Source organism: Pedobacter sp., from assembly GCF_045628745.1.
Lineage (GTDB): Bacteria > Bacteroidota > Bacteroidia > Sphingobacteriales > Sphingobacteriaceae > Pedobacter.
Map to the genome: position 1 here is coordinate 1 of NZ_JAZQPU010000223.1, position 43394 is coordinate 43394.

Sequence of the window (43394 nt, forward strand, 5' to 3'; positions counted from 1 at the left end):
GCCGTGCTTTCATTGCTTTCTTTACCCCAGTTGTTCCATCCTTCAGCTTTGATCAATGATGGAAGGTCGCAATTGATAAATACAGCTTTACCATAAGGCCGCCATGGTCTGCCCAGGTAAAAGGAGCTTTCTGGCGCATTACCGGTTATTTTACAGTCAATAAATACATAGCCATATTTTAAACTATCAGGTGAGGATGATGCGGTAATGTAACCTCCACCTTTTTTACAATAGATTTCGCATTGTTCAAAAACCGCTGTGGCCGAGCCAAATATGAAATCTACCGTTCCTTCAATATAACATTTTTTATAATACTGCCGGCTGTTTGCACCAAAGGTGTATAAGGTATCCTGAAAACCTAACATCCTGCAGTTGATGAATACTGCTTTGTCGCCCGCTACCAACAGGGCTACGGCCTGGCCAACTGGTCCGGCGGAGTTCTGAAAAGTGATATTTTCTGCCGAGAAACCATCGCCATAGATATAAAAACTGGCAGACCCGGAAGTGCCTTTCTCTTCGCCGAAGGTATTTTTCTTCGTTGCATAATCATCAAAAGTTAAAATCGTGTGAGCTACACTTTCACCCTTGAGCTTCACCATTTTTTTGGACGTAGAAAGGTTCAGCTTTTCTTTGTAAACACCATTTTTGATGGAAATGACCGTGGTTACTTTTCGAAAATCAGGTACAGCATTGATGGCCTCCTGAATGGTTTTAAAATCACCGGAGCCATCTTTGGCAACGGTAAAAACACGATCCTGGCTCCATGCCGGGAGTGTAATCAACATACAAAACAGGGAAAAGAATAATTTTTTCATCGGTAACTCATCTAAGTTTAGTGCTGATCTATTGATTGTTTATTTTAACCTATCAACTAGCTGCAGGTAACACAGCAAGCGTAAGCTTGCTGACGATGCAAACTTGATTTGCTCATCAAAACAATTCAATTTATTAGCAACAATTTACTTTACAATATGGTCTGCTAGCCCAAGTTTAAGGTTTTTAATTTCCTGCAGCACCAGTTGTGCAATTTCACGTGCACCTAATTCATTGAAATGGGTATCGTCAATTTTACCTGCCGGATAGTTGGGGTGTACCCCTGGCTGCAATTGGTTAAACAATAACCTTGATTTTTCGGGACCAAATTTTTGGTACAGTTCCCTGCTTTTTAAGTCAAGGTCAATAAAAGGAACATTTTGTGCTTTAGCTACTGCAATTACCTTTTCTGAATAGACAGGATGTGTTTCTTCTACCTTTCCACTGGCATCAAAGCGTCTTCTTGATACAGGGGTTAGCAATACAGGAAAGGCTTTTCTGCTTTTGGTATCTTTAATAAAACGGATGAGATTGGCTTCGTAATCCGCTAGTGGTGTATAACTTCTTTTTGTTTCCACCTCATCATTGTGCCCAAACTGGATGAAGACATAATCGCCTTCTTTCAAGCTATCCATTACTGATTGCCAGCGTTTTTCTTCAATAAAGGTTCTGGTGCTGCGCCCATTTTGCGCACGGTTTTCAATTTGCACCTGTTCGTCAAAGAAATTTACAAAAGGCATACCCCAGCCAGTTTCGGGGTATGCTTTTGTTTGTTTGATCGAGATAGTGGAATCACCAATCAGGTAGACTTTAATTTTCTTGCTTCGCCCTACAAAAGAAACGAGTACCAGAAATGTCAATACCAGACTTACATTAAGGATGTTCCTCATCATTGTTTTTAAAAATTTAGATTAATAGGCCCATCGTGGATCTCCTATAGCAGTAGCATCACTCGCTGCAGAACGTAACGGAGAACCTGCCGGAAGTTCAAACGTTTGGGTATCTGTAGTCCATGGCAGTTCAATACTTTGGTTATTGGTCAACGTAGCTGTACCAAAGGTTAATGCCGTTGTCCCGGTGAGGGAGTTCTTCAATTTAAAATAATTGCTTGAAGAAATACTCAATGTTATACCCGCTGCTGTAGCTCTAATTGCCGCTGCATTTACAGTACCAGATTTGGGTGTGTTAGCAAATATACTGCTTTGCATACTAAAATTAACAGGATTAGCAGCCGCATCTAATAAGGCATATTTACTGTTTCCTCCAAAACCATTTAAGGTAGATTGTTTAATGGTTACCGTTGGAGTTACACTTGCATTCAAGGTTTTCGAAGCAAGCACCAATCCCGGACCAAAGTTATAAAAGGTAGATTTGCTGATATTTAATGCCACAAATTCCATGTTATCCAAGTGGAAAGCATAATAAGAGGACGATCCGTCAGCACCATTATTGTAAACAATAGAATTATTGACTTCTATGTTGGTAATTTTATGGTCTCTTACGGCAGAACCCCTGTTTCCTCTCATAAAGGCTGTGGTGGCACCGTGTACAATACAGTTGTCGACTTTTACGTTGGTAAATGTTGCTGCGCTGGCGTTTGCAGCTTGTGAGCCAATAAAATTGATGAAATATAAGGCAGCACCAGCAGTACCATCAAACTCAATACCTGAAAGGATAATCCCTGCACCTGTGCCTTCAATATCAATTTCTTTGAAATTTACTTTAGTGTCATTAGCATTACCAGAGATAGATTTCAGCGTAATAGTTTTTTGGGTAATAAAAGTACTGGCGGCCGACAAGTCGTAAGTACCGGCTCTTAAACCAATGACTGCATTATTTGCAGCGCCTGCAATTACACTGGCTAGGTTGTCTGCCGGTGAGATGATTTGTGTATAATTTGTTGGCGCCAGGGTGGTAAAGGTTAAAATACCTTTGCTTTTGGTACCACTAAAAAGCTCAGCCGAATATTTAATGCCTGCAGTGAGGTTTAGAATTTCCTTTACACCCGCAGCAGCATCGGCAGCAGATAAACTCACCGTAACCTCTGTTCCTGTGGCTGGTGTCAACTTGATGGAAGTTAAACCTTCTGTTTTAACATAATGTAAAGTTACACTGGTTTCTTTAAGCTCATTTTCACGTATCCTTTCAAAAAGTTGTATACCAGTTAAAGAAAACTTACTGCTGTAATTGTATTTCGATTCAGGTTGCTGATCGATGGCATTTGCTTTAACCCTTGCAAAATAAGGCGTTCGGGTAGCAATGTTATCTTCTGTAACCACATAACCTGCTGTATCGACAGTAGTTGTAAAGGCAATGGTACTAAACAAGGAATCTTTAGAGAAATCTACGGTATAGGTTAAAGCTTTACCTGTAGAAAGCAAAGGTTTTACCCAGCTTAATGTGGCAGAGGTTGCTGCCGAAGTAACTTTGATTTCTCCGGGTTTAAAAACCCTTGCAGGTCCTGCAGGTTCATCCTCCGTTTTTTTACAGGAGGAAACCATTAATGACAAACTTGCTATGATGCACAAATTACAGAGAATTTGATAGATATATTTTTTCATGATGATCCTAATTAATTTAATATCCAAAATTTTGAACCATGGCCGGATTTTCAATCAGCGCTGATTTTGGGTAAGGGAATACTTCTTTTTTGTTGGCTTCAAAATAGGTGGCAAAACCACTTGCCGTGCCAGCTATTGCACCACTTACCGCATCGTTGGTTACCGAGGCACGCCAGTTTTTTACCGAGTAGCCAGAGCCTGCAGGTGCCGATGAAGTGCCTAAACCAGGACTAAAAAATACAATATTCGGTGTGCCACCCAATAAATCAAGAGAGGCCACTTCTGCAACACTTGCGCTTTGGTTAAACGTGTTTTCTTTAGCATATAGGTATGCAGGAACGTTGGCATAAGCACCTGTACCGGCCATAAACTGTCTTAATTTTTCACGGGTTTCCTCAAACTTGGTTTGGATCAGGTTCCAGCGGATCAGGTCATATTTACGGATGCCTTCGCCACCAAATTCCAATAGTCTTTCCTTTACGATAGCATCAAAAAAGTCTTTTTTAATGGTTGGTGTCACTGGTATATTGTTTTCAAAACCTGCGTAAGCTCTTTTCTGCACCAACTGAAGCGCATTAATAGCTTGTGCCGAAGGACCATTGTTCACTTCATTATCTGCCTCTGCATACATTAATAAGATATCTGCAAAACGCAGGATCGGCCAGTTGATAGAAAAGTTTTGTGCAGATGATGAATTGTTAAAAGCTGTCCATGATTTTCTAAACTTGCCATCGGTTAAACTATTCCCTGCATTCATGATCTTTTTCGATGTTGCCGTAATTTCAAACAAACCAATAGTCACGTCTCTGCGGCTATCTTTACTTTGGTCAAATTCATAGAAATAGGTAGGTATAGCATTGATGCCACCACCACCCTGGCCAAAGTTAGAGGCAGAATTATACCGTACGCCGTTATAATAACCCAGTTTACTGTCTGTGCTTGCACCACTGCCAAAAGCAGCAACTTCAAACATCAGCTCATGTTCATTGTCTTGTCTTGCTGCTGTATGTAAAGATTTAAAGATATTTTCATAAACAGGATTCAGGTCATGATCTACACGGTGGTTCATGATCTCTGCACATTCCTCCATGGCTATTTTGTAATAAGTAAGGTAATCAGCATTGCGGCTCATGGTATGGTTACTGATTTTTAAAGACCAGCCACCTCTTGCCAAAGCAATTCTTGCTCTTAAGCCTTTAATGGCTCCTTTGGTAAAGCGGAAACTGCCATAATCAGCAATTTCTGACCTCCAGGGCACCAACTCTTCGGCAATTTTAAGGTCTTCCACTAACCTGCTCAGCGTGAGCTCATGATCCACATTTGGCCCATATAAAGTTTCTGCATCTGCAGCCGGCACAAAAGGTGCTGGTACATCGCCCCAGTTGCGCACTAATTCATATAAAAACTGCGCGCGTAAAGCCAATGCTTCACCATAATAACGCTTCATTAAAGCTTTTTCAGCCTCGGTTCCATTAGTATATACCTTTGATTCCGGAATATATTTAATGCATAGATTAGCACGCTCCACGCCTGAATAAAGCTGCACAAAAGGGTTATATAGATCTGAGTTATCAGAGCTTGCACCATACATGCTTATGCCTCGTCTATCTGCTGAACTGTAGCTTCCGGAGGTTTTAAAATCGTCTGCTGTTTGTGGATACAATGTAGAAAGCCTGCTGCCATAACCGTTATCTCCACCCAACCTATTATATACCCCAATTAAGGCAGCATTGGTATAAGTGGTACTTTCGAATACGGTAGATGGTGTAGAGGTAGAGGGCGATTCATAATCTAATACCTTTTTACAGGATGGTGTTATGGTGATGGTACCCATAGCAATGGCTATTAAAGCACTTTTATAAAATTTCGTTTTCATTTTCTTAATGTCTGATGATTAAAAAACAAGATTAACACCTGCAAGGATGTACCTGCTACGAGGATAAGCAGCGTAATCTACTCCTGGAGTTAAAGGATTTGATCTTCTGGTGTTGGCTTCAGGGTCATAACCGCTGTAGCCTGTAATGGTATATAAGTTATTGACAGTACCATAAAACCTGAGCTTAGAAATAAATCCTGTACTTTTCATCAGCTTGGCTGGCAAAGTATAACCCAGGGTAACATTGCTGATTCTTAAGAAGGAACCGTCTTCAACAGCAAAGGAAGTTAGGGCGTAATTTCCGGGCGTAGGGGTCCAAAAAGTAGTATTGGCATTCATTGCCGTTAATAAAGCGGGGTCTGTTACCAGCACACCGTTTTCATTGAAGTTTTGCCAGCGATCTTTGGTTAAGGTCAACAAGTTATTGTCTTTCACATTATATTGTGAAGTAAACTCCAGCTTATTTGCATTGTATACTTTACTGCCTACAGAAAAGTTCACAAATACGGTCATGTCAAAATTCTTGTAAGCAAACTGGTTATTAAAACCTCCGGTAAACTTAGGCTGTACATTACCCAACACTGTTTTATCATCTTCACCGATTAACATGCTTTCTGAACTTGACAGTTTCTTCACTTTCATGTCACCGGGTTGTGGCTCTCTGTTTCCAATTAATACTCTGCTGTTAGGGGTACCAGTTTTCAAGGTGTAAGTATAAGCTCCGGTATTTGCATTTTGAGTGTAGGTAAAATCGTCGACTGTATAACGTCCATCAGAAATGAAACCATAAAATTGTCCTACAGGTTTTCCAACTTCTACATAAAAGTCCTCTAAGCTATTCACCCATCCAGATTGGGTGGTATAAGCCGTTACGCCATTTTGCAGTTCAACAATTTTGTTTTTATTGAAGGAAATATTAAAGCTGGTATTGTAACTGAAAGCAGGCGTTTTTACTGCTTGCCAGCTCAATTGCTCCTCTAAGCCTTTGTTTTGGGTTCTTCCTACGTTTTGTTGCTGCGTTTTATAGCCGTTAATAGGAGGAATATTGGCATCAAGTAATAAGTTCTTTGTTCTGTTGTCGTATAAATCCACACTCAAGGACAAGCGGTTTTTTAAAAGCTCTAAATCTAAACCTACGTTAGTTGATGTGTTGGTTTCCCAGGTAATATTAGGATTGGCTAAAACATCTCCTGCAATTAGACCTGTGTTTACAGCAGCATCTGTTGAAGCATAGCCACCTGCGGTAGAATTTGAAGAAAATAAAGTATGGAATAAATCCTGTCCTATTCTGTTATTTCCTGCAGCACCATAACTGACACGGAATTTAACATTATCAATCCAGCTGATGTCCTGATTTTTAAAGAATTCCTCTTCAGATAATCGCCAGGCAACCTGTGCAGATGGGAAATTTCCCCACTGTTTTCCAGGAGCAAAAAAGGAAGAGCCATCTCTTCTAAAGTTAAGTGTTGCTAAATAACGGTCTTTATATGAATATGATGCCCTGGCAAAGAAAGACAATTGTCGGTTTCCAGATACTATTGTAGTCGGTTTATCCTGTACAGCACCATCTGTAGGTTCGGCTTTTTGGATACTTGCAAAGGCCTCTTCTGCCGTAATGTTAATAGGGAAATATTTAATATTGGCACTATTGGCATTAGCATCATTTTTAATCAGCTCCTGCCCGGCCAATAATTCTAAGGTATGGTTTTTACCTAATTGTGGTTTGTAATTGATAACGTTGGTATTGATGAAACTTGTACCATTTGAATTATACAAAATGATACCCGGCAAACCTTTACCATTACTTCTTGAAGCATAACTCAGTACACCATTAAAGGTATTGGTTTTACGATCAAGGTAGTTTAGACCCACTGTACTTCTAATGGACAGGTTTTTAATGATCTGATAATTCAGATATGCGCTACTGATTAAATCATTCCTGTAGTCATATTTAAGTTCATTATGTGCTAAACTCACCGGGTTGGTTAAATTGGTTACAGCATAGTCTGCATCAAAAATATCTCCTGAGTCACCGCCACCTGCATAAGGTTGAAAGCGCACCGCATTTCTTAAACGATTGGCTGTAGAAGAGCCTGTGCTGGAAGTACCGGCACCATCAACTCTTTGGCGACTGTAACGAACGTTTACTCCTGTTCTGAATTTGGAAGATATTTTATGATCGAAACGGAAAGAAGCAAAAGTTCTTCTGTAGCCAGATTCAAGCATAATACCTTCTTCACGGGTATTATTAACCGTAAAGTTAAAAGTAGTTTTATCCGTTCCACCAGCAAGGTTAAATACTTCTGTATTAGAGAAGGCCTGACGACCGAACACTTCATCCTGCCAGTTGATGTTTTGAACATTCTTGTAAATGTCTAAATCTTCGAAGGTTCCGTATCTTTTGGTGAAATCATCTTTTACCAGTTGTGTAGTACCATTGTTATACAATTCGTATTGGTATTTTACAAATTCAAAAGGATTTAAGGTTTCCAGTCGGTTTACAATTTGTCTTGCACCAGCAAAAGCATCAAAAGATACTATGGTACGGCCTGATTTACCACTTTTAGTGGTAATGATGACTACCCCATTGGCACCACGGCTACCATAAATGGAGGTTGATGCTACATCTTTTAAAACATCGATAGTTTGAATTTCATTGGGGGAAAGAATCGATAAGGCATTCTCTACTTGTATACCATCTACGATATATAAGGGAGCGTTATCACCTGTTAATGAACTTCCACCACGTACCTTAATCTGCACCTCGGCACCCGGACTACCTTCTGAGGTGGTTACCGAAACACCGGCTAATTTTCCGGCAAGGGCTTGTGCTGCTGTACTTACGGGGAAATCAGCCATATCCTTGGCACTTACAGAAGATACTGAACCGGTAAGGGCTTCCTTACGAACAGTTCCATAGCCAATATTAACCACCACTTCATTTAAAGCATTTACATCTTCAGCCATGGCAAAGTTGACTTTACTTTGAGAGGTGACCGCAATTTCGTTGGATTTATAGCCGATGTATCGTGCTTGTAAGGATACGGCTCCTTTGGTGGGAACAGCGATTTTATATTCCCCTTTTTCATTGGTACTGACAACAATAGCAGTGCCTTTAATTGTGATGCTCACCCCTGGTAAAGGTTCATTGGTGCCTTGGTCTGTCACCACACCCGATACCTGCCTGGTTTGAGCTTGTAGAACCCCATAAACTGAAGTCAACAAAGCAAACAGAAGTAGAATTTTTTTCATACAGCGTTAATCATGAAACCAATAGAGCCTTTAAAGTCATACTTTTAGGATATTGGCAATTGTTAAATTAAATACTTGGTTAGTTATTCATAACAAGTCTACATTGTATTTTTTATAAAGCAATTTATTCTTAAAATTAAATCTGTGCAATCGTTCCCGACATCGTTGCCAAATAATTATGGTAAGCTGAATTTTAAGGTTATATTGCAGTTCCCAATTATATTGCATGTTTGAGCCTTCTACTTTAAAAGATATTGCCAAGGCCCTGGGTCTTTCTACTTCAACCGTTTCCCGCGCTTTACGAGATACGCATGAAATTAGCCCTGCAACAAAAAAAATTGTCCTGGAATACGCTGAAAAAATTAACTACCGCCCAAATCCTATAGCACAGAGTTTAAAAGAAAGACGCAGTAAATCTATTGGTGTGGTGGTGAGCGAAGTGGCCAACCACTATTTCTCACAGGCCATCAATGGCATAGAATCTATAGCATACGACCGTGGTTACCACGTTATTATTACACAAACACATGAGTCTTACGACCGTGAGAAAATAAATATCCAGCATTTGGCTTCCCGTTCTGTTGATGGCTTGCTGGTGTCTTTATCGGCCGAAACAAGAGACATCTCTCACCTTAAAGCCCTGCATAAACGTGGTTTGCCCATCGTCTTTTTTGACCGCGTACCCGAAGAAATTGAAACACATAAGATTGTTGCCAATAATGAAAAAGGCGCCTTCGATGCAACGGAACACCTCATCATCCAGGGGTATAGAAAAATTGCCCATTTAACAAGTTCAGATCATCTTTCTATCAGTATTGAAAGGCTTCAAGGCTATAAAAAAGCATTGGAAAAACACGGCATCCCCTTTAATGAAGCTTACTTAAAACATTGTCCGCATGGTGGAATGTTTTATGAGGAGATGGAAGACGCCATTAAAGAACTGATGAACATGCAGGATCGGCCAGATGCAATCTTTGTAGCTGGCGACAGGCTAAGCCTGGGCTGTTTAATGGTGTTTAAAAATTTAAACATCAAAATCCCCACTGACATTGCCATCACAGGTTTCAGTAATGCCGAGGTTCTCGGTCTGCTCACCCCTCCATTAACGGCAGTACGACAGCCAGCTTATGAAATAGGACAAATTGCCACAGAAAAGCTACTCAATTTAATTGAAAGTAAGTATCCTGTGAGTGAGTTTGAGCACATGGTTTTAGATACCGTGCTTGACATCCGTAGTTAATTCTGGATTTGTTTGCAGCGCATGAAAAAAAACATCACCTTAAAAGACATCGCACTGGCCTTAAAGGTTTCTGTATCTACGGTTTCCAGAGCCTTAAGAGATAATTACCAGATTAGTGCAGAGACGAAGAAAGCAGTTCTTGACTATGCCAGAACACATAACTTTGTGCCCAACCGCATGGCGCGCAGCCTTAAAGAAGGTAAAAGCAGAACCATTGGCGTCATCATCTGTTCGCTCAACAATCAATATGTAGCACAAATGCTGGAAGGTATTGATAGCTATTGTAGCGAGAAAGGCTACCAGTTGATCATTATGCAAAGTAAGGAACTGCAGGAACATGAAAATGAATGTATTGACCTGCTCTATGCAAGTGGAATTGATGGTTTACTGATCTCCCCTGCCTATCAAAACACAAACTTCGAGAAGCTACAGGATCTGCAAAAAGCAGGTATTCCCATTGTTGTGTTTGATCGGCTCAGCGAGCATATCCACACCAATAAAGTAGCCTCAAATAATTTTAAAGGTGCTTATGAGGCCACGGTACATTTAATTAATAACGGTTACCGCAAAATTGCTCACCTCAATACCAACACAAAGTTAAGTATTACCAGCGAACGTTTAAATGGCTATTTAAAGGCTTTGAAAGACCATCATATTACCTATAACGAAGCCTATGTAAGGTATGTTGATTTTTCAACAGATGACCTTGAAGAGATCATTAACAGTTTGATGCTGCTGCCCGATAAACCTGATGCGCTGTTAACCGCCACAGATCAGATTACCCTAAAGTGTGTATCTGTGCTGGCACAGTCAAAATACGAGGTGCCCTCAGATTTAGCCTTTATAGGCTTTAGCAATACAGAAATGGCTGATGCCTTTCACCCTCCGCTGACCACAGTTAGACAGCCGACTTATGAAATTGGGCGAACCGCAGCACAGAAATTGATTGAAAGTATCAAAAGATCTGGCTCCCCTTCAGATTTTGAAACTATTCTTCTGGATACAAGTATCCAGGTCAGGTCATCAACCAAAAAATGTTCATGACCTGATGGATCATCGTTAAAAAAGGATTTAGTAATTTCCGGTAACGCCTACTTCTAAACCGCGCAACTCTGCTAAGCCGCGTAAGCGCCCAATAGCCGAATAACCAGGATTGGTGACTTTATTTAAATCGTCTAACATCTGGTGACCATGGTCTGGCCTGAATGGAATGGGTGTATCACGTTTTTGGTTTTCAGCAGTCACTGCCTTCATCACCTCAAACATGTTTACATCGCCACCTAAATGATCAGCCTCGTAGAAATTGCCTTCTTCATCTTTAGTTACATTTCTTAAGTGAAGGAAATATACACGTTCTTTAATGGCATCAAAAATATCAACGACATCATTAGTTACCCCTGCACCTAAAGAGCCTGTGCAATAGCAAATACCGTTAAAAGGCTGGTCTACATTTTTAAGGATATACACCAAATCTTCTTTTGTACTGGCTATACGAGGTAAGCCTAAAATAGGATAAGGAGGATCATCCGGGTGGATGGCCATTTTCATTCCATGGCTATCGCAGGTTTCGGCAATCTGAGAAAGAAAATAAACAAGGTTATCTTTCAATCCCTGTGTGCCTATTGCTTTATACACATCAATGCTGTTTCTCAGCGCTTCAATTTCAATTTCCTTCTCATTGGGAATTCCCATGAGCACATTGATTCTCAAGTCCTCTAACTGCGCATCAGAAAGGGTCTTCAAACGAGCTCCAGCTTGTTGTTGGATGCTTTCACTGTAATCTGCCGCCGCACCTTCTCTTTTTAAAATATAGAGATCAAAAATAGCCAGATCGATCCAGTTAAAATACAAAGCTTTAGAGCCATCAGTCATGGTTAAATCTAACTGTGTACGTGTCCAATCCAATACAGGCATAAAATTATAGCAAATGGTATGCAAACCACATTGCGATAAGTTGATCAAAGATTGTTTGTAATTTTCAATATATAGCGCTGCATCGGCTCTGCGAGTTTTAATAGCTTCGTGGATGGGAAGACTTTCTACCACTGCCCAGGCTAAGCCTGCTGCTTCAATAATGGCTTTTCTTTCTAAAATAGCGTCCACAGGCCATATTTCACCATGTGGTACCTGATGTAAAGCAGAAACAATTCCTGTAGCACCCGCTTGTTTTACATCTTGTAAGGATACTGGATCTGAAGGCCCATACCAACGCCATGTTTGAAGTAATTTTTGTTGATTCATTCTGTATATATGTATAAATTTTATGTAAATCTATTTTGGAGATGGCCTTTACCAGAAGGCAGAATAAAGGGCTACCAGTAAAATCAGGATGATTAAAGAGCCAATAGCGAAAGGTGTGGAAACTTTAAACATGGAAGCATCTATTTCCAGGCCTTTGCTGACCACCCCTTTTTTATGTTCGTAAATGCTGATGAGGTACATGCCGATGAGGCAGAAAATAAATACGATAACCATGCGGTCCATAAAAGGGATCTCGAACAGGCCGCTGCTGTTGGCTACACCCCAGCCGTAGGGATATAAGAAGTCTAAATCTATCCAGCCCGGTAAAAACTTGAGCAGTACAGACATCAGGAAGCCACCAATAGTTGCAAACATGGCTGCACTGGAAGTTGTCTTTTTCCAGAAAAAACCAAGTATAAACATGGCAAAGATGCCCGGCGATACAAAGCCCGTGTATTCCTGGATATATTGAAACCCTTGTTTTCCCTCACCCATCAAAGCATCGCCAACAATTAAAGACAAGGTAACGGCCAAAAACATGGCAATGACCACTGTAATCTTCCCTATATTTACCATTTTACGCTCACTGGCTGCAGGGTTGAATGCCTTTTTGTAAATGTCGTAAGTAAAAATAGTGGCAATACTATTGGCTTTTCCTGCAAGGGAGGCCACAATAGCAGCGGTTAATGCTGCAAAAGATAAACCTTTTAATCCCTGGGGTAATAATTGCAACAAGGCGGGATAAGCTTTATTGGGATCCTGAACGCCAGAGGTAGACAGCAAGCTATCTTTATTGATGCCACCCAGATCTTCTTTGATGATATAGTAAACCGCAATACCGGGAATAACGACAATAACAGGCATCAGCATTTTTAAAAAAGCAGCAAACAATAATCCTGACCGTGCCACAGGTAAAGATGCACCTAATGCTCTTTGGGTGATGTATTGGTTGCAACCCCAGTAACTCAGGTTAGCAATCCACATGCCCCCAATTATAACACTTAAGCCCGGCAAGTCCATGTAATTCGGGTTATCCTTCTTAAAAATCAGGTTAAAATGTTCTGAAGCACCATTGGTTAAAATAGAGAATCCTTTGATGATCCCTTGCTGGTCAGAAATCAGGTTCAAGGCCAGGTAAGTAGCTACCATGCCACCCAGGACAAGAAAAAACACCTGGATCACGTCAGTATAGCCTATTACTTTCATTCCCCCGAGGGTAATGAAAATAGCGAAAAGGGCAAGGGCAAAAATACAGAGGGTAATGTCTAAGCCCGAGATACCACTGATGGCAAGGGCGCCCAAATACAGAATAGACATTAAGTTGACCACAATATATAAGGCCAGCCAGAAAACAGCCATAATCATCGCCACATTTTCATTGTAACGCTGACTTAAAAACTGGGGCATGGTAAAGATCTTATTCTTGAGGTAGACGGGCATAAAGAATATGGCTACCACAATTAAGGTAGCTGCAGCCATCCATTCATAGGCCGATATAGCCAAACCGAGTTTGAAACCGGAACCACTCATTCCAATCATCTGCTCAGCAGAAATATTAGATGCAATCAAGGAGGCACCAATGGCCCACCACGTCAGGGAACCTTCAGCAAGGAAGTAATCTTTGGAATCGCGCTTTGCTGATTTTTTCTTGTAATAAATCCAAAAACCGTAAGCAGAAACAATAACAAAGTAGACTAGAAATACAACGTAATCCAGAAAATGTAAAGTGCTCATTTTAGTTTAGATCAACTCAAATGTATATTTATTTATGCTATGGACAAATAAATAAGGGCACAAATTTCGATGTTTGACTGTTAAATTTACGCAATCGTTTTCAGCACCTCCTGCAGGAAAGCATAATTTAGGAAACCTCCTCTTCGGCAGGCCTGATGATCATTCGCAGCGATTGATCTTTGGAGAAATAGGCAATCATCCAGTTCCAGAATGTTGTTAGCCGGTTTCTGTAAGTGATCAGCGCAATCAGGTGGATAAATAGCCATGCCAGCCAGGCAAAAAAACCATTGAGGTGTACTTTTGAACCACCTAAATCGGCCACAGCTTTATTGCTTCCTATAATGGCGACACTCCCCTTATCGGTATAGCTAAAGGCCCGCATAGGTTTGTTGTTGAGCTGAAGGATTAAGTTTTTGCTGAGGTTTCTACCTTGCTGTATAGCTACCTGAGCCACCTGGGGATGTCCTTCAGTGTAATTAGCATCGGTAGTTTGCAAACAGGTATCGCCAATGGCATAGACATGCTGTAAGCCAGCCACCTGGTTAAATTCATTAACCAGCATTCTTTTGCCCCTGCCTATACTTTCTGCAGGTATGCCCTCAAATACTTTTGCAGTAACCCCCGCTGCCCAAATCAGGTTTTTAGCATGAATAACCCTGCCATCAGAAAGCAGTACCTGGTCATCAACAAAATCATCGACATGCATATTCATGATGAGCTGTACACCCAGTTTTTGCAAAGCTTCTGTAGTATAATGTTGGGAATTGGTACTCATGGGCGACAATACAAAATTGCCACCATCCACCAGGTAAATCCCGCCAGATTTTCCAGCAAGTTCAGGATAATCCTTTCTCAGGATGCCTAGTTTCATTTCTGCAAACATGCCTGAAATTTCCACCCCAGTAGGGCCTCCACCGGCAACCACCAGGGTAAGTAACTTTTCAATCTCCACAGGGTCTTCTGAAATGGAGGCTTGTTCTAAACGCATCAATAAGGTGTTACGCATAGATATAGCATCACTCAGCGTTTTCATAGGGATCGCATTCTTTTTGATATGCTCGTTGCCAAAGAAGTTTGTTTCTGCACCAGTGGCAAATACAAGCTCATCATAGGTCAATTCGCCATTGTCGAGCATGATCTTTTGCGATCCGGGCATCACTTGCTTTAATTTACCGAGCCTGAAATGGAGGTTTTTTCTACTCGCAAAAAGCTTTCTGAAAGGATAGCTGATGCTGGAGGGCTCCAAAAAGCCTGTAGCAACCTGGTAAATTAAGGGCGGAAAAAAGTTATAATTGTTTTTATCGACCACAGTAATATGGAAAGCAGCATTTTTTGAAAGACTTTTAGCCAGGTTAATGCCGGCAAAGCCTCCGCCAATTATCACTATCTTTTTCTGCATATATACGTTAAAAATTAAAGCCTATAGAAATGTACGGTAAGGCACCTTCTTTTGATACCCCCACCGCAGCTTGAATAAGCAATAACTCTGCCGGAATCACGTATAGGCCACCACCATAGCCATCATGCCATTTCTTAGAATCTTCATGAGGCTCCCATACCCTGCCGATATCATTAAAAGCAATTAACCCTACAGCGCCCGGTACGATATAAGAGGTGAAGTTAAACAGTTTCAGCCTCAGCTCCAGGTTGTAATAAGCCATAGCTTTTCCGGTAAAACGATTGCTGTGGAAACCCCTCAACGTATGCGACCCTCCTAATTGCATCCGCTGGTAAAAGGTGGGCTCACCAAAAGTTACCCCTCCACCAATACGATTGGCAATTACCACGTTGGAACTACCAGGATGTAGATAAAATCTGAATTCTGTTTGAATTTTACCATATTGATCTTCCAAACCCCCTAATTCTGTTTTATAGCTCAGGCCTGTTTTCCAGTAAATTCCTTTGGATGGAATGGCTACAGCATCACGGCTGTCGTAAATTAAATTCGTTGCCAACCCTACATAGGTACGGTCTCTAAAAACTTCCTGATCAGGGTTCAGCAAATTAAAGTCCTTCAAAAAGCGCTGCTCATTAGAAGAAAGTTTACTCGTGTAGAATTCACTGGAAAGTCCCCCTTCAACTTTCATTTTAGAGCCTAAAGCACGGGCCAGCTTAACATCTGCCGTTAAATAATCATAGCGGTTGCGGTAATATGGCATTTCCTTCTCACCTTCATCTACAAATTCCGTTTCATTTCCTATACCATAGAAGTTACTTAAATTATTAGGCCCCAACAAATTGACATCTACTTTAAGGTCGTTTTCCCCAATAACTTTTTTAAAATCTCCGGCATAGTTTAAGATAAAAGATTCGCGCCCTGTGGTATAAGTGGCCCAGAATTCTTGCTTAAAGGCATAAGGTGTTTTCCTGAATCCCTGCTTTTCATAAATGAGGCCAGCACCAATTTGGAGCCCCTGGTCAAGGCTATAGTTGAAGCGAAACTGCGGACCAAATCTGTCGAACATAAAGCTTCTTTTATCATATTGATTGACTAAGGTGTCATTGGCTAAACGTAATTTGGCTAAACCTGCTGGAGGTAAATTGTTTCCACCGTCGGTCCTGTCATAAATATAAGTTCTGTTTTTATTGGCGAAATCTGAAGCAATAGCAAACTGATCAGCACCATCGCCACCTATCATCCTCACCTTGATCTTAGACTTCTCAGTGCCCTTCAACTCAAAAAGATCCTCCCCACCAAAGCCATAAAGCCTGATTTCCTTAGTCACCGCGGGATTGAAGTTACGGTCGTATAGTTTTCTACCTATAGTGCCGTCTTTTTTGATATTTCTGATGGTCAGCTTCAGGCTGCCATCATTTTGATAATCCAGCTCAAACTTCTCCCTTTTGTCAGAAGCAGGAATTTCTACCTTTTCTGACAGGAAATGATAATATTCCATAGCGAGGTCTTTCAATCTGGCTACCCTGCCGTTCAAGGCTGTGCTCACCTCTGCGCCACTTTGCGCAACCACAGCGGGCGGCATTAAGTGAATGGCTTGCTCCACTAGGGTTGGGGTAATGGCCTTTTGAACTATCGTTACTTCTTCCAGCCAATCTTCAGCACTTAATTCATTTAAAAAATAACGGTCAAAAAAACGGGCGTTGAAATTCCAGCCATTGATGTCTCTAATGTTTTCACTGTAAGGCTGTAAGTTGGATTTTAACCATTGGTGCGAAAGTATCCAGGGAAATACACCTGTAGTTTTATAGAAAACCTTGTCCCTATCTCTGGGGATGGGTGTGTATAATGTGCCATCGGCATCTTTCAGTGGCAGCCAGCGCCAGTTATCTTCATGCCTGTCCCAGTCGCCAATCACAAAATCAAGCAACCGCGCCCTTAACGTTAATTTCTGGTTAGTGCGGTTATCATTGTTCTGTTGTAATTTCTTCTGTACTTTATCTGTATTATCCGTTTCTTCCACATTCAGGGGTTCCCGCTCTTCGAATAAATAGGCCGCATTGGCAAAATCCTTCTGGTATTCCATTAACCCGGGATCATCGGCAACATATACGATTTCAGGATTAGCATGTGGAAGCTGCAATGCTGTTGCCAATGGTGGCACAACCAAAGCTGCAAAGGGGTGCCCTGTAGACACCTGATCTTGAACAATCTTTTTGGCAATAGTAGGCCTTAAATTTTCAGGCAAGCCTCTTTCGGGGTATTTCTGTATAGTGCGCAGCACCCATTCTTTACCCTGTGGATCAGCAAATCGTATGGATCGTGTTTGGTTGCCGCCACCCAATTTAGCTATAGTTAATCCTCCGCGTTCTTTCCTGATGTCCAGTATCCGCATTTTCACTGGTGTAGCCCATAACTTGCGGTAGTTGTCGCCCAGAAATAAACGGTGACTTTTCCCTACCTGGTCATATTCAGGGGCAATGGCAACAACAATAGAATCGCTTGCCTTTTTTTGCTGGGCATAAGTAGACAAGTAGCATGAACACGCTAAAAACACCAGGAGAAGTTTCTTCATTTTATAAATCTTTATGATCAGGTACGACCCCTACTCTTAATGCTTTTAAACCTTCTACACCTTGTAACTCTTCCACATCAATATACTCCAGGTCATCCTGTAACAATTGCTGTTGCTGCAACTTTTTGATATATGCTACATATTCTGTGCCTTCCCAGCTGTTGAAGTAAATAATGGTGATTTTTCCAGGTTGCGTAAGACGTTCTTGTGTGTCTTTTCTATGGGCCTTATCAATCCTTTTTTTCACCATCTGGTAACGGATGTTATAACTTCCTTCCACATCAAACCTTTGCTCATCTACCCTGAAGCTAATATCGATCAACTTTTCATAAACAAAGATCAACTGCGTGGTTTGCATGTAAATGGCAAGCTCTGGTGCCATTGCTGTGGTTGCCCTTGAAATGTTGGCCATCACTTCCAACTGCATCAGCCTTAAGGTATATTTTAAATCTTTGGGCATGGTCTGCTCAGGTGCAATACTCTGCCCCATATAAAGGTCAAATTCCACGCCATCTGTTCTGAATTTTTCAAAATAACAAGGGAAAATAGCCTGAACAGCAGCATTGTAGGATTCAAGGTGCTGTGTAATGACCTGGTTGATTTGCCGCATGCTTTCCTCATAGCGCAGGCTATGGTGATACAACTTCTCCTTATCAGTAAGGATAGCCAAATAGGCGTTAATCAACTCTTTTAACTCAGGATGTTCCTGTGCAAAAAGCGACAATTCAGCTGGCAGCTGGCGGGTCAGGTAATCTTCCATCTGCATGATCTGCCTGTCTGAAATTTCTTCCATCCCTTCCAGTTCACTCTCCTTCACTTGATGAACAATCTTATCTTTCAATTCCCTGGTGCACACCTGCTGAATATTCACCAATAAAGCTTTGAGCAGTTTTAAATGATGTTGAAGATCAGTACGTAAGGCAAAGTTGCGTTTGATACTGGAGTCTTTAATATCTATGGCACCATAAAAAGGCTGTACATTTTCAAAAAAGACCTTCTCTATAGGTAAGTTCTGTTTCTGGGCACCTGAAGAGAGGTAATTGTAAGCTGCCTCCTGAAAACGCCAGCGCACGGCAGGCTGCAAAGAGGTAAACTTATCGGTGATGACATTGGAAAGTTCCTGTTCAAAATCCGTCATCAGGTTTTGCATGAGCTGGCTGAGTAAAGAAAAAGCCGTTTCCAGCTTGGAGAGTATGTAATTTTTAAATTTCTCCGGATCCCTGGTATAAACCTCTATCCCACCCACCAGGTTGCCATTAAAATATAAAGGAAAGATGGCATAGGAAGTGATCCCATCCTGGTATAGTAACCTCAATATGGGGAAATCACGTTGCTCCTCTTCAGTAATTTCCGGAAAAATAAGCCTGCGAGGGTTTTCAAGGTATAACTTCATTCGCTTTTTGTAAAGCAGCTGATGCTTCACATTGGTATTGGTGAGCTTCAATACCACACTCTCAAAGCCATTGTGATTGTTCATTACATATTTACCATTAAGGCGAAGAAACGGTAACAACCTAAACTGGACATCAGCACAGCCCACGAGGGTTTGCAGGGCTATTTCTATGGGAGTTACTAAAGCGCCGGAAACTGATTTCTGGTGTTTAATGATTACATTTTTGACTGTTTCCAGCGCATATTCTCCCGTTACATCGATGAGGTTGACAATGGCTATTCCCTGGATACTGAATTTTTCCGGAGGTAATAAGGTTTGCAGAATTTGCAGGCTATTGGCCTCGTTCCAAAGTTTATCTTTGATATGCTGCAGCTTTAATTCAGGCAGCTCCCCATTATAGTTGATTTCCAGAAAGCGGTTGTCTACATTAAAACGATAGTATTTCAGCAGTTTCGTCTCCGTGTCCATGATCGACTTTACCGTGAAATTGCTTACCGTAAAATTGAAATTATAAAAGCGCTCGAGCACCAGGTTATAGAAACTGGTGAGTAAGCTTTTTTTCATGTCCACCGCATTAGGCAGCCTTAAGTCGGCCTTTAACTGCCCGGTATTGCTATCCAGCAGTTCCTTATAAAAAGCATTTGTGCCTGAATAAAAACAAGGGCATACAGGTTCCCCTATTGCCCAGAGGTGATTGCTTTCCGTGTGGAGTAAGGGCGACACTGCCGAATAGACCAGTTCAAAAAGCGGCTTATAATGTTGCAGCTGATTTGCTTGTATAGGCTGCGACACTTCAGGGTATGCCTTGAATTTCTTTAATATATATTGATAGAAAACCACCTTGGCAGTTTTTTCAGTCTCCGCTTTTCGGGTGATGTAATCTATGAACGGCCGAAAAGAAAACTTAACGTGTACGCCAATATCACAAGCAGTGCCATCGACGGATTTATTGAGATCTAGCTTTATGGCTTGCATTTGTATTTATTATATGTGTGAACACCTTCTTTATACCTGTTCCTTTGTCGTTAAAAAAAGTGAGTTTGAGCATTTGCCCGGGCATTAAGTCTGCAATGACATACCCCGGCTTATTTGATGCAAATAACGAGTTTTCTCCTTTAAACACCGAACTTTTTTTTGACGCTGACCCGCTGATGATCTGTATTTTTTTACTTTTGATGAGCTGTAAACCATGCTCATGCCCGGCAACATAAATAACATTGGGCGCACTATTGAAGATTCCACTAATTTTATCTATCATTTCCCGGTAGCGGGGATGAGGAAGATCTTCACGTGAAAATAAAGCTAAGCGAACGGCTCTGTAAATATCCCCAATAATGGGGATTCTAAAATAGCCGCCATGGGCACCATACGATTGAAAAGGATGGTGTGAGAGCAGCAGGATAACTTTATCTTTATTCTGTTCCTTCAGCCTCCTGAAACGTGCCAATACGGCTTCCTTGCTGTTGCAATCGCAATTGGCGATGGCATTTTCCTTGTCATGGGGAAACAACCACCATTCACTGTCGAACACAATCATGGTGAGTTTTGGCGAAACCTTAATTTCTATAGGATCGGGACAACCATTTGGCGGCACCATTTTAAGCTGGCTGTCATTTTGTTCCTTTAAAAAAGCCCACTGTCTTTTGATCTTTGCCAGTCCGTTGCGCCCTGAGTCATCCCAATCGTGGTTACCCGGAATAAAATAAACCGGGGCCCCGTTTTTTCGCATAGGCTGGAATTGTGAGCGCAATATATTTTTCGTCTGCTCCTCCTCTGCGCTGCCGGGTAAGCCCATGCCTTTAGGGTAGATGTTATCGCCGAGGAACATCACCTGTGTTTTACCCTTTATAATTTGCGCTGCAGCATGTTTGATGACCGCGGTTTGCTCGGCATGTATTTCGCCGGCATCGCCAATAAAGATGATCCTCGAAAGGATGGACTCATCCTGTTGTGCTTGTAAATGCTCAACGCAACAAAGAATAAGCAGAAAGAGGAGTAGCTTTTTCATTGGTTTTATGATCAAGGCTGGTAAGTAAACTTTAGGATATTGCCAGAACTGATCTCATCTCCTTCATTGGAAATGAACAAATTGCCCTCCTTGTCAAAGGCAATTCCTTCAGGCTGGTTAAACGTACTGGGCGGCAAAGCATGAACGGCTTTAATTTTCCAATCTGCAGCAGCAATGACTAACAATTTATGAACCGAAGAGAGGATATACCACTCTTTTGTACGAGGATTTTGTGCCAGTGCCGATGTTTTTAAACCCGATTTAATATCTGGTCCATAAGCTTCAACTTCTTGTCCGTAAATGATGAAAGTTGACGCGATTTCCATGTCCTCACTGCCTCCTTTGTATTGTAATACATAACCGGTAGCATTCTTTGTTTTGTTGTCTACCTTACAATCTTTACAGATGACATATAACAATTGTTTTTCCTGGTCAGCATATAAACTTTCGTATTCGCCTTTCGGAAGTATTTTCCCCCACTCTTTCACCTGTTCGGTTTCTTTCAGCTCCATGGCCGACAAAGGGAAAGCGATAAGGCTTCCTGAGCTCTTCAACACAAATACGCTGTCTTTTAAAATAGTGAGGTCTTCATAATCACCTTTTTTAGCAAACTTCAGGCTTGTTTGTTTTTTTTGCCCCCAGATCTGTTTAAATATACGTCCATTTTCATCCTGTACAGAATAAACAGTATCGCTTTTTCCCTGGTGAAAGGCAATGCCGCTAATTTCAAGCAAGCTTTCTGGCATGTTAAACTTTTCAGGTTTCTTCAGGTTATAACCCGGTGGTGATGTATATTTATCTATAGCTGGTTTACAGGCCAGTGCTAACATGAGCAATATGACAGGTAAAAGAATTTGGCTTTTATAATGCATTTTTCATTCTCTGGTTTAATTAAAATTAAATCGCTATCCATAACATGGCAATCATAAACGCCAAAACCGATGCAACAATTCCAAACATAAAAACATTATAAGCTACACGCAATAGTCGGTATTTACGGCCAAGTACTACCCCCTGGCTGTGTAAATCTTTAATTAAACTTCCGTATAGAAAATCACGGTCATCCATTAACTTTAACATGCCTTTCTGGTAATCTGGCAAGCTCATTTTATAAAAGTTACCAAAGAACAAAAGATTGACGCTTTTGGCTTTGATTTCACTTTCGGTAAAAGTACCTGAAGGAATTGTTGGCCGCGTTGCTAAAATGGAGAATACCATGGTCACCACACAGATGATGAGCAAAATTAAGGTGGGTAAAATCAGGTGAGGGTTATCTTCTAACTTTCGCAACAAGATACTCAGGATCACAGAAAGAATAATTGAGTTAGTAGAGATCATGATATGCGCCTTATTATCGGCCATATCACTCAGCCGCTGATGGTTAGTAGAAGTTATCCTGAACATCGTTTCAATCCCTTTTTCTGGGCGATCACTCTTTTCTTTCTTCACTTCCTTATCTTTCTTCTCTTCTTTTTTCACCTCTGTATCTGTGTCGGCTACTGAAGATGCCTTTTTGAGAAGGGCGTTTATATTGGCTGTTTTCCCTGCCTGAAGGAATTTTTGGGCATAGGTGGTATGGAAATGATGACCCTGGAGAAAATTAATATTCTGTTCACGCCAGGCTTCCTTGCTGATGTGTTTATTACACATGAGCTCCATTTCATTGCGCAGTTCTTTATTGATTTCTTTAAATAAGGGTGTTCCTAAATGGTACAGGTCAGCGTCGCACATAATTTCCTGCAAAAGTCCCTGCGGCTGCTGGGGCATTTTAGTGGCCATAATACAGGCAACTACCTCATCAACAATGTCCTTTCCTACATTTTTCTCCAGTAAAAAATCATTGGCCACTTTTGCACCTATGCGCTCATGTTCGTCAAAACCCTGCAAATAACCAACATCGTGGAACCAGCAGGCGGCAGAAAGTATAAAAGTTTCCCTATCTGAAAGCTGATAATAGTTAGCCATTTTCACGGCATTTTCTACTACATTCTCTGTATGAGAAAGGTTGTGGTAAAATAGTTTTTCCCTTGCTGTTGTTTTAAAAAGTCCCGTTACATAGGTTTTAACCTGATCTAATGCGTCCATATAGTTCATGGCATAAATATAAAGCATTAAATGTATTTTTGTGATTATTAAAAATTATGAAAAAACAATTCAACTTCTTCATCATACTGGCCCTTCTCTTTTTATTTCTCCTGCTCCATGTATATGTCTTATCAGGCTTACAGACCTACAGTAACAGTCCCTTGCTTGAACTTTCGTTCTGGCTCCTTATTGCAGGTATCACTATTTCCTTGATTTATGCCATCAAAAGAATCCAAAGCCGTGGCATGGACAGCTTTTTTAAATTTGCTACCCATGCCTTTCTGATCCTGCTGTGTATAGAAATTGTGTTTGTCATCATCCTGATTCCCGGTGATATTTATAGGCTCCTGATCCACCATCCAAGAAATTTCTATTGGGTAGCCTTTGCTTCATTGCTGTCCATCCTCACTTTTTTCTTGTTTGTACATGGCATGAGTAAAGGGAAATATGCTTACCGGGTTATCAAGCATGATCTGTACTTTGATGACCTTCCAGATAGCTTCGATGGTTTTACCATTACCCAGATCTCCGACATCCATGCCGGGAGTTTCAATAACCCCAAAGCTATCCAAAAGGGCATAGACCTGATCAACAAACAAGCCTCTGATTTATTTGTATTTACGGGTGACTTGGTCAACAATAAAGCAGCAGAGATCCTGCCCTGGATCGGCTATTTCTCACAAATCAAAGCACCTTACGGCCAGTTTTCCATTTTAGGCAACCATGATTATGGCGACTATGTAAAATGGGAAAGTGAAGCCAACAAGCGCGAGAACTTACAGCAGCTCAAAAACCATCATGCAGCATTAGGTTTCCGACTGTTATTAGACGAGCATGTCCATCTTCATAAAGACGGCGAAAAAATTGTATTAGCAGGCGTTGAGAACTGGGGGTTAGGTTTTGGAGAGCGTGGAGATCTCCAAAAAGCGTTAAATAATGTTGATTCTAATGATTTCAAAATTCTTCTTTCACATGATCCATCACATTGGGAAGAGCAGGTTAAAAATTTCGCTGTAAAAATACAGCTCACGTTATCAGGGCATACCCATGGTATGCAATTTGGCCTGGAAGCCTTTGGCATCAAGTGGAGTCCTGTAAAATACCGCTATGCCCACTGGGCGGGTATTAAAAAAGAAAACAACCGCTACCTTAATATCAACCGCGGATTTGGCTTTTTAGGCTTCTCCGGAAGAATTGGCATCTGGCCGGAAATTACCGTGATTACGTTGAAAAAACATCCATCTCTTTCCTAACCGGATTTCTCTTCACCAGTTCCATATAATGTTCTCCTACAGTAGGTACATTGGTTAATTCGCCCTGTGTCATACCAAAGAGAATCTCCAGTTTGCGCACACACTCATAGGGCATGTCCTTTTTGCTGTTTATAGGTATTTTACAATAATTACGGAAGGTATTGTAAGATACCCCTAATATCTCTGGAATTTGATTAACCAGGATCTTGTTTTGCTTTACAGGAAGATTTTCCAGAAACTCCTCAATTTTGTATTTGTAAGTCATAATATTCGGTTTAGTATTGTAAAAATATATTTCTTTATTGTTACAGTGGTTATATTTTTTACTTTTTTTTTAAAATAATTCATTCACAGTCAATAAACGTTAGCTAAAAACACCCGTCCTCATAGATCAACACCTTGATTTATAGTGAGTTAAAACAAGAAATACTTAGAAACAATTCACAAAAATATTTTTTGCATAACTATTTTTTTCAGAATATGGCGTTAACATTACTAAAAGACAAAGCCACGAAAAAAGTTTTTATGTATTTTTGTTTAATTCAACTAAAGACATGAGTAGCATAATAAATAATTCTGAAGAAGCCACGGATGTAGTGTTAATTGGTGCGGGCATTATGAGCGCCACCTTAGGTGTACTGTTAAAAGAGTTAAATCCTGATCTAAGTATCGAGATCTTTGAACGTTTAGATGTAGCAGCAGCAGAAAGCTCTGACGCCTGGAATAATGCAGGTACAGGTCACTCTGCTTTCTGTGAGCTAAATTACACCCCTCAGCGTGCAGACGGCACCGTAGATATTACAAAAGCAGTTAAGATTGCAGAATCTTTTGAAGTATCAAAACAATTTTGGTCCTTCCTTATTCAGAACAGGCTGATTGATTCACCAGAAAAATTTATCAAAACTATTCCTCACATGAGTTTTGTGTGGGGCGAAAAAAATGTAGCCTTTTTAAAAGAAAGATATAAAGAGCTTCAAAAATGCCATCTCTTTGAGGGCATGACTTATACCGAAGAGCGCAAAGTGCTCGAAGAATGGATTCCCTTGGTGATGGAAGGCAGGTCTGAAGAAGAACCTGTTGCAGCCACCAGGATGACTTTAGGTACAGACGTTAATTTTGGTGCACTGACCAATATGATGTTCAGTTCACTGGAAACAAAAAGCAATGTTAAACTTCACTTTAACCATGAAGTTAAAAAGCTACGCCAGATTAACGGCCTTTGGGAAGTTAAAGTAAGAAACGAGGCGACCGGCAAAAGAAGAGTAGTTAAAGCAAAGTTTGTTTTCATTGGTGCTGGTGGTGGTTCTCTACCGCTGTTAGAAAAATCTGATATCGCTGAAGGTAAAGGCTTTGGTGGTTTCCCGGTGAGTGGACAATGGTTAAAATGTATAAACCCTGAGGTGATAGAACGCCATAACGCAAAAGTTTATGGTAAAGCATCGGTAGGCTCTCCTCCAATGTCTGTTCCCCACCTTGACACCCGTATGATTGATGGTAAAAAGGCCTTGTTATTTGGCCCTTATGCTGGCTTTTCTACCCGTTTCTTGAAGAAAGGCTCTTTATTGGATTTACCACTATCTATCAAGGCCGACAATATATATCCTATGATATCCGCAGGATTGAAAAACATCCCGCTTACAAAATATTTAATTAACCAGATCAGACAATCTGATGATGAACGCCTGGGTGCTTTAAAAGAATACCTGCCAAACGCAAGAATGGAAGACTGGGAATTAGAAAATGCAGGTCAGCGTGTGCAGGTGATCAAAAAAGATGCTGAACATGGTGGTGTTTTAGAATTCGGTACAGAGGTAGTGAGTGCTGCTGATGGCTCTATTGCTGCCTTATTGGGTGCTTCACCTGGTGCTTCTACAGCAGTATCTATTATGCTTAATTTATTGGGACGTTGTTTCCCTGAGCAATTAAAAACTGCTGAGTGGCAACAGAAGCTTCAAAAAATGATACCTACCTACGGACAGTCTTTAAGCAAGGATGCTGCATTGAGTGAAAAAATCAGAACGCAAACTACACATGCCCTGAATTTACACCCCGAAGGTATAAACTTACCTGTTTAATATAAAGAAGGAATTTCAACGAAAAAACTGGAGCCTTTACCGGCTCCATCACTTTCTGCCCAAACCTGTCCGTTGTGAGCATCAACAAGTTGTTTCACAATGGAAAGACCCAAACCCGTAGAAGTTTCATTACCTGTTGGGTGGGCACTCAGTTTTGAAAAGGGTAGAAACATACCCCCTTTATCCTCATTCGTAAGTCCGGGACCATTATCCTGGACTTGCAATATGGCTCTACCATCTTGTTGAGCTACAATTACATTGATCTGCCCTCCTTTTGGTGAATATTTGATAGCATTGTTGATCAGGTTATCTATAACCTCTGTTAAACGCTGCTCATCAGCATGTACAAAAGGCCTGTTGTTAACCTGCAAGGTAAGGGTCTGCCCTTTATGACTGGCCAGGGTTTCATTAACATCTACAATCTGGGCTACTAAGGCAGCAAAGTCTAACTTAAGGGTATATAAAGTAAATTTCCCTGATTCATAACGCGCAGCTGATAATAAATCATCGATGATGCGGGTCATGCTCAAGCCAGCATTTTTCACCTGGTCACACATGCGGTCTACAGCTTCAGGATCATGTTTCTTAAGTTTAATTAAATCTGCACGTACAGGAATGGTGGTCAGCGGATTTTTTAAATCATGCGCAGCCATCTGCAGCAACTGGTTTTGCTGTTTCATTGCTAAAGCTACTTCTATACGGCTTTCCATATAGGCATAAGTCATATGGGCAAATTCTTGTAGCAATTGTTCCTCTCTTTCTGTAACTTCCCTTGATTGCTGATCTACAATACATAAATCACCAAAAACGACACCCGTGGAAGAAACCAGTGGTGCTGAAGAAAAAAACTGAACATCAAAACCATTAATGGTAACCGAGGAAGACCTCTCTTCATTGACGAAACCTATTTCCTCTGGATTAACACCAAATGATGATTTTAACAGTAATTTATTCGGTTCCCTGAACGTAATGAATGCCACAGGGACATTTAAGGACATAGCTGCTATCTTGGAAAACCAATCGTATATCGTATCAGCAGGCAAACTATAAGAATTAACCATAAACTATACTTCGTAAATGAAACCTATCAAATATAGCAATAATTTGTATGTTAAGTAGATCAGCTTATCGAAATTTTCCAATTCCTTTTCCATTGTGTTTGAGGCATTAAGGAAACTATTCCTTCTTTATCTTCCAGTTTACCATTATGATTTACGCTGTCGGCAATACCGCACCAGGGTTCTAAACAAACAAAATCTGCTTCATTTGCTGCCCAGATTCCAAAATAAGGGAAGTCCTGAAAATCAAAATGCAAGCCATGGTCATCCTTGGTATTCAGCAGTGAAATACGATCACTTTTTAGCTCTTTAACCACCAGCGCATCTTTTTTAAACAAGTCATGTGCTAAGACCAGCTTTCCTTCTTGAAGTTCAATAACCGCAGTATGGGTGCCAATAAGGTTACCTTCAATTTGATGCGTGCGTAGTTCACTATCTTTGTTGAAAAGTAAATAGTAGTCTGCATACTGATGTTCTTTTGTCAAGGGCACAGCAAATGCAGGGTGGGCACCAATAGAAAATAACATGGGCGCTGTCCCTTTATTGAGTACTTCGTAAGTGCAGGTTAAACTTGCTCCCGCTAACTTGTACCTGATGCCTAGTTGGAACGAAAATGGGTAATGGAGCAGGGTTTCCTGACTATCCTCGAGGCTAAATAAAATTTCTTCGTCACTGATTTGTTGCAGAGAAAAATTCATGTCGCGCGCAAAACCATGCCTGGATAAGGCATATTCCTTTTCCTGATAGGTATAAGAATCTTCTTTTAAGGCACCAACAATGGGAAATAAAACAGGACTTGTTTTAGCCCAATAATCAGGATCGGCACTCCACATGTATTCCAGCTTGGTTTCCTGGCTCACAAGGCTTTTTAATTCTGCGCCTTTATGAATAAAAGTGGCTTTAATAAATTCGTTCTGCAGTAAAATCATAGGCTTTAAATGTAGAAAATTAGTTCAATAATGCCTAAATTTATTACATGAGCATGCAATCAATCAATCCGGTAAATGGCGAAGTCATTAAAACCTATAAAAAAGATACTCCTGCAACTATAAATAAGAAAATTGAACAGGCACAGGCGGCCTTTGTACTGTGGCGAAATTCTATTTTTAAAGAACGTGCTGTGCTGCTTAAAAATGCTGCCGCAGTGTTGCGCAAACGCCAACCTGCATTGGCAGAACTGATGGCCCTGGAGATGGGTAAACCCCTAAAACAAGGCATGGATGAGATTGAGAAATGCGCTAAAGTATGCGAATACTATGCAGAAAATGGGGAGAAGTTTCTCAAGGATGATCAGATTGCCACCGAGGCTACACGCAGCTATGTCAGCTTTCAACCCTTGGGCGTTATTTTGGCCATCATGCCCTGGAACTTTCCCTTTTGGCAGGCCTTTCGTTTTCTCGCCCCCGGCTTAATGGCCGGCAATTGTGCTCTACTTAAACATGCCTCTAATGTAACAGGCTGTGCCCTGGCTATAGAAGATATCTTACTGGAGGCAGGACTGCAGGACTATGCTTTTCAAACCCTGGTAACCGACAGTGCCAGCATTAAAAACATTATTGAAAACCCCGTTATAAAGGCCGTAACTTTAACAGGAAGCACCAACGCCGGAATGGAAGTGGCCAAACAAGCTGCCGGGCTTTTGAAAAAAGCAGTATTAGAATTGGGTGGCAGCGACCCTTATATTGTTTTAGAAGATGCCGACCTGGAGTATGCTGCTGGTGTATGTGCCGAAAGCCGTTTGCTCAATAACGGACAAAGCTGTATTGCTGCCAAACGTTTTATCCTGGTAGAAAGTATTGCCGATCAGTTTCTTGAAATTTTCGTGAAAAAGATGTCGGCTAAGAAAACCGGTGATCCTTTTGAAAAGACTTCTGATTTAGGTCCTATGGCAAGAAAAGACCTGCGCGACGAGCTCCACCAGCAGGTAATTGATAATATAAATGCTGGTGCACAATGTATCCTCGGCGGTGAGATTCCGGAATTTGAAGGCGACCATGCCTATTATACCCCAACTATTTTAACCGGTATTACCAAAGGTATGCCCGCCTACAGTGAAGAAATATTCGGTCCTGTGGCCCTTGTCTTTACGGCAAAAAATGGTGAAGAGGCTGTTAAAATTGCCAATGACTCCCCCTTTGGATTAGGTACTGCCGTATTTACCCGCAATGAAGTAAGGGGAGAACTTATTGCCAGAAACCACTTTCAGTCGGGTTCTTGTTTTGTCAACTCCATGGTCAAATCTGACCCTCGTTTACCATTCGGTGGCATTAAACAAAGTGGCTATGGCCGTGAACTTGGCATCTTCGGCATCCGTGAATTTGTCAATATCAAAACGGTTTACGTTAGATAAAAAACTGGAAACAGTGGAGTGATCACTTAACTGTTTCCTTACCCAAAGTTTACTGATTGATAAGGGTTAACTAACCTATAGTCCGTAAAAAATACGGAGCTGCAAGGGACTTCCTCCGGGTTTGCTTCGGAAATTCCCGCAGGAGATCCATAGCAGTAGCGGACCTAATGCCTTATATAAGTTATTGATCAGCTACTTATCCTTTATAGTTGAACTGGAGAACTACTGACTCCCCTAAAATGATCTGATCTTCATCTTTTAGAAAATGACCAACCTGGGTAGAGTTCAACTTTACCTGCCCTTCATCGCCGAGCGACTGCACCTTAGTTTTATTTCCCGGGGGTACACCACCTTCGTCGGCGAACAATACAAATCCACCTTTTTTATCATCCCACTCCAGGTGGGCATGCTGGCGGCTCACAAATCTATTGCCTACAAATTCTGCATCTTCAGGGAAAGCTATTTTATTGACACGGATGGAACCACCGCTCGTTGTTGTGTTTTTTTCGCGTCCCATGTTTGTCCTGCCGTCTTTGCTGGTTAAAGTATAACTACTTTCTTCTGCCTGTCCACTAATGACAGTTAAAATGGCATCAGTCTTCACCACGTGCACTTCAGGAAGGGCTACCGGTGTTGTTTCTATGCATAGCTCTAAAGGTAGACTGTCGTATTTAATACCACAATTCAATAAATTTTCTACCACATGAAACTCCAGCTGCCAGTCTTTAGGTAAGTTGACAGCGAAGTTATCTGCAATACGCTGCACTTCCTGTTTTAACCTTTCTGGTTCCGAAACATAACAGGCAGCCTCATAAAGATGTTTATCGTTGGGTACGGGTGCTGCATATAAAATCAAAGTGTGGATATTGGCTCCCTCACCGCCTTCAGACTTTTGCAGCTCCTCCTTTATAAATTGCAGAATATGCTCTCTCACCACCTTTACATCAAGGGGCTGATCTTCTTTACTACTCTTAAAAAAATTAAACATCTTGATTTTATTTAATGTTCATCATATAACCCTTTTGCAACAAATATGGAATAACATGTTTACCTGCAAGCCTAACCGCATCTGATGAACCTTTGGTAGACTCTATACGGATACAGACCACCGTATTGCCCTTTCCATTAGGGAGCGGTGCAAAAAACACATACCATCCGTCGTTGATCTGCTGTCCTTTCCAAATTCTTTCTGGTGTACCGGTTTTACCGCCCACCTTTGCCTTCAATATCCATTCTTTACCCGCACTCTGCCCAATCATAAAGGTACGAAGTGAAGCGGCATAAGCTGGCTTTTTTACTAAATCTACCCCTTTTTTTACGGGCACCGTATTTCCGCTGATGTTAATGGCAAAACGATTAGGCACCAGGCTACCATTATTGGCAATACCAGATACCATACGCGCTACCGAAGCAGGTGTAGCAATCAGCTCCCCCTGTCCCCAGGCTATACCCGATAGTCCTACTGCCCTGTATTTATGGATATTATTAGGATTATACCGGCTGTTAAATTCTGTTTTTCGCCACAGGTCAAACCATTTTTCTTCCTGTGCTGCATTGACCGGTTTACGGTTATAATAATAGCCGCCCACACCATGCAGAAACATTCCTGTTTTTAAATACACCTTACCCATTTCCTCACCGAGGTGCTCTTCATTGGCCAGTTTAATAAAATAAACGTTGTTAGATTTAACAATGGCGTTCTCCAGCGTAATGATCCCCGTTTCATCAGGTTCATAACCTTTGGTCCTTATTCTTTCATAGGCGCTTACCTTAAAGGTTCTTTTGAGTGCTGCAGCACCCAATTTATTGAAGGATGCCATGGCCGTGGCCAATTTTGCCGTTGAGCCCGGTTGTGTAGCGATAGTAAAACCAGGATCAGCATTCGTAATCCATCCGGGAAGTTTATTTTGTTCTTTGTTGCTTAAATTCAGCTGTTCCCAGTTCCGCACTTCAGGTAAGGGATAGGCTGCAGAAGCTAAAACATCGCCTGTGGCAGATTCCATCACGACTACAGATACCCTGTTATCGTGCAAAGCAGTATCGGCAGCAATAGATTTCTGTATAGTAGTTTGCAGCGTGGCATCAACCGACAATTTCACATCGCGATTTTTACGCTTCAAGGCCGCAATTTGTGCAGTATCAAGACCGGAGAGCAGCAATGACTTCAATTCAGAAAAATCTCTTTGCTGCACGGCCATTTCTTTAACGCCACGTGGCAAGAAACGGTCTTCACGGTAACGGGAAGCCGTTACATTGTAATTGCTGATGGGCATTTTAAAACCACGTAACTCCGCAGCATGTTCATACTCGCCAAAATACCCGTTGGTGCCGCCGGTAAAAACCCCTGTATTGGCATCACCAGTCCAGAAAAACATCTCCGCTTCAAAAGGATAGAAACGTTTTGGTCTTTTATGCATCACCGAATCAAGATCGTAATTTCCCACGCCTGCGGCGGCCAATAATTTGCGTTGTTTTACAACCAGCTGTGGATCACTGGTGGCTAATAAAACCCCTGCCCTGTCGTATAAATTTCCAGATGCCAGCCTGCGCATTAAAATACCAATACGGGGGTTATAACTAAACATCCGCATGCCACTGCGGTCGGCCACCAGGGCCGGCTTGGCAATCCACGCATCATTAAAAAATGCATAAACCCCAATATTGACCACCAGCACCATAATGCCTATACTAGCAACAGCCAGGGCTGGCACAAGGTTAGAATCCTGCTGTTTTTTAAGGTATTCCAACTGCACTGCGGTACCCCGTATTTTTGAAGCAGAAAGTAAAAAGCCTGCTGCAGCCAGGTTAATCACTAGTGATGAACCCCCATAACTTTCAAATGGAAGTGATACACCCGATAAGGGCAATGCCCCTGTAGACCCGCCGGCAATCAATAAAAACTGAATAAAAGTACAGATGCCAATACCGGCACAGATATAAAATAAGAAAGGCATGCCCGTTTGCCTGCCAATGAGGATGGATCGGTGCAGGTAAATCAAAAATAACACAAAAATACACACCATGCCTGCCCAGCCAAATTCTTCGCCCATAGCAGGTAAAATCATGTCTGTATGTGCTTCAGGGATGGTTTTAGCAAAACCTTCACCTGTACCCTGACCTGCAAGACCACCACTTGAAATTGCCCATAAACCATTGGCAACCTGGTCGCCCCCATAAACTTCATTATTCCATGCATCCTGCCAGATCGCCTTCCTATCTGTTAAACGCTCTACAGGACCAGGGACTATTTGCGATAAAAAAGGCAATTTATCGATGGTCAGAAAGGCTGTGATGACAATTAGTGCCATCAGTGCAGACTCACTGGCCTGGTTGCGCTTAAAGAATTGAAAAGCGAACAATAACCCGAAAGTAATAGCCGCTGCAATCCACACATTATCTACAAAGAAAGAGACAAATACATAGATGCCCACAAAGCTGGCCATGGTCATAAAGTCTCCCCTGGAAAAAGAAAAAAGAATGATAAAAGTAAAGCAGATAACAATGGCAGGCCCTAAATCTCCCAGGGCTAAGAAAAGCAGTAAAGTGATGATAATGGCAATGAGGGCAAAGGAGAAAAATGCCCAGCGCTTTTGCCAACTTGAATATTCAGAGATAAAACGTTCATTTAAGGCAAAAAAGCCGGCAAGGAACAGAATAATCATGTATTTAACCAATTCACTTGGCTGAATGCCCAGCAGGTTTACTTTAACACCACTGCCCTCAGGACCGGAGCCTAGAATAATAGTAGCCAGCAGGAGCATAATTGCCAACACAATCCATGGCCAGCCATTTGCTGCCTTTCTGTTTTTGCGAAAAACAAATAACCTGTACAGGTTAGAATCGGCATTGAAAGGTCGTAAATTGATGAAGAGCATAATGCCCATGATCAATACCCCAATGCCGAGATAAATAACGGTGTCGATGGCAAGGAAACGATCCCTTAATGGGTCTTGCAAACTTAATAAAGTGAGCAGCGATAAGCCCGTTAACACCATTAACAGTGGTAAAATAAACTGATCTGCAAAGGGTGCTTTGAAGCACAGCAGCAGGTGTAAAATTAAAAAAGCAAGGATAAAGCCACCGGCAATGCTATAAAAATCGTTAAAAAACTGATCAGGTGTGCGTACAATAAATGCGCCGTCTGCTTTAATGGTGCTAAAGTCTCTTGAGGAAAGTAAATGCAGGTGATGCGGGCGTTGGTTAAAAGTAAAGGAACGATCGCGGTTCAATACGGTGATACCCTGGGTGCTGCCGAATTCAAAACCCGGCCGCAAGGGCAAAATCTCATATGACCTGTCGGCCGCCAGGTTTCTAAATTCAAAACGTCCATCTGCCCCTGTGCGCACATAGGCGGTTAGTGGTTTTAGTTGAATGCTGTCTTGAGGGATGATCATCTCCAGCCTTACCAATACACCGGCAACGGGAGTTTCCTCCTGTTGCACCTCCCCATCAATATAATGTTCTCCCGCATGAAGGTCAATGCTGGCCGGAAAAAATTGCGGACTAGCCAATTCCTTATCGTATAAAATGCCCCCTTCCGTATTAAAACCTAAGAGCATTCTTGATAAAAGCACCCTCTTTTTAAAGGATTGTCCCCCTTTGGCATAGGCTTCATCAGCAGAGACATCAAATTTAGTTTTGTTCAGCTCCCCAATATTTCTAAAGGGCTCCCCAACCTGCAGGCGGCTATCCATAATAGAAGACACATAGGCAATATCCTGTTTATCAAGGTCATAATTACCTGTAGATAACACTTTTCTAATGGCCTTTACCGGCTCAGGACCATTGAGGTTAACAATGCTGCCTTCAGCTAGTTTACTTTCTGTTCCTTCCAGGCGAAATTGTAAAACACCAAACAATTTAAAAAACAACAACAGTAAGACAACGGAAATAAGGCCAATAAACAGGCGTTCCTTACGCCGCTTTCCATTTCCGGGTTGATATTTACTTAGTCTTTCTTGTTGCATTGGGCTTTATTTTCTGAGGGAGTAATTCTTTTTATGAACATTTATAAACGATAAGGAATAAGTTGAAACCTTACGCTTATGATGGCATTTTAGGAATCGTATCTTTATAATTTGCAGGAATACTATCTTTATAATATACGCTATCGCGCAATGGAGTTTTGATGGTATCCTGTTCATTTGCAGGAGGAAGCACCCAGGGGTTTTCAAAAACAGGGGTGATGGTACGGGCTCTCTTCTGCAGTTCATTAACCTGCCAAAACATCCAGGCAATAACGCCTAAAAGTAAGACGACTATAACCAGGAGAAAAACTACCCATCCCCGGGTTTTGGTTCCTTTTGCAGGTGCTGGCGTTACTGCAGGTGGCGCTGCCACTTGTACTGGAGGCGCCATTGTTGCCGTTCTGCTTAAAGGTTTTGCAAACTCATGTTTTAAGGGTGCTGTATTGTTTTTAACCAATACAACAGTAATATTATCCTGGCCACCAGCTTCATTTGCCGCATCCACTAAAGAACCTGCAGCAGCACGAAGGGTGGCATGCTGGGTTAAAATAACAGTAATCTTGTCTTTGTCGATCCTGTCGGTTAAGCCATCACTGCAGAGCAGCAGCGTATCGCCAGGCAGAAAAGGACTCTCCCCGGTTTCAATAAAATCATCTTTCAGCGATTCGGTATTGTTGAAACCCAGGGCCTGGTTGACTTCATTCCTTTTAGGGTGACTCATGGCCGCAGATTCTGTAAGGCGACCGGAATCTTCCAGGAAGCCCACAAAAGAATGATCTGTTGTAATTTTAACCAAAACTTTATCACGAAGCAGGTATAAACGGGTGTCGCCTACATGTGCGTAATAGAATTTATTATTTTCTACATCGGCCAGTACCAGTGTCAACACACAGGCCATTTGTTCGAGGGCAGGGTCTAGCTGTTTACGGTTATAAATCTCATCGTTAGCGAGCTTGAGGGTGCCAATCATCCTGGAAATCAGGTCTGTTGAGCTTACATTAAAAAGGTTCTTTCTGATACAATCTTTCGTAATTGCGGCAGCTACCTCTCCTCCTTCATAACCACCTACACCATCAATTACACAGCCTAAAATAAAGCCACTATGCAACAACTCTTCCGCTAAAAAAGCGTCTTCGTTGTTATCCCTAACTCTACCAATATCTGTTTGGCCAAATAAATTATTGTCCATCACCGTGTTTTTTAATATCCATAAAATGGTTCACTAATAAGCTGATACAAAGAATTAGCAAAGCCCATGTCAAAAGTTGCGACATCCTGATTATCCTTTAAATATGTTTATTCCAATAATGCCATTCAGCATAATTTTCGAGTTGATAGGCAATTCCATCCATACTGGAGCATTGATGTTACTGCGCATCACTTCATTTTCATTGATGATGGTTTTCTCCCCAAAAGAAGCCAGGTACAGTTTGCCATCGGCAGCATTAAACCTGATGCGCAAATGTGGTGCATCTACCCAATCCGACGGGATTTTAAAAACATGAGGCTCCTCTCTTGTTTCTTCAGCACCAGAAACAATAATATCTTCATCTTTCATCAGGTACTCGAACTTCTTGCCTGAATATTTTTGATCTGGCATAATGGTATCCAGGCGCGCATATACTTTCTTCGGTTTTTTTACCGTTTCTTGTTGCTCAGCTTCACCTTCTCTTTGATAAGGTAATTCATAATAACCCTCACTGTAATACGTAAAGCCTTTTAAAATATCCTCATTCACATCAAAAGTTTGCACTACACCGGTCTGTCGGGGAATAAAAGTTACCCTCAGGTTATCTTCCTTTATAGAACTTCCGGGAAGTAATTTCCCTATAAAACCAATATCGCCTCTTTCATAATCCGGGTGAGAAACCAATCGGAATACCCATTTAGAACTCGAAGGCTGTACTTTTTTACCTTCTTTTTCGTAGTTGTTCAACACCTGGTAAAACTGCTTTACGGATTCATCAACGATGATGCCGAATAAGCCCTGTTTTTGCGTTAAAAACTGCTTGTAATCTTCTGCATTAAAGCAGATCATGTATTCGTGATAAAAAACAATGCGTTCAGCAAAGGAAAGTTCGCGCACAGATTCTTTGAATTTCTCCAGTATATATTTATAAATGCTGTCGGGGGTAAGCACTTTTCCACCTTTGCTTTTTTCGCCCGGCAAAAAAAGATCCTGCAGACCAATACGTTGCCAGAAAGTTGTTTTTGGTTCCATTGTGTAGCTGACTAAAAATAAACGGTTGTATCTAAATCTAATTTTGTAGTATCTCTGACGGTAGGTTTAATAGCAGGTTTTTTCTCTATAGGCTCTACCCTTACTGAGGTATCCAGCAGGCTGTCAAGGTCAGCGTCTTCAGGTTTCGCCACTACCTTTTGCGGCACCGTCCTGGTTTCAGGTTCTGTAGGTGTTTCTTGTCTCACCTGCTCAACAGGCTCTTTATCGGGCGCTGAAGTTGCAAATAACAGCAGGCCAAGGGTTCCGGCCATGACGATAAATAAAACCAGCATCACGTAAAACAAAGGCCTTGAAATACGAATGGTATCCGGCGTATCAGCATCTTCAATTTGAACAAGTTCCTGTGCCGTAGTAATTGGCGCGCTGCTCCATTCTTTGTCCACCTGATCCATGGATACAGAGATGCTGTTGTGGGTTATAAAATCTTGCAGCTCTACCCCATTGCCAAATCTGTTTAAGGGGTCCTTCTGCAAACATTTTTCTACCACCTGCAGTAACCATTGTGGCACCTGCATTTCATGGTGTTTCTTTTGGTCAGACCAACTATCTGGCAGGTTCTTTTGGCGCAGCGTCATGATGCCCGGAACATCTTGTTCCATATGTGCCAGCATGAGTTCATTTCTAGATTTCTGCCCCTGATCGGTTAAAGGAAAAGGCACCTGACCGGCTAATAATTCAAAAAGAATAATGCCATAGCTATAAATGTCGGTTTGCAGCAACAGCTGTCCGTCATTCTGCTCTGGTGCCATAAATTCTATGGCACCAGCATGCTGAATGCTGGTTCGGCGCTGGTCATCCGTCATGGCTGATAAGCCAAAATCCAGCAGCACATAATTGCCGGAATGGACATTGAATTTAACGTTATTACTTTTAATATCGCCATGTTTAACAGAAAGCTTATGGCAGTGTGCCAGGGCGTTGGCCAGCTGTTCGGCTACTTTAATGACTTCTTTAATGGGAAAAATAGGCTCATGAGGTGGCTTCAACAGGTCTTCCAAATCAGGCCCGTCAATATATTCCATCTCGATGAATGGAAAAGAACCGCTCTCCGTAATGCCAGAGTTAAGGATCTTAACCACATTAGGATTAGGCTGTTCATTTACTTTTTTTAACTTTTCCACTTCATTCTGGAAGTTGCGGAAGTTTTTGTCTTCAGCACTTTCGGTATGAATGGGCGTAGGCAATAGTTTAACTGCCGTAATAATGGTGCCTGTACGTCTACCTTTGTATACTGAGCCCTGCCCTCCCGTACGGAGTGCACCCATGTTTTCCAGGCCTTCAGTTATCGTAAATACTTTACTCATTTAATGTGTTACTACAATTTTAGTTCCATTCTACCTGTTGCTTATTTCAATGTTGTGACTCTACTATACCAGGGTGGCTGCTCTTTGCTGTAGATCTGTATGAAGAGCAAAAGTGTGCCAATCACCACAGAGACATCAGCGAGATTAAATATCCCGGTTTCAAAAAAACCCATGTTGAGGTGCAGAAAATCTGTTACAGAGCCATGCAACAGGCGGTCGTACAGGTTGCCTAAACCTCCCCCAATCAAAAAGCAAAGTCCTATGGCATAAGCCCTTTGCAATTGTGGTCTGCGTAGCAGCACATAAATACCATAAGCCAATAGCAGTAAGGGAAGGAAGGTTAAGAAAACAAATTTCACTTCCTCAGGCATGGTCTCGCCAAAACTTAAAAAAGCCCCTGTATTCTCCACTTTCAACAAGGTTAAGTGGTTAGCAAACAGCCTAATCTGCTCCTGATCGCCCAGTTCTTTTCTTACAATAGATTTACTGACCTGATCACAACCTACATTGCAGCCAATAAGCAAAAGCAGCAACATCTTTTGTATCAATTGTTTTGTTTTCATGTCGAGAAGAGATATGGATAGAAACGCTTTACTGTGGATACAAATTTCGTTAACACCTTTTATTTTCCATAAATTATGATAGATTTAATGGACAAAGCTGTATTGCTTTAAACACAACCTTTACCTTTACCTAACAACGAGGTAAGATACAGATTTAAAATGCATTATTTGTGAACCTGTTATACATTCTGTACGCAACTTAGCCTACATTTTTAAATACACCTTAGTTTCTTTTGTAAACAAGAGAATATGCATCTAGAAATACAATTAACTATTAAGCTACAAAAACTGATCAAATTACTTGTTCAGAATAAATAAAATGAATGGGTGTGCATTTTAAAGCCTAAAGCAAGTATTGCAGTCACAACGCTCTTTGTAGCAATATATTAGTGCAACTGCGTAATATCAATTTTTGGCATTTAATTTGGTTTAACCATGGAAATTAAACCTTATGAAGACATTACCTTACTTAAAACAACTCACTTATGGGACACTGATTGTCTGTTTTCCATTTATCTTTTCAGCCTCAAAAGATAAAGCCCTACCCCAGGAAATTGTTAGACCCTTAGAAAAACATCAGGAAAAGGTAAACATCACACCTGAAGAAACCATTAAGACTATAAAAGTAACCTTAGATAGCCTTAAGCAAAGCAGCAACACCTTATTAAAAAAAATATAATAGTAAAAATGTCCTTCCTGTAAAATAAGCTATTAAACTGTCGTAATGGATAAAGCGCAAATTAATCAGGAATTAGATCGGAATCTATGCCCTACGCCTAAAGGAATTTTGATGGTTATTGGAGGAGCAGAAAAAAAAGGAAGCAAAACAGCGGGAAAATAAGCTACAACCCCACCCTGCTTTGGCATAGGTACAACTCAACCCTCCTCATCAGTAATATTCTTCCTGTTGCTGCAGCACTTAAAACCTAAAGGTTGCCGCAATTACACTTTCTTTAGGCATCTTTAATTTATTAAGCACATATACATTTCCACCGTTAATAAAAGTCCTCGCGGCCGCCTTATTTAACAAACAAATATCCCCGGCTTGCTTTTTATCATGAATTTCAACGGTCTGCTCCAACTCATTATATTTGCCCCATATATGGGTGTTTTCACAAATAAACAAATCTGATACCTGCGCATTGTAACTTGCAGGGATAATCTTTTCAATCATCGATGAGGTATTAGAAGTCGCTATCTGGTTATAGTAATTTTTTAATGCTGCATTGGCTTGCTGTTCAAAAAAGGGACTCAGCAATGCTTTTGATTGTTGAAAAAGGGCAAGCGAATCTTCATAAGCCTTATTACCGGTTAGTGCAGTTTCAGTAATATATTTGTATTTACTAAGGCCCTTATATATAGGAATCAAATATTCTACTCCTGCCAGTAATAAAGGTTTATTTTTATCGTGCAGCACTTCTGTAAACAAGGTTTTATCAACTTCCTGAAAATAAAGGGCAATGTTGGCCTTGTTGTCAAGTTGCTCCCCTTGTCCGTGAAAACTGCCAAACCGATCACCACCACCACTGCCGCGCCTAAATAAATCCTGATCTTCCTTTTCTTCAAAATGCACCACATCATCCAGGCCATTGGGCAAGCCACTCACTTCAAGTCGTTGCAGGCCATATTCATTACCCTGGAAAAACTTAACATCATGTTTGCTCAATAATAGCAGGTAGAATTCTTTATGACTAATGACAGCAGGCAATAAAGGACTTATTAAAAAAGAAGAATTCACAAAAGTGGTTTCAATGACCTTAATTGGTAGTTGTACTACTTTTAAGAATCCCGCAGCCAGAAAGACGGCCAGCCCTTCCTGCTGGTTATTCCAAAACACACTATTTTTATATAAATCAAAGCAAGGGCTTAACAATTGTTCTATTTGCGGTGCTTTTAAGCCTCTTTCTTCTAAGAGGTTTTTAGTGGTTTGCAAAGCATTCTTAAAAATAATGGCATCTTGCTTTTCATTAACGGCAACGCCTTTCCGATGCGTCGGAATGTAAATGGAGGCACAATGATCACCATGAAAATTAATGAGTTCCTTTAATTCTTCTCTTGATAGAATGTCCATTTCCTAATGTTTAACGGTTAATAATGTTACCATTTTCATCAAACTGCTCCCCTTTATTCAAATTACGGTTAACATGCCTTACGTGTACATTTTCTGCAATTTCATCAGCATCGTCCTTTGTATACTTCACAGCAATTTCTCTTTCCTGCTCTGGGTCTATTGCAGCGAAGGCATCTTTTAAATGATGTGTATCATTTACGCTTCCTGTGGGTTTTCCTTTTGGAGGAACAAATCCAGTTTTACGTTTTGCCATATTTTTTTTTAATAAATGAACATTTGGCTCCTGAAGCAAACATTCGGTAAACAATGTTTATATGTGTTTTAACAAGTTCGCATTGGTGATGTTTTTGTTAAATACAAAAAGATAGGCATAGGTAACTACAGCGATTTAAAACCAATTGTTCCTTTAAATTGTAGTTAACGTATCAAAGCGCAATAAATATTATGGAAAAAATGATACAAGCCCTCTTCAACAGTGAAGCTGAGGCTTTTACCGCATTACAGGCTTTACAGCAACTAGACTTATCTAAAGATGTATCTTTAGGGGAAACCTATGTATTGACTAAAAATGAAGCCGGTGAAACCGCTATCCGCTCTGCAAAAGATGCTGCTGAAGGTACTGGAATTGTAAGTGGCGGCTTAATTGGTGGCTTAATAGGCCTGCTTGCAGGTCCCCTGGGCTTCATTGTTGGCGTTGCCGGAGGTATGTTTGCCGGATCTGCCAGTGAAACCCTCAAAGCAGAAGAAGTTTCTGACTACCTCGACCAGGTTTCTTCTAATATCCCAAAAGGAAAGTCTGTATTAATTGCCCATTTATGGGAAGACTGGGAGACCCCTGTCGACACGGTGTTGAAGCCTTATACTGTTGATATCCAAAGATTCAATGTGCAGGATGAGCTATTTATACCTGCACAATCCGAGCTGAGCAAAACTATTGAAGCTATTAAAGTTGCAGAAACGAAATACCTGGAAGCACAGGGTGCAGAAAAAGCAGATTGGAACGCTACTTTGGCAAACCTGAGGACAAAACGCGAAAGATTACAAAGAAACCTGGATGTAAATGCAGATCAGCAGGAAAAGCAATACCAGCAATGGATTGAGCACTCGGCGGTCGACAATGATGCCTCCGATGAAAAAAGGGCGCAGCTTGCTGGTCGCCTGGAAGAACAACGCATCAGGCTGGAACAAATTAAACAAAACCGTTAATTTTCAGGTAAAAACCATAAATTCAACACATTAGCCGCCCAGGCCATTTAACGTAATCAATTACCCTATAAAATGATATCAAAAGACCAGATTTTTGGCTACCAGCCAGCTCCTCAATACAAACATACTGTCGCCTACTTCTCTATGGAATTCGCCATAGATCAATCCCTGAAAATTTATAGTGGAGGATTAGGGTTCCTTGCCGGATCGCATTTACGCAGCGTTTATGAATTAAAACACCCTACCATTGGCGTGGGTATGTTATGGAAATATGGTTATTACGATCAGCTGCGCGATGGCGACGGCACCATGAAACCTTTTTTCATTGAAAAGAACTACTCCTTTTTAAAAGATACCGGCATTGTTTTTACCATAGAAATCCATAGTGCTCCAGTACGCGTTAAAGCATATTTACTGGAATCAGAAACATTTAAATCTGCCCCTCTATTTTTATTGAGTACAGATGTTGAAGGCAACGATGCACAGTCACGTGCCATAACCCATCGCCTCTACGATTCTAACGAAGCCACTAGAATTGCCCAATCCATGGTTTTAGGCATCGGCGGAGCCATGCTTATGGATCTTCTGGCTTTAGATATTAATGTCTACCACATGAATGAAGGCCATTCCTTGCCTCTTAACTTTTACCTCTATGCTAAACATCAAAGTTTAGAAGAAGTAAAAAAACGTGTAGTGTTTACCACACATACGCCGGAAGCCGCTGGCAATGAAGAGCATGATTTTGCTTTGCTTAAAAAAATGTCTTTCTTCTACCATTTACAAGACCACGAGGTTAAACATATCCTTAAAATAGAGGGCGACCGATTGAATTATACCCTGGCCTCCTTACTCTTTGCCAGAAAGGCAAACGGCGTTTCAAAACTCCACGGAATTGTAGCCCGGGATATGTGGCAGGGAAATGCCAATATATGCAAAATCATCTCCATCACCAATGCACAGAATAAAACCTATTGGCAAGATGATATTTTAGAAACTGCCATTAGCGCAGACAATGACAGCGCCATCAGCCTGCGGAAAAAGGAAATGAAAGCGCAGCTGTTTAAAACCGTCGCCGACCAATGTGGAAAGCTCTTCGACCCTGAAGTACTCACCATTGTTTGGGCAAGGCGT

Annotated in this window: 32 protein-coding genes; 8 read left to right on the top strand and 24 right to left on the bottom strand. The window is 41.2% G+C overall.

Translation table 11 applies throughout. From position 1 onward, the window contains the following. The 5 genes from ACR2F7_RS08420 to ACR2F7_RS08440 all read right to left on the bottom strand — a co-directional run. Positions 1–815: pectinesterase family protein (locus ACR2F7_RS08420; RefSeq protein ID WP_432713134.1), on the bottom strand; the 815-nt coding region annotated here is incomplete at its 3' end. A gap of 144 nt (positions 816–959) precedes the next feature. Continuing rightward, positions 960–1706 carry a rhamnogalacturonan acetylesterase gene (locus ACR2F7_RS08425; protein ID WP_432713135.1) on the bottom strand — a complete coding sequence of 249 codons (747 nt, stop codon included), beginning with the start codon at positions 1704–1706 and terminating at the stop codon, positions 960–962. A gap of 18 nt (positions 1707–1724) precedes the next feature. Further along, positions 1725–3374, bottom strand: a complete 1650-nt coding sequence (locus ACR2F7_RS08430; RefSeq protein ID WP_432713136.1) for a hypothetical protein — start codon at positions 3372–3374, stop codon at positions 1725–1727. A 16-nt stretch (positions 3375–3390) separates the two neighbouring features. Continuing rightward, positions 3391–5250 carry a RagB/SusD family nutrient uptake outer membrane protein gene (locus ACR2F7_RS08435; protein ID WP_432713137.1) on the bottom strand — a complete coding sequence of 620 codons (1860 nt, stop codon included), beginning with the start codon at positions 5248–5250 and terminating at the stop codon, positions 3391–3393. A gap of 18 nt (positions 5251–5268) precedes the next feature. Continuing rightward, the gene (locus ACR2F7_RS08440; RefSeq protein ID WP_432713138.1) at positions 5269–8502 is read right to left on the bottom strand and encodes a SusC/RagA family TonB-linked outer membrane protein; all 3234 of its coding nucleotides are present in this window, start codon (positions 8500–8502) and stop codon (positions 5269–5271) included. Positions 8503–8728: 226 nt separating this feature from the next. Between ACR2F7_RS08440 and ACR2F7_RS08445 the strand changes: the two genes are divergently transcribed. Together ACR2F7_RS08445 and ACR2F7_RS08450 are read left to right on the top strand one after the other, a co-directional pair. Continuing rightward, entirely contained in the window at positions 8729–9742 is a 1014-nt protein-coding gene (locus ACR2F7_RS08445; RefSeq protein ID WP_432713139.1) for a LacI family DNA-binding transcriptional regulator, read from the top strand. A 21-nt stretch (positions 9743–9763) separates the two neighbouring features. After that, positions 9764–10786 (top strand): LacI family DNA-binding transcriptional regulator, encoded by a 1023-nt coding sequence (locus ACR2F7_RS08450; protein ID WP_432713140.1) that lies wholly within the window; start codon positions 9764–9766, stop codon positions 10784–10786. 27 nt (positions 10787–10813) lie between these two features. Here the strand turns inward: ACR2F7_RS08450 and uxuA are convergent, their stop codons facing one another. The 8 genes from uxuA to ACR2F7_RS08490 form a co-directional block, all read right to left on the bottom strand. Beyond that, entirely contained in the window at positions 10814–11983 is a 1170-nt protein-coding gene (uxuA, locus tag ACR2F7_RS08455; RefSeq protein WP_432713141.1) for a mannonate dehydratase, read from the bottom strand. Positions 11984–12031: 48 nt separating this feature from the next. Beyond that, on the bottom strand, positions 12032–13717 hold the full coding sequence (locus ACR2F7_RS08460) for a sodium/sugar symporter (RefSeq protein WP_432713142.1): 1686 nt from the start codon (positions 13715–13717) through the stop codon (positions 12032–12034). Between the two features lie 127 nt (positions 13718–13844). After that, positions 13845–15116, bottom strand: coding sequence for an NAD(P)/FAD-dependent oxidoreductase (locus ACR2F7_RS08465; RefSeq protein WP_432713143.1), 1272 nt, complete (start codon positions 15114–15116; stop codon positions 13845–13847). Between the two features lie 7 nt (positions 15117–15123). Next, positions 15124–17688 (bottom strand): BamA/TamA family outer membrane protein, encoded by a 2565-nt coding sequence (locus tag ACR2F7_RS08470; RefSeq protein ID WP_432713144.1) that lies wholly within the window; start codon positions 17686–17688, stop codon positions 15124–15126. A 1-nt stretch (position 17689) separates the two neighbouring features. Continuing rightward, entirely contained in the window at positions 17690–20056 is a 2367-nt protein-coding gene (locus ACR2F7_RS08475; RefSeq protein WP_432713145.1) for a GAF domain-containing protein, read from the bottom strand. Further along, on the bottom strand, positions 20028–21089 hold the full coding sequence (locus tag ACR2F7_RS08480) for a metallophosphoesterase (protein ID WP_432713146.1): 1062 nt from the start codon (positions 21087–21089) through the stop codon (positions 20028–20030). The genes ACR2F7_RS08475 and ACR2F7_RS08480 overlap by 29 nt, the downstream gene beginning before the upstream one ends. A gap of 11 nt (positions 21090–21100) precedes the next feature. Next, positions 21101–21961, bottom strand: a complete 861-nt coding sequence (locus ACR2F7_RS08485) for an SdiA-regulated family protein (RefSeq protein WP_432713147.1) — start codon at positions 21959–21961, stop codon at positions 21101–21103. 25 nt (positions 21962–21986) lie between these two features. Continuing rightward, positions 21987–23201: a Pycsar system effector family protein gene (locus ACR2F7_RS08490; protein WP_432713148.1), complete on the bottom strand. Its 1215-nt coding sequence runs from the start codon at positions 23199–23201 to the stop codon at positions 21987–21989. Positions 23202–23230: 29 nt separating this feature from the next. Here ACR2F7_RS08490 and ACR2F7_RS08495 point away from each other — a divergent pair, with 29 nt between their 5' ends. After that, complete coding sequence (locus ACR2F7_RS08495; RefSeq protein WP_432713149.1) at positions 23231–24427, top strand: metallophosphoesterase; 1197 nt, start codon at positions 23231–23233, stop codon at positions 24425–24427. On the opposite strand, the gene ACR2F7_RS08500 is transcribed toward ACR2F7_RS08495, so the two are convergent. Then, a complete protein-coding gene (locus ACR2F7_RS08500; RefSeq protein WP_432713150.1) occupies positions 24396–24692 on the bottom strand; it encodes a hypothetical protein in 297 nt (98 codons plus the stop codon). The two genes, ACR2F7_RS08495 and ACR2F7_RS08500, sit on opposite strands and share 32 nt — an antisense overlap. A gap of 226 nt (positions 24693–24918) precedes the next feature. On the opposite strand from ACR2F7_RS08500, the gene ACR2F7_RS08505 reads away from it, so the two are divergent. After that, positions 24919–26502, top strand: a complete 1584-nt coding sequence (locus tag ACR2F7_RS08505; protein WP_432713165.1) for a malate:quinone oxidoreductase — start codon at positions 24919–24921, stop codon at positions 26500–26502. Here the strand turns inward: ACR2F7_RS08505 and ACR2F7_RS08510 are convergent. Together ACR2F7_RS08510 and ACR2F7_RS08515 are read right to left on the bottom strand one after the other, a co-directional pair. After that, complete coding sequence (locus tag ACR2F7_RS08510; RefSeq protein WP_432713151.1) at positions 26499–27482, bottom strand: sensor histidine kinase; 984 nt, start codon at positions 27480–27482, stop codon at positions 26499–26501. The two genes, ACR2F7_RS08505 and ACR2F7_RS08510, sit on opposite strands and share 4 nt — an antisense overlap. Positions 27483–27622: 140 nt before the next feature. Then, entirely contained in the window at positions 27623–28489 is an 867-nt protein-coding gene (locus ACR2F7_RS08515; RefSeq protein WP_432713152.1) for an aldose 1-epimerase family protein, read from the bottom strand. A gap of 47 nt (positions 28490–28536) precedes the next feature. On the opposite strand from ACR2F7_RS08515, the gene ACR2F7_RS08520 reads away from it, so the two are divergent. Next, the gene (locus tag ACR2F7_RS08520) at positions 28537–29910 is read left to right on the top strand and encodes an NAD-dependent succinate-semialdehyde dehydrogenase (RefSeq protein ID WP_432713153.1); all 1374 of its coding nucleotides are present in this window, start codon (positions 28537–28539) and stop codon (positions 29908–29910) included. Positions 29911–30106: 196 nt separating this feature from the next. On the opposite strand, the gene ACR2F7_RS08525 is transcribed toward ACR2F7_RS08520, so the two are convergent. The 6 genes from ACR2F7_RS08525 to lspA all read right to left on the bottom strand — a co-directional run bounded on the left by ACR2F7_RS08525 (position 30107) and on the right by lspA (position 38986). Beyond that, positions 30107–30898: an FHA domain-containing protein gene (locus ACR2F7_RS08525; protein ID WP_432713154.1), complete on the bottom strand. Its 792-nt coding sequence runs from the start codon at positions 30896–30898 to the stop codon at positions 30107–30109. A 7-nt stretch (positions 30899–30905) separates the two neighbouring features. Next, positions 30906–34877, bottom strand: coding sequence for an FtsW/RodA/SpoVE family cell cycle protein (locus ACR2F7_RS08530; RefSeq protein WP_432713155.1), 3972 nt, complete (start codon positions 34875–34877; stop codon positions 30906–30908). Positions 34878–34953: 76 nt separating this feature from the next. Next, a complete protein-coding gene (locus ACR2F7_RS08535) occupies positions 34954–36066 on the bottom strand; it encodes a PP2C family protein-serine/threonine phosphatase (RefSeq protein ID WP_432713156.1) in 1113 nt (370 codons plus the stop codon). Positions 36067–36156: 90 nt separating this feature from the next. Further along, complete coding sequence (locus ACR2F7_RS08540) at positions 36157–37098, bottom strand: hypothetical protein (RefSeq protein ID WP_432713157.1); 942 nt, start codon at positions 37096–37098, stop codon at positions 36157–36159. An 11-nt stretch (positions 37099–37109) separates the two neighbouring features. Further along, the gene (locus ACR2F7_RS08545; RefSeq protein WP_432713158.1) at positions 37110–38423 is read right to left on the bottom strand and encodes a serine/threonine protein kinase; all 1314 of its coding nucleotides are present in this window, start codon (positions 38421–38423) and stop codon (positions 37110–37112) included. A gap of 41 nt (positions 38424–38464) precedes the next feature. Then, a complete protein-coding gene (lspA, locus tag ACR2F7_RS08550) occupies positions 38465–38986 on the bottom strand; it encodes a signal peptidase II (protein ID WP_432713159.1) in 522 nt (173 codons plus the stop codon). A gap of 451 nt (positions 38987–39437) precedes the next feature. Here lspA and ACR2F7_RS08555 point away from each other — a divergent pair, with 451 nt between their 5' ends. Beyond that, a complete protein-coding gene (locus ACR2F7_RS08555) occupies positions 39438–39665 on the top strand; it encodes a hypothetical protein (RefSeq protein WP_432713160.1) in 228 nt (75 codons plus the stop codon). Between the two features lie 240 nt (positions 39666–39905). Here ACR2F7_RS08555 and ACR2F7_RS08560 read toward each other — a convergent pair whose 3' ends face one another. Both ACR2F7_RS08560 and ACR2F7_RS08565 read right to left on the bottom strand, forming a co-directional pair. Beyond that, positions 39906–41057: a hypothetical protein gene (locus ACR2F7_RS08560; RefSeq protein WP_432713161.1), complete on the bottom strand. Its 1152-nt coding sequence runs from the start codon at positions 41055–41057 to the stop codon at positions 39906–39908. A gap of 10 nt (positions 41058–41067) precedes the next feature. Continuing rightward, the gene (locus tag ACR2F7_RS08565) at positions 41068–41310 is read right to left on the bottom strand and encodes a hypothetical protein (protein WP_432713162.1); all 243 of its coding nucleotides are present in this window, start codon (positions 41308–41310) and stop codon (positions 41068–41070) included. A gap of 191 nt (positions 41311–41501) precedes the next feature. Between ACR2F7_RS08565 and ACR2F7_RS08570 the strand changes: the two genes are divergently transcribed. Both ACR2F7_RS08570 and glgP read left to right on the top strand, forming a co-directional pair. Continuing rightward, positions 41502–42263: a hypothetical protein gene (locus ACR2F7_RS08570; protein ID WP_432713163.1), complete on the top strand. Its 762-nt coding sequence runs from the start codon at positions 41502–41504 to the stop codon at positions 42261–42263. Positions 42264–42335: 72 nt separating this feature from the next. Further along, on the top strand, positions 42336–43394 hold a 1059-nt coding region (glgP, locus tag ACR2F7_RS08575), incomplete at its 3' end, for an alpha-glucan family phosphorylase (protein ID WP_432713164.1).

Bases quoted from the DNA above. Each gene is read 5' to 3' on its own strand.
- ACR2F7_RS08555 (WP_432713160.1), top strand. From the start codon at position 39,438: ATGAAGACATTACCTTACTTAAAACAACTCACTTATGGGACACTGATT.
- ACR2F7_RS08465 (WP_432713143.1), bottom strand. From the start codon at position 15,116: ATGCAGAAAAAGATAGTGATAATTGGCGGAGGCTTTGCCGGCATTAAC.
- ACR2F7_RS08500 (WP_432713150.1), bottom strand. From the start codon at position 24,692: ATGACTTACAAATACAAAATTGAGGAGTTTCTGGAAAATCTTCCTGTA.
- ACR2F7_RS08440 (WP_432713138.1), bottom strand. From the start codon at position 8,502: ATGAAAAAAATTCTACTTCTGTTTGCTTTGTTGACTTCAGTTTATGGG.
- ACR2F7_RS08470 (WP_432713144.1), bottom strand. From the start codon at position 17,688: ATGAAGAAACTTCTCCTGGTGTTTTTAGCGTGTTCATGCTACTTGTCT.
- ACR2F7_RS08570 (WP_432713163.1), top strand. From the start codon at position 41,502: ATGGAAAAAATGATACAAGCCCTCTTCAACAGTGAAGCTGAGGCTTTT.
- ACR2F7_RS08430 (WP_432713136.1), bottom strand. From the start codon at position 3,374: ATGAAAAAATATATCTATCAAATTCTCTGTAATTTGTGCATCATAGCA.
- ACR2F7_RS08545 (WP_432713158.1), bottom strand. From the start codon at position 38,423: ATGAGTAAAGTATTTACGATAACTGAAGGCCTGGAAAACATGGGTGCA.
- ACR2F7_RS08460 (WP_432713142.1), bottom strand. From the start codon at position 13,717: ATGAGCACTTTACATTTTCTGGATTACGTTGTATTTCTAGTCTACTTT.
- ACR2F7_RS08445 (WP_432713139.1), top strand. From the start codon at position 8,729: ATGTTTGAGCCTTCTACTTTAAAAGATATTGCCAAGGCCCTGGGTCTT.
- ACR2F7_RS08475 (WP_432713145.1), bottom strand. From the start codon at position 20,056: ATGCAAGCCATAAAGCTAGATCTCAATAAATCCGTCGATGGCACTGCT.
- lspA (WP_432713159.1), bottom strand. From the start codon at position 38,986: ATGAAAACAAAACAATTGATACAAAAGATGTTGCTGCTTTTGCTTATT.
- ACR2F7_RS08490 (WP_432713148.1), bottom strand. From the start codon at position 23,201: ATGCTTTATATTTATGCCATGAACTATATGGACGCATTAGATCAGGTT.
- ACR2F7_RS08450 (WP_432713140.1), top strand. From the start codon at position 9,764: ATGAAAAAAAACATCACCTTAAAAGACATCGCACTGGCCTTAAAGGTT.
- ACR2F7_RS08425 (WP_432713135.1), bottom strand. From the start codon at position 1,706: ATGATGAGGAACATCCTTAATGTAAGTCTGGTATTGACATTTCTGGTA.
- ACR2F7_RS08495 (WP_432713149.1), top strand. From the start codon at position 23,231: ATGAAAAAACAATTCAACTTCTTCATCATACTGGCCCTTCTCTTTTTA.
- ACR2F7_RS08530 (WP_432713155.1), bottom strand. From the start codon at position 34,877: ATGCAACAAGAAAGACTAAGTAAATATCAACCCGGAAATGGAAAGCGG.
- ACR2F7_RS08485 (WP_432713147.1), bottom strand. From the start codon at position 21,961: ATGCATTATAAAAGCCAAATTCTTTTACCTGTCATATTGCTCATGTTA.
- ACR2F7_RS08565 (WP_432713162.1), bottom strand. From the start codon at position 41,310: ATGGCAAAACGTAAAACTGGATTTGTTCCTCCAAAAGGAAAACCCACA.
- ACR2F7_RS08480 (WP_432713146.1), bottom strand. From the start codon at position 21,089: ATGAAAAAGCTACTCCTCTTTCTGCTTATTCTTTGTTGCGTTGAGCAT.
- ACR2F7_RS08520 (WP_432713153.1), top strand. From the start codon at position 28,537: ATGAGCATGCAATCAATCAATCCGGTAAATGGCGAAGTCATTAAAACC.
- ACR2F7_RS08515 (WP_432713152.1), bottom strand. From the start codon at position 28,489: ATGATTTTACTGCAGAACGAATTTATTAAAGCCACTTTTATTCATAAA.
- ACR2F7_RS08540 (WP_432713157.1), bottom strand. From the start codon at position 37,098: ATGGAACCAAAAACAACTTTCTGGCAACGTATTGGTCTGCAGGATCTT.
- ACR2F7_RS08525 (WP_432713154.1), bottom strand. From the start codon at position 30,898: ATGTTTAATTTTTTTAAGAGTAGTAAAGAAGATCAGCCCCTTGATGTA.
- ACR2F7_RS08560 (WP_432713161.1), bottom strand. From the start codon at position 41,057: ATGGACATTCTATCAAGAGAAGAATTAAAGGAACTCATTAATTTTCAT.
- uxuA (WP_432713141.1), bottom strand. From the start codon at position 11,983: ATGAATCAACAAAAATTACTTCAAACATGGCGTTGGTATGGGCCTTCA.
- ACR2F7_RS08535 (WP_432713156.1), bottom strand. From the start codon at position 36,066: ATGGACAATAATTTATTTGGCCAAACAGATATTGGTAGAGTTAGGGAT.
- ACR2F7_RS08435 (WP_432713137.1), bottom strand. From the start codon at position 5,250: ATGAAAACGAAATTTTATAAAAGTGCTTTAATAGCCATTGCTATGGGT.